49 protein-coding genes, 2 tRNA genes and 1 pseudogene (1 of these 52 running past the window's edge) are annotated in these 57,671 nt (G+C 68.5%); 18 read left to right on the forward strand and 34 right to left on the reverse strand.

Annotated elements, in window-relative coordinates:
• Nucleotides 1–387: 387 nt before the first annotated feature.
• The 6 genes from BMZ82_RS23540 to BMZ82_RS23565 are packed head-to-tail and all read right to left on the reverse strand — an operon-like array spanning nucleotide 388 to nucleotide 4,610.
• A complete protein-coding gene (locus BMZ82_RS23540; RefSeq protein WP_177244625.1) occupies nucleotides 388–1,143 on the reverse strand; it encodes a class E sortase in 756 nt (251 codons plus the stop codon).
• Nucleotides 1,144–1,200: 57 nt separating this feature from the next.
• A complete protein-coding gene (locus tag BMZ82_RS23545) occupies nucleotides 1,201–2,349 on the reverse strand; it encodes a class E sortase (RefSeq protein ID WP_093778967.1) in 1,149 nt (382 codons plus the stop codon).
• Nucleotides 2,346–2,984: an aminodeoxychorismate/anthranilate synthase component II gene (locus BMZ82_RS23550; protein ID WP_093778969.1), complete on the reverse strand. Its 639-nt coding sequence runs from the start codon at nucleotides 2,982–2,984 to the stop codon at nucleotides 2,346–2,348. Before BMZ82_RS23550 ends, BMZ82_RS23545 begins: the two co-directional genes overlap by 4 nt.
• Nucleotides 2,981–3,178: a hypothetical protein gene (locus BMZ82_RS23555; protein ID WP_177244624.1), complete on the reverse strand. Its 198-nt coding sequence runs from the start codon at nucleotides 3,176–3,178 to the stop codon at nucleotides 2,981–2,983. The genes BMZ82_RS23550 and BMZ82_RS23555 overlap by 4 nt, the downstream gene beginning before the upstream one ends.
• Before the next feature lie 16 nt (nucleotides 3,179–3,194).
• A complete protein-coding gene (locus BMZ82_RS23560; RefSeq protein ID WP_093779141.1) occupies nucleotides 3,195–3,887 on the reverse strand; it encodes a class E sortase in 693 nt (230 codons plus the stop codon).
• 24 nt (nucleotides 3,888–3,911) lie between these two features.
• Nucleotides 3,912–4,610 (reverse strand): DUF881 domain-containing protein, encoded by a 699-nt coding sequence (locus BMZ82_RS23565; RefSeq protein WP_256252067.1) that lies wholly within the window; start codon nucleotides 4,608–4,610, stop codon nucleotides 3,912–3,914.
• Nucleotides 4,611–4,911: 301 nt separating this feature from the next.
• Here BMZ82_RS23565 and crgA point away from each other — a divergent pair, with 301 nt between their 5' ends.
• Nucleotides 4,912–5,166 carry a cell division protein CrgA gene (crgA, locus tag BMZ82_RS23570; RefSeq protein WP_093778975.1) on the forward strand — a complete coding sequence of 85 codons (255 nt, stop codon included), beginning with the start codon at nucleotides 4,912–4,914 and terminating at the stop codon, nucleotides 5,164–5,166.
• 254 nt (nucleotides 5,167–5,420) lie between these two features.
• On the opposite strand, the gene BMZ82_RS23575 is transcribed toward crgA, so the two are convergent.
• Both BMZ82_RS23575 and BMZ82_RS23580 read right to left on the reverse strand, forming a co-directional pair.
• Nucleotides 5,421–6,329, reverse strand: a complete 909-nt coding sequence (locus BMZ82_RS23575) for a rhomboid family intramembrane serine protease (protein WP_093778977.1) — start codon at nucleotides 6,327–6,329, stop codon at nucleotides 5,421–5,423.
• A gap of 161 nt (nucleotides 6,330–6,490) precedes the next feature.
• Nucleotides 6,491–7,024, reverse strand: coding sequence for a peptidylprolyl isomerase (locus BMZ82_RS23580; RefSeq protein WP_093778979.1), 534 nt, complete (start codon nucleotides 7,022–7,024; stop codon nucleotides 6,491–6,493).
• Nucleotides 7,025–7,279: 255 nt separating this feature from the next.
• Between BMZ82_RS23580 and BMZ82_RS23585 the strand changes: the two genes are divergently transcribed.
• Nucleotides 7,280–7,993, forward strand: coding sequence for a DUF5324 family protein (locus tag BMZ82_RS23585; RefSeq protein WP_093778981.1), 714 nt, complete (start codon nucleotides 7,280–7,282; stop codon nucleotides 7,991–7,993).
• 317 nt (nucleotides 7,994–8,310) lie between these two features.
• Here BMZ82_RS23585 and BMZ82_RS42750 read toward each other — a convergent pair whose 3' ends face one another.
• A complete protein-coding gene (locus BMZ82_RS42750; RefSeq protein WP_143098899.1) occupies nucleotides 8,311–9,165 on the reverse strand; it encodes a tetratricopeptide repeat protein in 855 nt (284 codons plus the stop codon).
• Between the two features lie 7 nt (nucleotides 9,166–9,172).
• Between BMZ82_RS42750 and BMZ82_RS42755 the strand changes: the two genes are divergently transcribed.
• The 3 genes from BMZ82_RS42755 to BMZ82_RS40285 all read left to right on the forward strand — a co-directional run bounded on the left by BMZ82_RS42755 (nucleotide 9,173) and on the right by BMZ82_RS40285 (nucleotide 13,005).
• Nucleotides 9,173–9,856 carry a pentapeptide repeat-containing protein gene (locus tag BMZ82_RS42755; RefSeq protein ID WP_371271296.1) on the forward strand — a complete coding sequence of 228 codons (684 nt, stop codon included), beginning with the start codon at nucleotides 9,173–9,175 and terminating at the stop codon, nucleotides 9,854–9,856.
• 639 nt (nucleotides 9,857–10,495) lie between these two features.
• Nucleotides 10,496–11,842, forward strand: a complete 1,347-nt coding sequence (locus tag BMZ82_RS23595; protein ID WP_093778985.1) for a cytochrome P450 — start codon at nucleotides 10,496–10,498, stop codon at nucleotides 11,840–11,842.
• Between the two features lie 80 nt (nucleotides 11,843–11,922).
• Entirely contained in the window at nucleotides 11,923–13,005 is a 1,083-nt protein-coding gene (locus tag BMZ82_RS40285; RefSeq protein ID WP_143098900.1) for a terpene synthase family protein, read from the forward strand.
• Nucleotides 13,006–13,232: 227 nt separating this feature from the next.
• Here the strand turns inward: BMZ82_RS40285 and BMZ82_RS23600 are convergent, their stop codons facing one another.
• The 5 genes and pseudogenes from BMZ82_RS23600 to BMZ82_RS23620 all read right to left on the reverse strand — a co-directional run bounded on the left by BMZ82_RS23600 (nucleotide 13,233) and on the right by BMZ82_RS23620 (nucleotide 18,393).
• On the reverse strand, nucleotides 13,233–13,586 hold the full coding sequence (locus BMZ82_RS23600; protein WP_093778987.1) for a DNA-binding protein: 354 nt from the start codon (nucleotides 13,584–13,586) through the stop codon (nucleotides 13,233–13,235).
• Nucleotides 13,587–13,723: 137 nt separating this feature from the next.
• Nucleotides 13,724–14,809 carry a helix-turn-helix domain-containing protein gene (locus tag BMZ82_RS41975; protein WP_177244627.1) on the reverse strand — a complete coding sequence of 362 codons (1,086 nt, stop codon included), beginning with the start codon at nucleotides 14,807–14,809 and terminating at the stop codon, nucleotides 13,724–13,726.
• Between the two features lie 1,464 nt (nucleotides 14,810–16,273).
• Nucleotides 16,274–16,522: pseudogene (locus BMZ82_RS23610) on the reverse strand (transposase family protein); the annotation flags it as partial.
• A gap of 335 nt (nucleotides 16,523–16,857) precedes the next feature.
• On the reverse strand, nucleotides 16,858–18,216 hold the full coding sequence (locus BMZ82_RS23615) for a tyrosine-type recombinase/integrase (protein ID WP_093778991.1): 1,359 nt from the start codon (nucleotides 18,214–18,216) through the stop codon (nucleotides 16,858–16,860).
• Between the two features lie 104 nt (nucleotides 18,217–18,320).
• Nucleotides 18,321–18,393 (reverse strand) — tRNA-Ala (locus tag BMZ82_RS23620).
• 181 nt (nucleotides 18,394–18,574) lie between these two features.
• Here BMZ82_RS23620 and BMZ82_RS23625 point away from each other — a divergent pair.
• Together BMZ82_RS23625 and BMZ82_RS23630 are read left to right on the forward strand one after the other, a co-directional pair.
• The gene (locus tag BMZ82_RS23625) at nucleotides 18,575–19,123 is read left to right on the forward strand and encodes a helix-turn-helix domain-containing protein (RefSeq protein ID WP_093778993.1); all 549 of its coding nucleotides are present in this window, start codon (nucleotides 18,575–18,577) and stop codon (nucleotides 19,121–19,123) included.
• Between the two features lie 202 nt (nucleotides 19,124–19,325).
• A complete protein-coding gene (locus BMZ82_RS23630) occupies nucleotides 19,326–20,738 on the forward strand; it encodes a serine/threonine-protein kinase (RefSeq protein WP_093778995.1) in 1,413 nt (470 codons plus the stop codon).
• Here BMZ82_RS23630 and BMZ82_RS23635 read toward each other — a convergent pair.
• The gene (locus BMZ82_RS23635; RefSeq protein WP_256252068.1) at nucleotides 20,702–22,054 is read right to left on the reverse strand and encodes a hypothetical protein; all 1,353 of its coding nucleotides are present in this window, start codon (nucleotides 22,052–22,054) and stop codon (nucleotides 20,702–20,704) included. The two genes, BMZ82_RS23630 and BMZ82_RS23635, sit on opposite strands and share 37 nt — an antisense overlap.
• Before the next feature lie 230 nt (nucleotides 22,055–22,284).
• Complete coding sequence (locus BMZ82_RS41230) at nucleotides 22,285–22,413, reverse strand: DLW-39 family protein (RefSeq protein ID WP_003999697.1); 129 nt, start codon at nucleotides 22,411–22,413, stop codon at nucleotides 22,285–22,287.
• Nucleotides 22,414–22,761: 348 nt separating this feature from the next.
• Here BMZ82_RS41230 and BMZ82_RS23645 point away from each other — a divergent pair, with 348 nt between their 5' ends.
• The gene (locus BMZ82_RS23645; protein ID WP_093779001.1) at nucleotides 22,762–23,136 is read left to right on the forward strand and encodes a DUF6344 domain-containing protein; all 375 of its coding nucleotides are present in this window, start codon (nucleotides 22,762–22,764) and stop codon (nucleotides 23,134–23,136) included.
• A gap of 211 nt (nucleotides 23,137–23,347) precedes the next feature.
• Here the strand turns inward: BMZ82_RS23645 and BMZ82_RS23650 are convergent.
• The 9 genes from BMZ82_RS23650 to dnaA form a co-directional block, all read right to left on the reverse strand.
• Nucleotides 23,348–23,424: transfer RNA gene (locus BMZ82_RS23650), tRNA-Ile, on the reverse strand.
• Between the two features lie 125 nt (nucleotides 23,425–23,549).
• Complete coding sequence (locus BMZ82_RS23655; RefSeq protein WP_093779003.1) at nucleotides 23,550–24,389, reverse strand: DUF3566 domain-containing protein; 840 nt, start codon at nucleotides 24,387–24,389, stop codon at nucleotides 23,550–23,552.
• 18 nt (nucleotides 24,390–24,407) lie between these two features.
• A complete protein-coding gene (gene gyrA / locus BMZ82_RS23660; RefSeq protein ID WP_093779006.1) occupies nucleotides 24,408–27,002 on the reverse strand; it encodes a DNA gyrase subunit A in 2,595 nt (864 codons plus the stop codon).
• Between the two features lie 42 nt (nucleotides 27,003–27,044).
• Entirely contained in the window at nucleotides 27,045–29,129 is a 2,085-nt protein-coding gene (gene gyrB, locus BMZ82_RS23665) for a DNA topoisomerase (ATP-hydrolyzing) subunit B (RefSeq protein ID WP_093779008.1), read from the reverse strand.
• A gap of 375 nt (nucleotides 29,130–29,504) precedes the next feature.
• Nucleotides 29,505–30,077 (reverse strand): DciA family protein, encoded by a 573-nt coding sequence (locus BMZ82_RS23670; protein WP_177244628.1) that lies wholly within the window; start codon nucleotides 30,075–30,077, stop codon nucleotides 29,505–29,507.
• Entirely contained in the window at nucleotides 30,074–31,195 is a 1,122-nt protein-coding gene (gene recF, locus BMZ82_RS23675) for a DNA replication/repair protein RecF (RefSeq protein ID WP_093779010.1), read from the reverse strand. Before recF ends, BMZ82_RS23670 begins: the two co-directional genes overlap by 4 nt.
• Nucleotides 31,196–31,247: 52 nt before the next feature.
• The gene (gene gnd, locus BMZ82_RS23680; RefSeq protein WP_093779012.1) at nucleotides 31,248–32,123 is read right to left on the reverse strand and encodes a phosphogluconate dehydrogenase (NAD(+)-dependent, decarboxylating); all 876 of its coding nucleotides are present in this window, start codon (nucleotides 32,121–32,123) and stop codon (nucleotides 31,248–31,250) included.
• A gap of 290 nt (nucleotides 32,124–32,413) precedes the next feature.
• Complete coding sequence (gene dnaN, locus BMZ82_RS23685) at nucleotides 32,414–33,547, reverse strand: DNA polymerase III subunit beta (RefSeq protein WP_093779014.1); 1,134 nt, start codon at nucleotides 33,545–33,547, stop codon at nucleotides 32,414–32,416.
• A gap of 995 nt (nucleotides 33,548–34,542) precedes the next feature.
• Complete coding sequence (gene dnaA, locus BMZ82_RS23695) at nucleotides 34,543–36,519, reverse strand: chromosomal replication initiator protein DnaA (protein WP_093779018.1); 1,977 nt, start codon at nucleotides 36,517–36,519, stop codon at nucleotides 34,543–34,545.
• Between the two features lie 377 nt (nucleotides 36,520–36,896).
• Between dnaA and rpmH the strand changes: the two genes are divergently transcribed.
• The 9 genes from rpmH to BMZ82_RS23740 all read left to right on the forward strand — a co-directional run bounded on the left by rpmH (nucleotide 36,897) and on the right by BMZ82_RS23740 (nucleotide 44,659).
• On the forward strand, nucleotides 36,897–37,034 hold the full coding sequence (gene rpmH / locus BMZ82_RS23700) for a 50S ribosomal protein L34 (protein ID WP_006381191.1): 138 nt from the start codon (nucleotides 36,897–36,899) through the stop codon (nucleotides 37,032–37,034).
• Between the two features lie 21 nt (nucleotides 37,035–37,055).
• Nucleotides 37,056–37,427 carry a ribonuclease P protein component gene (rnpA, locus tag BMZ82_RS23705; RefSeq protein WP_093779020.1) on the forward strand — a complete coding sequence of 124 codons (372 nt, stop codon included), beginning with the start codon at nucleotides 37,056–37,058 and terminating at the stop codon, nucleotides 37,425–37,427.
• A complete protein-coding gene (gene yidD, locus BMZ82_RS23710) occupies nucleotides 37,424–37,777 on the forward strand; it encodes a membrane protein insertion efficiency factor YidD (RefSeq protein ID WP_093779022.1) in 354 nt (117 codons plus the stop codon). The genes rnpA and yidD overlap by 4 nt, the downstream gene beginning before the upstream one ends.
• A 3-nt stretch (nucleotides 37,778–37,780) precedes the next feature.
• Nucleotides 37,781–39,070, forward strand: coding sequence for a membrane protein insertase YidC (yidC, locus tag BMZ82_RS23715; protein ID WP_093779024.1), 1,290 nt, complete (start codon nucleotides 37,781–37,783; stop codon nucleotides 39,068–39,070).
• Between the two features lie 15 nt (nucleotides 39,071–39,085).
• Entirely contained in the window at nucleotides 39,086–39,598 is a 513-nt protein-coding gene (locus BMZ82_RS23720) for a Jag family protein (RefSeq protein ID WP_093779026.1), read from the forward strand.
• Nucleotides 39,599–39,716: 118 nt separating this feature from the next.
• On the forward strand, nucleotides 39,717–40,433 hold the full coding sequence (gene rsmG, locus BMZ82_RS23725; RefSeq protein ID WP_093779028.1) for a 16S rRNA (guanine(527)-N(7))-methyltransferase RsmG: 717 nt from the start codon (nucleotides 39,717–39,719) through the stop codon (nucleotides 40,431–40,433).
• A 1,108-nt stretch (nucleotides 40,434–41,541) separates the two neighbouring features.
• Nucleotides 41,542–42,615 (forward strand): AAA family ATPase, encoded by a 1,074-nt coding sequence (locus BMZ82_RS23730; protein WP_093779030.1) that lies wholly within the window; start codon nucleotides 41,542–41,544, stop codon nucleotides 42,613–42,615.
• Complete coding sequence (locus BMZ82_RS23735) at nucleotides 42,612–43,712, forward strand: ParB/RepB/Spo0J family partition protein (protein ID WP_093779032.1); 1,101 nt, start codon at nucleotides 42,612–42,614, stop codon at nucleotides 43,710–43,712. The genes BMZ82_RS23730 and BMZ82_RS23735 overlap by 4 nt, the downstream gene beginning before the upstream one ends.
• Nucleotides 43,713–44,041: 329 nt before the next feature.
• Nucleotides 44,042–44,659 (forward strand): GNAT family N-acetyltransferase, encoded by a 618-nt coding sequence (locus tag BMZ82_RS23740; RefSeq protein WP_093779034.1) that lies wholly within the window; start codon nucleotides 44,042–44,044, stop codon nucleotides 44,657–44,659.
• A 97-nt stretch (nucleotides 44,660–44,756) separates the two neighbouring features.
• Here BMZ82_RS23740 and trxA read toward each other — a convergent pair whose 3' ends face one another.
• The 7 genes from trxA to BMZ82_RS23775 all read right to left on the reverse strand — a co-directional run bounded on the left by trxA (nucleotide 44,757) and on the right by BMZ82_RS23775 (nucleotide 54,539).
• Nucleotides 44,757–45,089, reverse strand: coding sequence for a thioredoxin (gene trxA / locus BMZ82_RS23745; protein WP_093779036.1), 333 nt, complete (start codon nucleotides 45,087–45,089; stop codon nucleotides 44,757–44,759).
• Nucleotides 45,090–45,131: 42 nt separating this feature from the next.
• Nucleotides 45,132–46,100, reverse strand: coding sequence for a thioredoxin-disulfide reductase (trxB, locus tag BMZ82_RS23750; RefSeq protein WP_093779038.1), 969 nt, complete (start codon nucleotides 46,098–46,100; stop codon nucleotides 45,132–45,134).
• A gap of 204 nt (nucleotides 46,101–46,304) precedes the next feature.
• Nucleotides 46,305–47,234 carry an anti-sigma factor family protein gene (locus tag BMZ82_RS23755; RefSeq protein WP_093779040.1) on the reverse strand — a complete coding sequence of 310 codons (930 nt, stop codon included), beginning with the start codon at nucleotides 47,232–47,234 and terminating at the stop codon, nucleotides 46,305–46,307.
• On the reverse strand, nucleotides 47,231–47,956 hold the full coding sequence (sigM, locus tag BMZ82_RS23760; RefSeq protein WP_093779042.1) for an RNA polymerase sigma factor SigM: 726 nt from the start codon (nucleotides 47,954–47,956) through the stop codon (nucleotides 47,231–47,233). The genes BMZ82_RS23755 and sigM overlap by 4 nt, the downstream gene beginning before the upstream one ends.
• A gap of 27 nt (nucleotides 47,957–47,983) precedes the next feature.
• Nucleotides 47,984–49,702: a protein kinase family protein gene (locus tag BMZ82_RS23765; RefSeq protein ID WP_093779044.1), complete on the reverse strand. Its 1,719-nt coding sequence runs from the start codon at nucleotides 49,700–49,702 to the stop codon at nucleotides 47,984–47,986.
• A 137-nt stretch (nucleotides 49,703–49,839) separates the two neighbouring features.
• A complete protein-coding gene (gene murJ, locus BMZ82_RS23770; RefSeq protein ID WP_093779046.1) occupies nucleotides 49,840–52,140 on the reverse strand; it encodes a murein biosynthesis integral membrane protein MurJ in 2,301 nt (766 codons plus the stop codon).
• A gap of 44 nt (nucleotides 52,141–52,184) precedes the next feature.
• Complete coding sequence (locus BMZ82_RS23775; protein ID WP_093779048.1) at nucleotides 52,185–54,539, reverse strand: DUF6049 family protein; 2,355 nt, start codon at nucleotides 54,537–54,539, stop codon at nucleotides 52,185–52,187.
• A 259-nt stretch (nucleotides 54,540–54,798) separates the two neighbouring features.
• On the opposite strand from BMZ82_RS23775, the gene BMZ82_RS23780 reads away from it, so the two are divergent.
• A complete protein-coding gene (locus BMZ82_RS23780; RefSeq protein ID WP_093779050.1) occupies nucleotides 54,799–56,265 on the forward strand; it encodes a CCA tRNA nucleotidyltransferase in 1,467 nt (488 codons plus the stop codon).
• Between the two features lie 110 nt (nucleotides 56,266–56,375).
• On the opposite strand, the gene BMZ82_RS23785 is transcribed toward BMZ82_RS23780, so the two are convergent.
• Together BMZ82_RS23785 and BMZ82_RS23790 are read right to left on the reverse strand one after the other, a co-directional pair.
• Nucleotides 56,376–56,897, reverse strand: a complete 522-nt coding sequence (locus tag BMZ82_RS23785; protein ID WP_093779052.1) for an LppU/SCO3897 family protein — start codon at nucleotides 56,895–56,897, stop codon at nucleotides 56,376–56,378.
• Nucleotides 56,898–57,023: 126 nt separating this feature from the next.
• Nucleotides 57,024–57,671, reverse strand: the 3' portion of a protein-coding gene (locus BMZ82_RS23790; protein ID WP_093779054.1) for an MFS transporter. 615 nt of this gene lie beyond the right edge of the window; only the last 648 of its 1,263 coding nucleotides appear in the window; its start codon lies off the right edge, out of view; it ends in the stop codon at nucleotides 57,024–57,026.

Below are 57,671 nucleotides of genomic sequence, written 5' to 3' on the forward strand. Positions count from 1 at the left end.
CGGCTCTTCTTGACGCCCCAGTCCCAGTCCTTGGCCGTGCGCTCGTTCACGCCGACCTGCCTGGCCGCCACCCGGCGTGCGACACCGGCGGCCCGAAGCCGCTCGTACTCGTCGCGCCCGGGATGCCGCCGCGACACGCGCACCGAGCTCCGTCCGGCCTTCCGAGCCCAGCCGAAGGCAGTGTTCCGGTTCACCCCCAGCTCGCGCGCCACCACGGTCACGTTCCCCACAGCATCCAGCCGCGCAAGGAAACGCTCCCTCAACCCCGAAACATCATCGCGTCCAACGGCCACGGTCCTCGCAACTCCCACAGATCGCGGGTGTTGCGAGGACCGTCAGAACCCAAGATGCGTCCGGTGGGGCCCACTCGCTTGTCCCTCTGTCGTCTCAGCCCAGTTCCTTCGGCGGTGTGCGGTCCGCGTCGACCTTCTGCACCCGCTCCAGCTCGCCCCACACCACGTACCGGTAGCGGCTCGTGTACACCGGCGTGCAGGTCGTCAGGGTGATGTAGTGGCCGGCCTTCTTCTTGCCGGACTCCTTGGGGACCTGGCCGAGGACCTCGACGTTGTACTTCGAGGTCTCGGGAAGGACCGCGTACACCTTGTAGACGTACCAGTCGTCCTTCGTCTCGAAGACGATCGGGTCGCCCTTCGCCAGCTTGTCGATGTTGTGGAACTTCGCGCCGTGGCCGTCGCGGTGGGCGGCGAGCGTGAAGTTGCCCGCCTTGCCGCTGGTCGGGAGCGCGGCCTTCACGGGGTCGACGTAGTAGCCGGCGACGCCCTCGTTGAGGATCTTCGACGAGGTGCCCTTCTCGACCAGCACCTCGCCGTTCTTCATCGCCGGAACGTGCAGGAAGCCGATGCCGTCCTTGGTGTCGAGCGCCCCGGGACCGGTGTCCTGCTGGGCCCAGTTGTCGCGCACCTTGTCGCCCTGCCGGTTCGCGTGCCGGTCGGCGACGACGTTGGTCCACCACAGGGAGTAGACGACGAACAGGCCGAGGACCAGGCCGGCCGTGATGAGAAGCTCCCCGAAGACGCTGACGGCCAGCGCGATCCGCCCGCCCCCGCGCCGCCGGGGCGCGGGCTCGGGCGCGTCCACGCGCGCGTGCTCTTCGTGCTCGGTGTCGCCGGTGGTCGCTGCCACGTTCACTCTGCCCCTACTCGACTGCACGCCTACTCGACCGCCCGGCCAACCGCCCGGCTACTGGACGAGCGCGTCCGGCTTGCCCTTGCTGCGCGGCCGTTCCTCGACCATCTTGCCCCAGACGATCAGGCGGTACTTACTGGTGAATTCCGGGGTGCAGGTGGTGAGCGTGATGTACCGGCCCGGCCCGGTGAACCCGGAGTCCGGCGGCACCGGATCGAGGACGCTCGTGTTGCTCGGCGAGGTCACCGGCAGCGAGGACGTCATCTTGTAGACGAAGTACTCGCTCTGCGTCTCGACGACCATCTCGTCGCCCGGCTGGAGCCGGTTGATGTACCGGAACGGCTCGCCGTGCGTGTTGCGGTGGCCCGCGAGCCCGAAGTTGCCGGTCTTCGCGTCGGGCATCGCCGTCGTCAGCGGGGCCTCGCCGTAGTGCCCGACCATGCCCTTGTCGAGCACCTTCTTGTTGCTGACGCCCTCGGCGATCGGCACCACCACGTCCAGCTTGGGGATGTGGAGCATCGCGAAGCCCTGCCCGGGCGAGAAGGTCCCGGGGTTGCGCTTGCCGTTGGCCCAGTCGTCCTGGAGGGTGCTCGCCTCCTGGTCGGCCGCCGCGTGCGCCCGCACGTTCGTCCACCACAACTGGTAGGTGACGAACAGCAGCATCAGCACACCGGTGGTGATGAACACCTCGCCCACCGCCCGGCTCGCGACCACGGCCGCGCTCGGCTTACGGGCCCGCTCCCGGCGACGGGCCTCGACACGCGACAACGGCCGCTCGTCCTGCGCCGGAGCGTCGACCCCGTGGGACCCGCCGGCCCCGTTGTATCCGTCATACCCCTGATACCCGCCGTACCCGTTGTACGACTCCGACGACTCCGACGACTCCGCCGCCTCGTCCTGGCCGCCATGGCGCCCACGGCGGCCCTTGGCCGCCTTCCTGCGGGCCGCACGGCCACCGGCCGGGGATCCAGGGGCGGGAGAGGCCCCTAGGACGCCAGAGGCCGATATGGGGCCGCCGCCGAACGAGGACGACGCGGACGACGACACCGGTGGCGGCGGTATCCGCAGCGCCACCGTCTCCTCGTCGGCGGGCGGCCGGTACGACTCCCCCGCGTAGGGCCCCGCGCCGTACTGATCACCGCCGAACGACCCGTACGGCGCGGAGCCGTACGAGTCCTCACGCTCGGGGCGCAGCGCGGTCACGCCGTGGCCCTGCCCACCACCGGGGCGAGCCCCACCGACCTCGCCACCGCGCCCTGGTCGCCGCACTCCACCAGCCAGTTGGCCAGCATCCGGTGCCCGTGCTCGGTCAGCACCGACTCCGGGTGGAACTGCACGCCCTCGACGGGCAGTTCACGGTGGCGCAGACCCATGATGATCCCGTCGTGCGTACGGGCGGTGACCTCGAGTTCGGCCGGGACCGTCGCGGGCTCGGCGGCCAGCGAGTGGTAGCGGGTCGCGGTGAAGGGGGTCGGCAGGCCCGCGAAGACGCCCTTGCCCTCGTGGTCCACCAGCGAGGTCTTGCCGTGCAGCAGCTCGGGTGCCCGGTCCACCACACCGCCGTACGCCACCTGCATCGACTGCATGCCCAGGCAGACGCCGAAGACCGGTACGCCGGTGGCCGCGCAGTGCCGGACCATCTCGATGCAGACGCCGGCCTCCTCGGGCGTCCCGGGGCCGGGGGAGAGCAGGACGCCGTCGAAGCCGTCCTGGGCGTGGGCCGTGGAGACCTCGTCGTTGCGCAGGACCTCGCACTCGGCACCGAGCTGGTACAGGTACTGGACCAGGTTGAAGACGAAACTGTCGTAGTTGTCGACGACGAGAATGCGCGCGCTCACTGGTTGTCCACCGTCACATCGTTGAAGGGAAGCAGCGGTTCGGCCCATGGGAAGACGTACTGGAACAGCGCGTACACGACGGCGACGACCAGGACGAGCGAGATCAGCGCCCTCACCCACGCGTTTCCCGGCAGATGCCGCCAGATCCAGCCGTACATGCCGTCCCTTCCGTCGTACCACGGCACCTGACTCACGCCGTACGCCACCAGACTAACGGCGTAGGGCCTTCGGTTCGCCTGCCTCCACAGGCTGTGTGGAGTCCAGGTGCGCCCAGACGATCAGCCGGTGACTGTGCCCCCATTCCGGATCGCACGTGGTCAACGTCAGGTACCGGCCCGGACGCGTGTACCCCGACGTACGTGGCACAGCGTCGATCACCTCGACGTCCGAGGGCACTGTTTTGTAAGGCCCTTTGTCGATCCGATACGTGAACCACGTCGTCCCGTCCGTGAGCACCACCGCGTCCCCCCGCCTGAGCTCGGGAAAGTCCTTGAAAGGATCGCCGTACGTACGGCGGTGACCCGCGACGGAGAAGTTCCCGGTCTGCCCGAGCCGCGCCGTCCCGGCGTAGTGCCCGAGCCCCTTCTTCAGGGTGCCGGTCTCCGTGCCTTCGAGCACCGGCTTGTTCCACGTGAAACCAAGACGCGGGATGTACATCACCGCGAAGGGGCTGCCGTTCCGGTACGGCGACGGCTCGGCTGCGGTGTCGGTGGGGCGCGCGCTCGGGGCGAGGCCGGGTGACGCGGTCTGCCGCGCCCACTGGTCGTGCAGGTCGTCGATCTGGTCGCCCATGACGCGGTCGGCCTGGACGCCGGTCCAGAACAGCACGTAGCAGACGAAGAGGACGATGACGGCGCCGACGGTGATGCACAGCTCGCTGAACGTCCTGACGATCACCCGTATCGACACAGGCGCTCCCGCCGCTTGCTACTCCACAGGCTTCGCGTAGTGCAGATCCACTGTGCCCGAGTAACCCGGCAGAGTCACCGTCCCGTCCTCGGTGACTTTCCAGCCGAGGCCGTACACGTTCACGTACACCATGTAGTTCTGGATCGCCGGGGCCTCGGCGAGCGCCTGCTGCAGCTTCTCCGGGTCCCCGACCGCCTGGATCTTGTACGGCGGCGAGTAGACGCGGCCCTGGAGGATCAGGGTGTTGCCGACGCAGCGGACGGCGCTGGTGGAGATCAGCCGCTGGTCCATGACCTTGATGCCCTGGGCGCCGCCCTGCCAGAGCGCGTTCACCACCGCCTGGAGGTCCTGCTGGTGGATGACGAGGTAGTCGGGCTGCGGTTCCGGGTAGCCGGGGAGCTTGGCGGTGGCGTTGGGCGGGGCGTCGTTGAGCGTGACCGTGAGGGCCTCGCCCTTGAGTTTCTGGGTGCCCGCCTTCTTCTCCAGCCCCGCGAGCTTGTCGTCCTGGGCCTTCGTACTGCCGTCGTCGGCCTCGGCCAGCGACTCCACGTCCTCGCGCAGGGTCCCGTTCGCCTCGTCCAGCTCGCCGTTCTTCTGGCTGCGTTCCTCGATGAGGTCCGACAGCCTCAGCAGGGAGGCGTCCGTACGGATATTGGTGCCCTTGGCGGTGTTGAAACTGGTGACGAAGAGCAGCCCGGCGAGGGCGAAGACACCCACGGTGAGTACCCGAACGGGCCGGAACCGGCCCCGGCGCTCAGGGGTGGGAGAAGGGGAAGGCGAGGGGGCAGATGAGGGAGAAGAGGCGGAGGTGACGGAGTCGGAGGCGGAATCCGTTGAATCTGTCCCGGAGGAGTCGGCAGAATTGGTCAACGTACCCTTATCTCCTTCGGCGCCGTAGAAGCACTACGCTAACGGACGCCCGGGGAAGCCCCTCAGTCCCCCAGTACCCGAGTACACAGCCCCCGAGCCCGACCCAGCACCTGCGCGGCCACGCAGCGCATCGACAGGAGAGACCCTCGTGCCGAAGTCACGTATCCGCAAGAAGGCCGACTACACGCCGCCGCCGGCGAAGCAGGCGACCGCCATCAAGCTGACCAACCGTGCCTGGGTCGCCCCCGTGATGCTGGCCATGTTCCTCATCGGGCTCGCCTGGATCGTGGTGTTCTACGTCACCGACGGTTCGCTGCCGATCGACAAGCTCGACAACTGGAACATCGTCGTGGGCTTCGGGTTCATCGCTGCCGGGTTCGGCGTCTCCACGCAGTGGAAGTAGGGCACGGCCCGGCTCTGCCCAGGGCTATCCCCTGAGTTATCCACAGCAGTTTTCCACATGGGGAAAAGAAAGACGATCTGTGGATAACTCATCGGAGGTTGACGCCGGTGTGACGTAACTACCGGCTGCCACCTTCACTCGAAGAACTGTTCGCCCCCTGCCTGACCTGCGTAAACACGGGTCAGCGACAGGGGGCACAGTTGTTCCCGCACGTTGTGCACAAGAATCGACACAGACTGTGGAAAACAGCGCGCTCAGGTGAGCTGGGTGGTCCTCAGGAGCGTCACGACCACGACGGCGACCAGCATCAGCGCGCACGTCCCGTACTGCACGAGGGCACGGCGCTCGCGCGGGGTGCGCGGGGCGTAGACCATGGCCACGCCGATGACGACACCGGCGACCAGACCGCCGACGTGGGCCTGCCAGGCGATGCCGCTCCACCCGAACGTGATGACCAGGTTGATCACCAGCAGGGCGATGACCGGCCGCATGTCGTAGCGCTGCCGCCGCACCAGCACGGCGAGCGCGCCGAACAGCCCGAAGATGGCCCCGGACGCGCCGAGCGAGGGCTGATTGGGCTCGGCGAGCAGGTACGTCAGCGCGCTGCCGGCGAGACCGGAGACCAGGTACAGCGCGAGGAAGCGGGCCCGGCCGAGGGCCGCTTCGAGCGGGCCGCCGATCCACCACAGGCTGAGCATGTTGGACAGGATGTGGATGATGCTGCCGTGCAGGAACATCGAGGTCAGCAGCCGGTACCACTGCCCCTCGGCCACGCCCTGGAGCTCACCGAACCCGAGGGCCGGCACGATCGCGCGGCCGATCATGTCGAACCGGTCGGTGAAACTGTCGCCGACGGCCTGCTGCACCAGGAACATCGCCAGGTTGAGGCCGATGAGGATCTTGGTGAGCAGATGCGGATCGGCGGCGATCGCGCCCCCCGCGAGCGTGCGGGGCTGCGAGGCGCTGGGCGCGTGCCCGGTACCGGAACCCTCGCGGACGCAGGTGGGGCACTGGAAGCCGACGGAGGCGCTGACCATGCACTCGGGGCAGATCGGGCGCTCGCAGCGGGTGCAGCGAATGCCGGTCTCCCGCCCGGGGTGCCGATAGCAGACGGGCAGGCCGCTGTGCGCGTCGTCCTGCCGGCTGCCAGGCGCCTGGTCCATGGGCTCCCCTAAAGAGTCGTACCTGAGAGTCGTACGTGAAAGTCGAAGTCGTATCCGAAGAGGCGCGGTCGGGAAAGGAACCGCCCCGCTCATCCTTACGGACGAGCGGGGCGTTTTGTTCCCGGACCTGCTCAGGCCTGCTCGGGCCTGCCCAGGCCTGCTCAGGCCTGGCGGGTCTCGACGACGACCGACTCGATGACGACGTCCTTCACCGGACGGTCGGTGCGCGGGTTGGTCTGGGTGGTCGCGATGGCGTCCACGACCTTCTGGCTCGCCGCGTCGGTGACCTCGCCGAAGATGGTGTGCTTGCGGGTCAGCCAGGCCGTCGGGGAGACGGTGAGGAAGAACTGCGAGCCGTTGGTGCCCGGCCCCGCGTTGGCCATGGCCAACAGGTAGGGACGGTCGAACCGCAGGTCCGGGTGGAACTCGTCCTCGAACTTGTAGCCGGGACCGCCGGTGCCGTTGCCCAGCGGGTCGCCGCCCTGGATCATGAAACCGCTGATCACCCGGTGGAAGACCGTGCCGTCGTAGAGCTTGTCCTTGGACTTCGCGCCCGTCTCCGGGTTGACCCACTCCCGCTTGCCGGTGGCGAGCTCGACGAAGTTCTTGACCGTCTTCGGGGCGTGGTCCGGGAACAGCCGGATCTCGATGTCGCCCTGGTTGGTCTTGAGGGTGGCGTACAGGTGCTCGGCCACGATCTGCCTTCCGTTGTCTTCCTGTGACCCCACGATCCTCGCACGCCCCACGGGGTACGACGGCGGACGGCCCGCTGCGGAAATACGCCCGAGTCGCGCGCGACGGGGGCGGGCGGGGCCGATCCGTGGCATCGTCGGCTTTGTCGGCCTGTCGACCATATGCCCGTCCACACATGCCGTGACGGCCCTCGGCAGGCATGATCCGTAAAAGGGTGGAAAGTCGAAATACCGTACGCCACCGAGGAGGAGGATCCCGTGACCCGCATCGACAGCGTGCGCTCCGCGACCGGCTCGGCGAAGGGCAGCGTGCTGCACGCCGCGGAAGTGGTGGCGCCCTACGCCGACACGGCCAAGGAGCGGGCCGCGCTGTACGCGCATGAGGCCCGCGTACGGCTCGCGCCCAAGGTGTCGCAGGCCGCCGAACAGGCCCGCGTCCAGTACGACGCCCATGTCGTCCCCTATCTGGAACAGGCGAAGACGCACGTCCCGCCGAAGGTCGACCTGGCCGCGCAGGAAGCGGCAGCCCGTACCCGGCTGGCCGCGCGGCAGGCCGCCGAGTACTCCCGGCCGAGGATCGAACAGGCGGTGGCCGCGGCCGGCCCCGTGAAGGACGAGGCCGCCGCCCGGAGCGTCGCCGCGCTGGCCGCCCTGCGCGGTCAGGTGACGCCGAAGGAGATCCAGAAGCTGGCGCGCAAGCACCGGCGGCACGCCAAGGCGGGCAAGCTCGCCAAGGCGCTGGCCGTGCTCGGCGCCGTCGCCGGCGGTGCCTACGCGGCCTGGAAGTGGTGGGACAGGCAGGCCAACCCGGACTGGCTGGTCGAGCCGCCGGCCGCCACGGAGGTCCCCGCCGCGGGCCTGACCTCGGTGGACGGCAGCGCCGACCCGTCGGTCCTGGACCCCGAGGTCCAGGCCAAGGAAGCCGAGAAGGACGCCGAGAACGAGGCCGCGAACCGCGAGGACCGTAGCTGAGCGACGCCCGACGCCCGGAAAGACAGCAAGAGAGCAAGAGAGCAAGACAGCAAGCGAAAAGACCCCTCCCGTTCTGTGTCTCCGCAGGCGGGAGGGGTCTCGCCCGCCGCGGTAGGGCCGGTGGAGCGGTAGGGCCGGTGGAGTGGATTGATGGGGGACCCATGCGTCGGAGGGCGGCACACGCCTGCGGGCGCGCACAATGTCCGACCATGCAAGATCCCTTTGATTACTCTCTCGTCCACTCGCCTCCTGCCCGCCCTGGGGTGTGGGGCGGCACGCATGGGCTGAAAGGTGACCATCCGTCAGGCGGTGGCCGTTCACCACGGCGGACTGGTCCGCTCCGTGATGCGGTCGAGGAGATCGGCGACATCGGCACGTCGCTGGTACGGGCGCAGGTGCTGGACCGCCGCGGTCAGACGTTGGTCGGCGCGCACGGAGCGAAGGGTGGGGTAGGCGTCGAGGAGAGCCTGCCAGTGGGTGAGGGCGGGTTCGAGGTGACCGAGGCGTAGGTGGGTTTCGGCCAGGCGGGCCCGGGTGAGCGCGCTGGGCAGGCGTTCGGTCGGGGTGCGCAGGCGCAGGGAAGTGGTCAGAGCGGCGAGGGCGCCGGTGCGGTCCTTGAGGGTGGCGAGGGTCTGGGCGCGTTGGTAGTGCAGGGCCCCGGCCGGGTAGCTGCTGAAGGGTCCCGGCTCGTCATCGGCCTCGAGGTGGAGACGTTCCGCGCGCAGCAGAGCGGTCACGGCGGCGTGCCGGTCGTGGTGCGCGTTGAGCACGGCCAGGTGGACGTGGGTATAGGCGCGGACGGCGGGTGGGGCGTGCCGGGCGTACTGGTCGGCCCGTTCGGCGAGATTCAGGACGGCGGGGGTGTGCTGTCCGAGGTCGTGGGCGTGGGTGGCCATGGTGCGCAGCGCGATGGCGAGGGTGGCGTGGTCGTCGGCGTCGGCGGCGAGGCGGGCGGCGATCTGGTGGTAGTGCTGGGCCAGGGAGTGGTGGCCGCTGTCGGCGCATATGGAACCCAGCAGCAGGGCGAGCCGGGCGGTGGCGGCCAGGAGGCCGTGGTGCACCCGGGTGTGGGCCGGACGGTGCAGGAGGGGAGCGACCTCGTGGGCGAGGTAGGCGGCCAGGGCGGCGCGCACGTGCCGGCCGCCGTACTGGTCGGCCGAGGTGGCGAACACCGAGGCCATGGTCCGCAGTTGCTCCAGATCGCTCTCGGCGGCGCGGCCGGAGTGCGCCGGTCTGTCGGGTGCCCGTCTGTCGGGTGCCGGTCTGTCGGGTGCCCGTCTGTCGGGTGCCGGTCTGTCGGGTGCCGGTCTGTCGGGTGCCGCCGGGATCTCGCCCCGGGCGGGCAGGGCGAGTGCGGTGGCCGTGAGGACGCCGGCGCCGAGCAGGGCGCGACGGTGCGGGTCGAGTTCGGCGTGGGTGAGGTGGATGAGTTTGCGGACGGGGTCGGCCTCCCAGGCGGGATCCACGAGTTGGGCCGGGGCTCGGGTGAAGCCGGCCTCGTGGGCCGTGATGCGCCTGCCCAGGCGGCGGGAGAGGCATTCGAGTATCAGAGCGGGCAGCGGGGGCCGGGGCTGGGTGCCCTCCAGCCAGCGCCGCGCCGTGGTCAGATGGACGGTCAACGTCAGGCCCTGCTCGGCGGCGATGCCCCGGAGGGCGGCGGCGAACTGGGCAGGGCCCCAGCCGGCCGCCTCCAAAAGAAGCGTGAGCTGGGTGTTGGCGGTGCGTGGCACGGCTGCCTCCTGGGCGTACGAGCATGCGGCGCTCTTGCCGGTGTCTGAAGGAGGGGGTCCTGCAAGCCGCGCGCCATCGCAACGGTCGCCGGTGCGCTTTGCACATGTCCGGGGACAACCCGCGCACTGGTGATATGCCCCCAGGGCGCCTGGGGTGATCGCACTCGCGTAACGCGCATTCACCGAGTTCCCCTTCCGCTTGCCCGCTCCGTTCGCGGAGGCGTTCACGGTGACGTTCACGGAGGCGTTCACGGTGACGTTCACGGAGGCGTTCGCTGGGCGCGCTACGGCTGTGAAGCGAAGCGATCCGGGGGAAATAGGGGACGTGGGGGAAGTAAGCGGGTGCGACGGGCGTATGCGAACCGCCGGATTCCACTCCTGCGGGAGCGACACGGCATCCGGCCCGCCGACCGCGCCCTCGCGGGTGCGAGGTTCCGTATCCGCGTTTCACAAATTCACCAGGTTGCGAGTTGTACGACTCGTTCACGTCTTTCATGCCTGGCTCGGCCATACGGAGCGGTGCTGAACTGGCTTTCTGCTGCGATGTGTTGGCGTGAGTTCGACCCAACAGCGGCTTGTGTTTTCGCCGTACCCGTGGCGTGACACTCCCCGCTCCACCAGGCGGAAGGACCAGCCGAATGGCGGACTTGCCGCCCGCGCCCACAAGCACACCGTCCTGCCGGCACTGGCCGCCCGGCGGCGCCACCGGTAACCATTCACCAGCCCGCCAGGCACATCCGGATGGAAATCACTCAAAGAAGGTGAGCTGTTCATGGATCCCATCGCAACAGCTACAACTCCCCCGAGGGGACGGGGCGGGATACCGCTGCTCGGGCACACGGTGCCGCTGCTGCGGGGACGGATGCAGTTCTTCCAGGACCTGCGGCTTCAGGGTGATCTCGTACTCATCCACATCGGGACCCGCCCGGTCTACGTCCTGAATTCCCCGGATCTCATCCACCGTGTGCTGGTCACCGACGCACGTAACTTCGACAAAGGCAAAATGATGGACAAGGCCCGTCCATTCACGGGGAATGGCCTGGTAAACGCCTCCGCAGCCCATCACCGGCGGCAGCGCAGGATGATCCAGCCTTCCTTCCACCGGGACATGATCGCCCACTACGGAGAGGTCATGATCCGGAGCGTGGGAGAGCACACCGCCGAATGGCGGGATGGTCAACGCGTCCGCGTGGACGAGGAGATTCAGCGCCTCGTCATGAAAATCCTCACGGCGACCTTGTTCGCGTCGCCTGCCGCGCACCATGCCATCGCAGAGGTCCATCGCTCGCTGCCGGTATTCAATGACGGGATCACCCGCCGCACACTCCTGCCCGAATTGGCGAACAGGATTCCCACACCGGGCAATCGCCGCTTTGATCGCGCTGCCGCCGGGCTGAGGTCGGTCGTCCAGGATCTGATCAGCATTTACCGCAGGTCCGGGGAGGACCACGGCGACCTGCTCTCGATGCTGGTCTCGGCACAGGACGTCGAGACCGGTCAGACGATGACCGACAAGGAAGTCCAGGACGAGACCATCACCCTGCTCGTCGGCGCGCTGGAAACCGTCACCAGCCTCCTGGTCTGGCTCTTTCACGTCCTGGGCGAGAACCCGGAAATCGACCAGCGAGTCCACACCGAGGTGGCAGACACGATCGGCGACCGTCCGATCCAGATCGGCGACTACCCCAAGCTCGCCTATACCCGCAGCGTGGTCTGTGAGGCGCTGCGCCTCCACCACCCGCTCTGGATATTGATGCGGCGGGCGATCAACCCCATAAGGCTGGGACAGTTCACGGTCCCGGCAGGCGCGGAGCTGGTGTTCAGCCAGGCGACGCTGCACCGCGACCCTGTCCTCTACCCCGCGCCGATGACCTTCCGGCCCGAGCGATGGCTGGACTCCTCCACCGATGAGCGAAGCAATTCCTTCATCCCGTTCGGCGGCGGTAGCCGCCTGTGCATCGGCGACAGATTCGCCTGGATGGAAATGGTCCTCGTGCTCGCGGCCAGCGCCTCCCGCTGGCGACTCGTCCCCGTACCCGGCCACCGCATCCGCCCCAGCAGGTCCATCGTGATCCACCCCGGCCGGCTCCCCATGGAACTCGCCGAAAGGACCCATTGAGGGAGCCCACACACACGACCTGCCGGCCTGGCCGGCGGCATTCTCCGTAGAAAACTGTCTGCCTGGCCAGGGAGATCTTCGTGGAAAAATTGACTGAGCCCGTCAGCGGCTCGTTCTTCGAGATACCGCCGCTCTATTGTCCGCTGCCGTCAGCTATTAATCCCAACGTCCAGGACGTCGAGCGCCGAAACATCGAGTGGATGACAGGGCTGGGCCTCTGCGATGATCCTGAACAGCGAACCCGCCTTCTGGGATGCCACGCGGCAGACTGGTGCTGCAGGATTGCACCCGACGGCGCTCTTTCCGGCCTGCAGATATTTACGGACTGGACCAGTATGGGCCTGATATTCGATGATGCCCATCTGGACCGAGGCCCGACAAGCCGCCGACCCGAGGAGCTCATTCCCATCCTCATGCGGATGGCCCACGCCTTGGACCATCCAGAAGCCCAGGTAGGCGACGATCCTTTCACCGCGGGATACCGGAACCTCTCACAGTGCATAAGAGAAAAGCGCTCTGGGGAAAGTTCCAGCGAGTGGGCGGACGCGACTACGCAATGGTGGTTCGCTGCCGCAGGGCTGGTTTCCTACCGGGCAGCCAGTCGAACGCCGAGCCTCGCGGACTACATGGTCATCGGGCCACGCGACCGCGGCACCAGAGCCACCATCTCGTTCATCGAGCTGGCCGAGGAAACATCGCTGCCTCCAGCACTCAGGGAGGCACCACGCGTCCGCGCAGTCTCGCACGCGACCTGTCTGCTCATGACCATCGGAAATGATCTGTTCTCTTTCCACAGAGAGAACGCAGAAAACACACTCGAGTCGAATATCGTCGGGGTACTGGCGAGCGAAAACAGAACTTCGCTCCATACGGCTTTGGCATGCGCAGTAGCACTGCATGACTGCATCATGTGCCTTTTCCTCGACCTGACCAAGGCACTTGAACACAACGCCGGCGAGCCACTCAAACGGTACCTCGCCCAACTTGGCCACCTGGTGCGAGGAAACCTGGAATACAGCTTGATCGTGCCCCGGTACAACAGCGAGGTAACAGGCATTTCACCGGCCCTCCTCGACTCCATCGAATGGGCGGAAAAACCCTCGGCCCGTCGCCTCGACGCCCCTCAGATACCGGCCATCGCATGGCTTTGGGACCAGCTCTGACCCGACTCTGGACAGATAGAGCCGAAGTATCCAAAAGGAGAAATTGCAGCCGAAGGGGTGGAAAAACCGTCGGATCCACCACGCACTGGAAGGTCTTGCGGAAGCGACGGCGCACGTCGCCGCGATGGCCCCTCGCCATCCGCAGGCCGCGAAGTCACCGCTGGAACCTGCCAGTTGGCGCCTATAGAAGTCCTGAAGCTCCAGAGCGAAGGACGCACGAGGCCGCCTCACACAGCCACGAGCCGGACCCGGTCGCCGCAGAGCTTGGCCATGTCGGCTATGTCGTCGACGTCGTACGTCAGCATGACCACTGGACGCTGCTGGCGCAGGGCGGCCTCGGCCATGGCCGCGTCGATGGCGCACTTGTGACCGTGCAGCCCTGCCCCCGTCAACAGCGCCGAGGCCGCCTTCGCCTCCTCATCGCCCACCGGGATTACCCTCAGGCCGGACAGCAACGAGCCAAGCATGGCCCTGCTCGTACAGGCGTGGACGGCCTCGACGATGGTGAGCGCGCAGATCACCACCTCCAGAGGAGTTCGAACAGACGGGTCGCAGCGGGCCGCGTCCCAGCCGCAGCACACACCACTGTCGCCGAGCCACTCGAAGCCTGCCCCGCACTCTGAACCAATGCGCGCAGCGCGCCTGTGTCCCGGTGCCGCACACGAACCTCCTGGGCCACCGCACAGGCACCGGAATTCTCAGACGAGGCAGCGACTACCTACCCAACGGCCTCGCGGCCACCGACAATCTCCCGGGCGCGGTCACCGAGGCCCTGCTCAACATCGCCCTGGACAGGCGCTACCTCCACCCCGGCCTGCCGATCCTGTACGACTGAACGCACCACCTCACGTTCCACCGCGCCTTCGCTAAGGTCTGCGTGTATCCGGGCGTACTGGGAGGGCGTCTGGCCGTACCTCTTTTTGCAGGCGCGGACGAAGTGGCTGCTGTCCGCGAAGCCCCAGCGTGCAGCCGCCTGCCTGACGCTCAGCCGCGAACCTGGCGACGTGAGGTCCTGCAGGGCCCGCTCGATGCGCCGACGGCGTACATACGCCATCAGCGGCTCGCCCTGGTCGGCGAAGGCCCGGTGCAGCGTGCGCACGGAAACGTTCAGTTCCCGGGCCAGCAGCCGCGGGGAGAGCTCTGGCTCAGTGAGCAGGCCTTCCAGGATCCTCTGCGCGGCGCCTGCCAGCGCGGGGGCAAGCTGGGGCTCGTCACCATCGACCCCGCCGGTGAGCACGCCCTTGACCAGCTCGGTCATGGCGTTCCGGGCGGCCTGCACGGCAGCCGGGGACAGGTCGTCCAGCACGGACGTGACCGTCTCGACATGGGCCATCAGCACACGAAGAGGCGCACCATCGCACGGTCCTGCGAGATGCCGGTCGCCCATGAGCGGCCGCAGTTCACCGGCGGGCAGGATCAGCACTTGGGAGGCCGTCCGGGAACTGATCCCGAAGTCCCACGACGGGGCGTTGTACCGCGCGAGGAACTGGCCAGCCGATACCTCCACGGTGTCGCCAGCGCCGTCCGACCGGCCGAAGCGCCATCCTCCCCGGCGCACCACGTGCAGTACCACGCAGTCGTTGAGGTGGTTGAAGGTGCCCCCTGTGCCGCCGACGATGGAATCGCTGTACACATCATCCACGACCATGTCGGCCACCTTGGAGTGGTGAATGCGGACGCGATAGTCGTCGTCGGTGACGGGCCGGCAGGGCGGGATGGGTACCGCGTCGCCCACCTGCGCCTCCCAGTCGCGGCGCAGGAGGTCGGACGCGTCCGGGGCACCGCCAGGCACGGTGACGTCCACAAGGTGCGTCCTGGTCTCCCACACGAAATCCACCGCGGAGGCGGAGTCACCCCTGCGCGCCATGTCGTTAAGCCTCATGAGATGCCAACCCCATCACTTGCTGATCTTATCAATCATCTGGATTCTGGCGCTGGGGAAGATGCACGCGGTGGCGCTCGCGTTCCATAAAGAAGGCAGCCACGTTCACCCATCCAAAGATTTCGGGTGCTTAGCGTGCTGTCCACGCAGGGGACTACACGCCATGAGGGGCGACGACCCTGCCCCTCATTCAGTGATCATTTCTGCGGCAGGCGCATCCGCTTGGCTGCCGCGCCCAAGCAAAGACAATCACAACGCATCACTAAGCAAGGAGCATAATGAGTAAAAAAACTCAAGCAGGTTCGACGTTCCGCCTTCGCACTCTTTGCTGCGTTCGCAATGAGCCTGATCGGCGCCTCATCCACGTATGCAGCCGGAGGTCCGCCCGGTGAAGGCAGTTGGATGCGGCAGTTGATTGGTTTCGGTACGTCGAATGGTCCCTACTGGATCGAAACTCCGAATGCGGCAAGCGAAGCTTTCGCTAATCCTTTCGGCTCCCCTAGAACCAATGTCAGAGCGTAGCGCGGGATCGACAACCAAATCTGGGTTGCGATTAATGGCGGTCAGCCGTTCACGGTCTACGGGGCCCAGACCCACTACAGCCCCACCGTCATCCCGGTTGGCACAAATGGGGCCGCCATCTTCCACACGGGCACCGACAACCAAATTTATTACTCGTATACGTACGATGCCCCCACCGCCTCGAGCCAGACACACTGGAGGCCATGGCAAGCAATCTCTGGAGCGGCGACCAATCGTCCGCCTTCCGTCGCTGTCGTTGGAAATGCGCAGGGCCAGCAGACCAGTAGTGCGATTTTCGTAGCCTATCGTGGCGCAACCAACGAAAACATCTACACTACGTTTAATTCTGACATCGAGAATGCACGTGGTTGGCAGAACTCTATTCAGGTTCCAGGGGTTCGGAGTTCTTACGCACCCAGCGTTCTCTATCGTCATTCAAGCAATGGGTCGCCGGAGATTGGCATGGGTCACGTCGGGCTAGATGACCACCTCTACTACAGCTTCGCAACATATGGGACCAACACCTGGGGAGCGTGGCAGGAAATCGAGCGGTCGGGCAACATCAGTTCGGGACCTTCCTGCCTGAGTGACCTAGTGGATGAAATCCTTTGCGCAGTTGACTATTCAAGCGATGGATATATTGACTACGGCGAGTTTCTACGCTCGTCCAACGGGCGGAACTGGAGTGGGGCTGAAGCCAGTGGATCAGGTGGACGAACTAATGGATCGGCCCCCGCGATCGTCAATGATCCTGGGCCCATCCCATTCAGAGTCAATATTGCGGGAACTGATTTCCGTAGCTGGGAGGAAGTCGCCTACGATCCTCTTGCCAAATCCGAATGAGCCTTTTCAGGGCCGTCGCTCCAAGGTGCCGTCGACCGGGATGTAATGCGGGTCGGCTTCGTGTAGGGCCCTCAGCAGGCCGAGCGCGGTCGGCGAGCGAGCAGGCCGAACACCGCGGCCATGTCGGCGTGTGCGGTGCCGACGGAGATGCCGACTGGCCGCGAGCTGGGCGAGGTTGTCGTGCGGGTGTAGGTGCACCAGCACGACCAGGGCACGTTGGTGCGGCAGAAGCTTGCAGCGGCGGTCTCCCTCGCGGGTGACGATGAGCATGGTGACCCACTCGACCAAGGCATGCCAAAGGGTCGAGTGTGGCAGGTTGCCGCGGACGGGGCTGGCCCGCCGCAAAGACCCGGGAAGCCCTCTGGCAATTCACAGGGATCCGCCGGACGGTGCTCGTGCTGCGGGCATTGACCTCACTGTACGGGGCCTGCTCACCATCGACTCGTTGCGCCCGAAACCAACCTCACAGGGCAATACAACTAGAGCCCACGGATCCCGGATACGGGTTCTTCGAACAGACCTTGAGCGCCTCCATGCTGGCCTCCCTGAAGGCCCTGTTCACAGCGGCCTTGTTGATCCCGCGGGCATGAACCTCGGTGATGCCGTCAAACCGGTACTCGGTCCGGAACTCGGAGGCCCGCGTAGTGAACCTTCCAGGTCTCCTGAGCCAGGCCGGATCGCTGGCGGGGGACGTGAGGGAGGTCGCCTGTCGCGGAGGCGAGCCCAGAGCGCTCCAAGAAGCCGGGGAGCGGGGCGGTCGGGTCCATCGCCCATTCGACGGCGGCCATGACTTCGTCGTCCAGCGCGTCCAGGAGGTGGCCGTAGCGGTCCACGGTGGTGGTGATGGACTCGTGCCCCTGCCGCCTCTGGATGGCCGGCAGGGGCACCTTCGCCGCAATCAGCCACGACGCATGAGAGTGGCGGAGGTCATGGATGCGCGGTCGCTTGAGGAGGTCGTACTTTTCTGCGGCCAGCTCGATCGCGGGCACCCAGCGCAGACGGCGGAAGGTTCCGGGGTCCCACTTGCGCCCTTCGGGTCCTGTAAAGATCAGGGCATCGCGAGCCAGTCCCTTGGCCCGCCGCCGCAGCATCTGGTCCAGCTTGTGGGTGATGACGACGGTCCGGCGGGACTTCCGGGTCTTCGGGGGACCGAGTACGGACTTACCGTCCTCGTCCTTGTTCCAGGCTCTTTGGACGCGGATGGCGGGCCGGCCATTCCGACGCCGGAGATCCCGGGGCTGAAGCGCGGTCGCCTCACCCCACCGGAAGCCGATCTCCGCGAATGTCTCGGCAAGATCCTTGGCGTCATCGCGGAGGCATTCGTAGATCCAGGCCCACTCCTCCCGTTCGAGAAAAACCATCTCTTCCTCGTCCTCGGTTGAGTCGAGCCGGGGAAGGCGCGTCTTAGCGCATGGGTTGGTAGCTCGCAGTGACGTTTCTGCATCAACGGCGGACTGCATGATGGCGCTGAGCAGACCGTGCTTGTTATGCACAGTCTTCGGCGCGTACGCAGTCCGGGGCTTCCGGTCGCACGGGTCGAGCGGAGCGAGACGACCGGCTTCGAGGTCGTTGACCCAGTCCTGGACCATGCCCCGGACGATGCTGCCCTCGCCGTCCTCCACGGAATACGGACCGAACCAGGGAGCCATGTTCTCCCGTACATCCTTTTTGTACTTACTCCGGGTGTCGCCCTGTATGCCGGTGAGGTGGTCCACGTAGGCGAGGGCGAAGGGTTCGAACATCGTGTCCTTGCGACGACGGTCCTCAACGAATCCTTGCCCGCGCGTCCACCCTGGCGGCCACTGCTCACCTTGCGCCTTCACGAGATCGCGGAACCGCTCGGCGGACGGGAGGTCGTCGAACACCTCCGACTCCCGCTTTCCGTTCCGGACTCCGGCGGCGCACCAGCGGACGACGAACGTGGAGTTCCCGCCCCTTCGCTCCTTGGATTCGATGGAGGCCATGGAACGACGGTGATCGACGCGATGTGCCCACTCCGTGCCCACCAGCAGCAGCAGAAAAGCCCCCCTGACCCACGTTTCCGCAGGTCAGGAGGGCTTTCCCTGTGTGGAGCCTAGGGGAGTCGAACCCCTGACATCTGCCATGCAAAGACAGCGCTCTACCAACTGAGCTAAGGCCCCGCAAGAGACGTCCGGCCGGAGAAAGCTCGCACCGGCGGGCGCCGCAGACCAGAGTACCGGGTCACCCGGGGTATCTCGCAAAAAGATTGGGGGTCCCCGCGGATGACCACTCTCCGTAAGATGCTCGGACGTGGTTCGCTACCGCGAACCGCGGTTTCTGGGGAAGCGATGGGGAGACGCAATGGACGCCGCACAGCAGGAAGCGACCGCGAGAGCGCGGGAACTGCAGCGGAACTGGTACGGGGAGCCGCTGGGGGCGCTCTTCCGTAAGCTCATCGACGATCTTGGTCTCAACCAGGCTCGTCTCGCGGGGGTGTTGGGACTGTCGGCGCCGATGCTGTCGCAGTTGATGAGTGGTCAGCGGGCGAAGATCGGCAACCCGGCTGTGGTGCAGCGGGTGCAGTTGCTTCAGGAGTTGGCCGCGCAGGTCGCGGACGGCAGCGTCAGCGCCGCCGAGGCGACCGAGCGCATGGACGAGATCAAACAGTCTCAGGGGGGCTCGGTGCTCAGCAACACCACTCAGACCACGAGCAGTTCGGGGGCGCCCACGGTCAAGCGGGTCGTCCGCGAGATCCAGTCCCTGCTGCGTTCGGTGGCCGCCGCCGGCGACATCATCGACGCCGCGGAGACCCTCGCCCCGACCCACCCGGAACTGGCAGAGTTCCTCCGGGTGTACGGCGCCGGCCGTACCTCTGACGCGGTCACGCACTACCAGTCCCACCAGGGCTGAGCCGTCGGCCCGGTCGCCGAAGGGGGTTCGGCAACCGGGCAGTCGGCAGCATCAGGGGGGACCAGGGGGGCAGAGAGACCAGGGGGACCAGGATCAGGGGGCCCGGGGGGGGCTAAGGACCAGGGGGACCAGGATCAGGGGGCCCGGGGGGGGCTAAGGACCAGGGGGACCAGCGGGACAGGGGGAGGAGCGACGCACTGCCATGGGTGAGGTCTTCGCCGGACGGTACGAACTGGCCGACCCGATCGGCCGCGGAGGGGTCGGCGCGGTGTGGCGCGCCTGGGACCATCGCCGTCGCCGCTACGTGGCCGCCAAGGTGCTCCAGCAGAGCGACGCGCACGCGCTGCTGCGCTTCGTCCGCGAGCAGGCGCTGCGGATCGACCACCCGCATGTGCTCGCGCCCGCCAGTTGGGCCGCCGACGACGACAAGGTCCTGTTCACCATGGACCTGGTCGGCGGCGGTTCGCTGGTCCACCTCGTCGGCGACTACGGTCCGCTGCCCCCGGCGTTCGTCTGCACCCTGCTCGACCAGTTGCTCTCCGGGCTCACCGCGGTCCACGCGGAAGGCGTCGTGCACCGCGACATCAAACCCGCCAACATCCTGCTGGAGGCCACCGGAACGGCCCGGCCGCGCCTCCGGCTCTCCGACTTCGGCATCGCGATGCGGCTCGGCGAGCCCCGCCTGACCGAGACCAACCTCGTGGTGGGGACGCCCGGTTACCTCGCGCCCGAGCAGATGATGGGCGCCGACCCGGACTTCCCGGCCGACCTGTTCGCCGTCGGCCTGGTCGCGCTGTTCCTGCTGGAGGGCGCCAAGCCGGACGCCAAGGCGCTCGTCCAGTACTTCGCGGAACACGGGACTCCGGGCGCTCCGAAGAGCGTTCCGGATCCGCTCTGGCAGGTCGTCGCCACCTTGCTCCAGCCGGATCCACAGGCACGCTTCCGTACGGCCACAGGGGCGCGCAAGGCGCTCGCGGCAGCCGCCGAACTCCTGCCCGAGCCCGGCCCGGACAACGACGAGTCGATCGAGATCTTCGACCAACTCGGCCCACTGCCCAAGGGGTTCGGCCCCGACGGCCCACCCGCACCAAGCCGACGCACCGGCTCTCTGCCCGCCCGTCCGCAAACGCCCCCCGATCCGGCCCCTCCGGGCACCGGCGATCTGCCTTCCCGGGCAGAAGGATTTCCCACACCGCCCATCACCCCGCCCCACACCAACGCCAACTCGATCAACTCGATCAACTCGAAGTCTGGTTCCGGCTCCGGTTCGGGCCCGGTCTCGGTCTCCGACTCCTCCATGTCGGACACCGGAACCTTCCACCTGCAGCCTCCCCGACCGACGGCCACGCCCTTCTCCTCTCCCACACCCACACCCACCCCCACCCCCACGCCCACACAGCCCCCACAGCCCCCGTACGACCTCACCGCCTCGTACACCGCCCAGAACCCGCAGGCAGGTGCAGCACAGGCCGTCGCACAGCAGCAGGCCGGTCGGCGTGGGCATCGTGCCGCTCGCCGGGTGCGTCCCGGGCCGCCGGCGAAGGTCGCGGTGCCGCTGCTGTTCCTCGCGCTGGTCTGCTACGCCGTGGGGTTCTGGGCGTTGGCGCGTATCTGAACGGCGGCCCTGCGCCGGGCGGTCAGCGTCCACACGCCGAGCACCGTCAGCAGCGCACTCCCGGTGCCGATGCCGCCCACGGCGACCGCCGTCATCGCGGAGTCACCGCCCGCCGCGCCACCCCCCGACGCGTCGGCATCCTCCGAGAACCCCTGGTCCCGGGCGCCGACGTCGAAGAACCCGCGCGGCGCCGACTGCTCCGCGTACCCCGGCCCGGCCTGCGCGCTGCCGCCGAGCCGGACACGCAGGGTGAGCCCGTAGGGGCCCTCGCCGAAACGTTCGGCCACCTGCGCGGCGAGGTGCACGACGAGGTAGTACGAGCCGGCGAACCGCAGCGAGTTCATCGGATCGGTGGGCGCGTACCGATTGACGTACCGGACCGGCGGGACAGGTGGCAGCGAGGCCGACTTCTGGGTGCCGCCGTAACCGACACTCGCGTCCTTCACCTCGGCTCGCACGGGGTTGTAGAGCGCCAGGTCCAGGGCGTCGACCACATACTCGGAAGACCCGGAGACCCCGGAAGACCCAGGAGACCCGGAGTCCGTGTCCGCGCCGGCCAGATCGACGGCGGCGGACACCTGCCGCCCCCAGTCAACGGGCACCTTGTAGAAGAGGGTCTGCCCGGGAACGATCGCGTCGCTCCACACCCCCTCCTCCACACCGGTCGCCTTGGCGAAGCCGGCCCCGCCCCGCACCGCGACCGGCTCGGCGACCGGCGGCACGGGCGTCGCCGAGTCCCACGCCTCGGGCACACCCGTGGCGACCGCCTTCTTCAGCGGCGACTCGGAAACAGGCGCGAGCTCCAGCCCCCAGTCCTCCCCACTGGTACCGGTCCGCTCGACGACGACGTAATACGTACCGGCGTCCTGGCACAGCCCCTTGCCCGGCGCGAACTCACGCGCACCCCACGCCGTGATCGGCTGCGGGCTCGTGGACGCGCCCACGCCCGCCGAGTCATTGGAGCACCGGGCGCCGTCGGAGTCCTGCACGGAGACGCTGATCCCGTCGCCGACGGCGAGCGTGGCCCCCGCGCGCGGGACGGCCGTCACGGAGACGTACACGTTCGACACACCGTCGAGCTCGAGCCGAAAGTAGGCCTTCGCCCCCTGGAGGGCACTCCGGTAGGTCGCGCCGGGCTCCAGGCGTACGGCGTCGGAGGTGCCCGTCGCCGCCGGAGCGCTACGGACGTCGTCGGCGAAGGCGTACGACGGGACACCCGGCGCGGCGAGGGCGACCGTCCCGGGCAGCGCCACCGACGACGCACAGAGCACCGCCCCCACAGCCACGATCCGCACGACGGCCTGCCACACAGCCACCCCACGCCCCGTACACCCCGTACGCATCACCCGCCCCGCCCGCCGGGCCATCAACCCCGCCCCCTCGCCTTCGACCGAACGTGGGCCATCCTGCCCCGCACGCGCGCGTGTCACCCGCGCATCCGCCACGAGCGTCCGAAAAGGCCGCTTCTAGACGCAGTCCGGGGATCACGCAACACAAAACCCCGACCGCAAGCGGCGGCCGGGGTTTGCTCAGTCTTCGATACGGCTCAAGAACCCGTGGGCACGGAGTCGGTAGCCTCCGTCCACAGGTCCTGCTCGGCGCGATCCGCCTGGATCTGGCGGTACACGAGGAGCCCGCCGATGGCGGCCAGTGCGACCAGGAGAAGCTTCTTCACCGCGCGACCTCGTCTTTCCTTGACGTAGGGGACCTCTGGCGCCCGACTATACACACCGACCGATACCGATCGGTGACCTGCGTCCGCCCTCAACTCCCGCCCTCGGCAGCGCAGTAGAGGCAGCTCACACCACTCCGATCGGAGGGTGATCACACCTCGACGGAGGGTGAGGTTCGCCCGTACTCACCCCTTTTCCTCCATTTTCCTCCCCTCCAGAACCCTCCTGCACCCATACGAGTGGTGTTCATCAGAACAACGCCACGCCGCGAGCGTCGGTCCACCACTTCGCGACCTCCATACACATCATGAGGAAAGTACGCAAATCGCCCAACCTGAAAGTGAGGGGCCATGACCGACAACCGGATCATGAAGCTGTGGACCGCCATCGTCACCGCCTTCCTCGCGCTGTGCACGGCGCTCGGACTCATCACGACGACCGCCACGACGGCGGTGGCCCGCACCGAGCCGACGCGCAGCAGCGAGACCGGCGCCACCGCGCACACGACGGCATGGCCGCCGACCTCATCGGCCTGGCTCTGGGCCCAGGACCGCTCCCTGCCCCCCACCATGAAGCAACGCATCCACGCCGAGGCACACGGCAAGTCCCCCAGTTGCCGCCACCGCGGCCTCCCGGACACCGAATCGGCCGAGCACACCACGGCCACCTGCGACCCCGCGAACCCTGCCGAACAGGCCGAGCCGGCCGTCCCCCTCCAGCGCTGAGCGCTCCCCACCCCCGACGTGACGGCGAACTTGCGTACAGCCCGCACGAACCAGGCCCGGCAGCTCCCCAGGAGCCACCGGGCCTTCGCCGTGCCCCGCCCCTCATCAGGCGGGCACGGCCCGTTGATGCACCCGTAGATGTCACCCGTGGATGTCATGGATGCCGTAGACGCCAAAGACCCCCAACCAGATCGGTTGGGGGTCTCAGTGCTGGTGGGGCTAACAGGATTTGAACCTGTGGCCTCATCCTTATCAGGGATGCGCTCTAACCAACTGAGCTATAGCCCCGCCGCGCTTTACGGGAGTGTGTCCCGCGCGCTGACTCCTGAAGATTAGCGCACGACGTGGGCAGTCCCAAAATCGATAGGGGCGGGGCCCTCAGGGGAGGTTTGAAGCCGCTACGACGACAAAGGTCACTCGTCTTCGGCGAGCGTCAGCTCGACGCCGCCGACGAAGCCGGCGGAGAGGTTGTAGATGAACGCGCCGAGCGTCGCGAGGGCCGTCGCGAGGACGACGTCGATGACCGCGATGATCGACGTGAACATCAGGACGTGGGGGAGCGACAGGAAGGCCTGGAGGTCGAAGCCGTTCGACTCGTTCGAGCCGGTCGCCTCCGAGATCGTGCCGCCGACCGTCGAGAAGACGCCCATCGCGTCCATGACCATCCACAGCACGGCGGCCGCGACGATCGTGCAGATGCCCAGCGCGATGGAGAGCAGGAAGCTGACCTTCATCACCGACCACGGGTCGGCCTTCGCCACACGCAGGCGCGCCTTGCGCACGCGGGGCGTGGTGCGGGCACCGGTCCGCGGCCGCCGTACGGCAGCCGGGTCAGCGCCGGCACCGGCGCCGGCGGCGACACCGGCCGGTGCCTGCGTCGAGTAGGCCTGCGGCGGGTGGTAGGGGCCGGCGGGCTGCTGCGGCTGGCGTTCACCGGGCAGCGGCGAGCCTTCGGCAGGCTGCTGCTTGGCCTGCGCGCCCCGGGTGTCCGTCACGGTTCCCCCCTTGGATCCCTTCGACCCCTTCGGTCCTTGCGTCTCGGGCGAGGACGAAGGCGACGGCGAGGGCGGCTCCGCCACGGGCGCCTTGATGGCCTTCAACTGGGTCGTGTGGGTGTCCGCCGGACGCCCGTCACCGCCCCCGGCGTCGCGCGCGTCGGTCGTACGCGCATCCCCCGCCGGGGCGGCGGAGCCACGGCCTCCGCCGTTCTTGTCCGTACCGGCAGACGTACCGGCGCCCGTGGCTCCGCTCACGATGACTCTCTCCTCGTGCTACTCGGAGGAGGGCGACTCACCCTCGTCCGTGCCGGTGGTCGCGGCGCCCTCGGCGGTCTCGTCCACGGCATCCACGCCGTCGACCTCCTCCGCCTCGCGCCCCGCCTCGGCGTTACGTGCGATGCCGACGACGGCATCGCGCTTGCCCAGGTTGATCAGTTGGACGCCCATGGTGTCACGGCCCGTCTCCCTGACCTCGTTGACTCGCGTACGAATCACACCGCCGGACAGCGTGATGGCGAGGATCTCGTCGGTCTCCTCGACCACCAGCGCGCCGACGAGAGAACCGCGGTCCTCGACGATCTTGGCGGCCTTGATACCGAGGCCGCCGCGACCCTGGACGCGGTACTCGTCGACGGCGGTCCGCTTCGCGTACCCGCCGTCTGTGGCAGTGAACACGAACGTACCGGGTCGAACAACATTCATCGAGAGCAGTTGGTCTCCCTCACGGAAGCTCATGCCCTTGACACCCGACGTGGCACGGCCCATGGGCCGCAGCGTTTCGTCCGTGGCGGTGAACCTGATCGACTGTGCCTTCTTGCTGATCAGAAGCAGATCATCGTCCGCCGAGACGAGTTCGGCTCCGATCAGTTCGTCGTCGGAACCGTCCTCCGTCTCACGGAGGTTGATCGCGATCACACCGCCGGAACGCGGTGAATCGTAATCCTTCAGCGGCGTCTTCTTGACCAAGCCGCCCTTGGTGGCCAACACCAGGTACGGCGCCGCCTCGTAGTCGCGGATCGCGAGGATCTCGGCGATCGCCTCGTCCGGCTGGAAGGCCAGCAGGTTCGCGACGTGCTGTCCACGCGCGTCACGCCCGGCGTCGGGCAGCTCGTAGGCCTTCGCGCGGTAGACGCGGCCCTTGTTGGTGAAGAACAGCAGCCAGTGGTGCGTGGTGGAGACGAAGAAGTGGTCGACGATGTCGTCTTCCTTGAGCTTCGCGCCGCGCACGCCCTTGCCGCCCCGCTTCTGGGAGCGGTAGTCGTCCGTCTTCGTGCGCTTGACGTAGCCGCCGCGCGAGATGGTGACGACGATGTCCTCTTCGGCGATCAGGTCCTCGATGGACATGTCACCGTCGTAGGGCACCAGCATCGTCTTGCGGTCGTCGCCGTACTTCTCGACGATCGCGGCCAGTTCCTCGCTGACGATGCCGCGCTGGCGGACCGGGGACGCCAGGATCGCGTTGTACTCGGTGATCTTCGCCTGGAGTTCGTCGTGCTCCTGGATGATCTTCTGGCGCTCCAGGGCGGCGAGCCGGCGCAACTGCATCTCGAGGATGGCGTTGGCCTGGATCTCGTCGATCTCCAGGAGGCTCATCAGGCCCCCGCGCGCGATCTCGACGGTGTCGCTGCGCCGGATCAGCGCGATGACCTCGTCGATGGCGTCCAGGGCCTTCAGCAGGCCGCGCAGGATGTGCGCCCGCTCCTCGGCCTTGCGCAGCCGGAACTTCGTACGGCGGACGATGACCTCGATCTGGTGCGTCACCCAGTGCCGGATGAACGCGTCGAGCGAGAGCGTGCGCGGTACGCCGTCGACCAGGGCCAGCATGTTGGCGCCGAAGTTCGACTGCAGGTCCGTGTGCTTGTACAGGTTGTTCAGGACGACCTTGGCGACCGCGTCCCGCTTCAGGACGATCACCAGGCGCTGGCCGGTGCGCGACGACGTCTCGTCACGGACGTCCGCGATGCCGCCGACCTTGCCGTCCTTCACCAGGTCGGCGATCTTCTGCGCGAGGTTGTCGGGGTTGACCTGGTAGGGCAGCTCCGTGACCACCAGGCACTGGCGGTTCTGGATCTCCTCGACCGCGACGACCGCCCGCATGGTGATCGAGCCACGGCCCGTGCGGTACGCCTCCTCGATGCCCTTGCGGCCCACCACGAGCGCACCGGTCGGGAAGTCCGGGCCCTTGATGCGCTCGATGAGGGCGTCGAGCAGCTCCTCGTGCGAGGCCTCCGGGTTCTCCAGGTACCACTGGGCGCCGGACGCGACCTCGCGCAGGTTGTGCGAGGGGATGTTGGTCGCCATGCCGACCGCGATGCCGGCCGAGCCGTTGATCAGCAGGTTCGGGAAGCGGGCCGGCAGGACGGTCGGCTCCTGAGAGCGGCCGTCGTAGTTGTCCGTGAAGTCGACGGTCTCCTCGTCGATGTCGCGGACCATCTCCATCGACAGCGGCATCATCTTGCACTCGGTGTACCGCATGGCGGCCGCCGGGTCGTTGCCGGGAGAGCCGAAGTTGCCGTTGGAGTCCACCAGCGGCATCCGCATCGACCACGGCTGCGCGAGGCGCACCAGCGCGTCGTAGATCGAGGAGTCGCCGTGCGGGTGATAGTTGCCCATGACGTCGCCGACGACGCGGGCGCACTTGTAGAAGCCCTTCTCGGGCCGGTAGCCGCCGTCGTACATGGCGTACAGGACGCGGCGGTGGACGGGCTTGAGGCCGTCCCGCACGTCCGGCAGCGCGCGGGAGACGATGACGGACATCGCGTAGTCGAGATACGAGCGCTGCATCTCCGTCTCGAGCCCGACGGGCTCGATGCGCATCACGATGTCGCCGCCCTCTTCAGGGGTGACGGGAGTGTTCTCGTCGGTCATGGCTGGTGGGAATCCTTCCTGGTGCGGTCAGCTCAGACCGACTCAGATGTCGAGGAACCGGACGTCCTTGGCGTTGCGCTGGATGAAGGCGCGGCGCGCCTCGACGTCCTCGCCCATGAGGACCGAGAAAAGGTCGTCCGCCTGCGCGGCGTCGTCCAGCGTGACCTGGCCGAGGACGCGGTGCTCCTGGTCCATGGTCGTGATGCGCAGCTCCTCGGCGTTCATCTCGCCGAGGCCCTTGAAGCGCTGGATCGAGTCCTCGCGGATGCGCTTGCCGCGCTGGCGGCCCATCTCGATCAGGGCGTCGCGCTCACGGTCCGAGTACGCGTACTCGATGTCCTCGCGGCCCCACTTGATCTTGTAGAGCGGCGGGCGGGACAGGAACACGTGCCCGGCCTCGACCAGCGGCCGCATGAAGCGGAACAGGAAGGTCAGCAGCAGGGTGTTGATGTGCTGGCCGTCGACGTCGGCGTCCGCCATCAGGATGATCTTGTGATAGCGGAGCTTGGAGATGTCGAAGTCCTCGTGCACACCGGTGCCGAAGGCGGAGATCAGCGCCTGGATCTCCTGGTTCTGCAGGATCTTGTCGATCCGCGCCTTCTCGACGTTGAGGATCTTGCCCCGGATCGGAAGGATCGCCTGGTACTGCGGGTTGCGGCCGGACTTGGCCGAACCGCCGGCGGAGTCACCCTCGACGATGAAGATCTCGCACTTGATCGGGTCGTTCGACTGGCAGTCGGACAGCTTGCCCGGCAGGGACGCCGACTCCAGCAGACCCTTACGGCGCGTCAGGTCGCGGGCCTTGCGGGCCGCCACGCGCGCGGTGGCCGCCTGGATGCCCTTGCGGACGATGTCCGCCGCCTCGACCGGGTTGCGGTCCAGCCAGTCGTTCAAGTGCTCGTAGACGGCCTTCTGGACGAAGGTCTTCGCCTCCGTGTTGCCCAGCTTGGTCTTCGTCTGGCCCTCGAACTGCGGCTCGCTGAGCTTCACCGAGATGATCGCCGTCAGACCCTCGCGGATGTCGTCACCCGTGAGGTTGTCGTCCTTCTCGCGCAGGTGCTTCTTGTCGCGCGCGTACTTGTTGACCAGGTTCGTCAGCGCCGCGCGGAAGCCCTCTTCGTGCGTACCGCCCTCATGCGTGTGGATGATGTTGGCGAAGGAGTACACACCCTCGCTGTAACCGCTGTTCCACTGCATGGCGACCTCGAGGGACAGGCTCTTGTCCTTGTCCTCCGCCTCCAGGTCGATGATCGTGGGGTGCACCGCCTCCCCCTTGCGGGAGTTGAGGTACTTCACGAAGTCGACGATGCCGCCCTCGTAGTGGTACGTGACGGTCTTGACCTCGTCCTTCTCGTCCGCACCCGCCTCGTCCGCCCCGGCCGTGGCCTTCGCCGACTCGCGCTCGTCCGTGAGTTTGATCGTCAAACCCTTGTTGAGGAACGCCATCTCCTGGAAGCGCCGCGAGAGCGTCTCGAAGGAGTACTCCGTGGTCTCGAAGATGTCGGCGTCGGCCCAGAAGGTGACCGAGGTGCCCGTCTCGTCCGTCGCCTCGTGCTGGACCAGGGGGGCCGTGGGCACGCCCATCTTGTAGTCCTGCGTCCAGCGGTGGCCGTCCGTCTTCACCTCGACGGCGACCTTGCTCGACAGGGCGTTCACGACCGACACGCCGACGCCGTGCAGACCACCGGAGACCGCGTAGCCGCCGCCGCCGAACTTGCCGCCCGCGTGCAGGACGGTGAGCACGACCTCGAGGGCCGGCTTGCCCTCGGAGGCGACGATGCCGACCGGGATGCCGCGGCCGTTGTCGGTGACGCGCACCCCGCCGTCGGCCAGGATCGTCACGTCGATGGTGTCCGCGTGGCCGGCCAGCGCCTCGTCGACCGAGTTGTCGACGACCTCGTACACCAGGTGGTGCAGACCGCGCTCACCGGTCGAGCCGATGTACATACCGGGTCGCTTGCGGACCGCGTCCAGACCCTCGAGGACGGTGATGGCGCTGGCGTCGTACGAAGCGGTCACCTCGTGGCTCGAGGTGCTCGCCACGCTGTTCGCGCCGGCGTCGGTGGACGGGATGTTCTCGTTGGGGTTGCCGGAATCGGCCACGAAGCGCCCTTTCTGGCACAGCACTAGCCAGGCTCGTCGGCGGGTTGCCGGAGCGGCTGCGGCATGTTGCGTTGGTAAGCCTTGATCAGCGTTGCTCAGCTTTTCCCGGGCGGTCCCCACGTGCGGGGCGGGATTGGCTTCCAGTCTACCGGTAGCACTGACAGTGATGGGGGTTTGCCGGTACCTGAGTCCGCATGTGCCGCCCTCAACCGGTCTCTTCCGGGTCCCGATATGTGGAAGGGGGCTCCAAGAGGCTCACGGAGGCACTCAGCGCTTCCGGGTGTCAACCCTTGGCTACTTGGGAGTCACCACGCCATACGCCCCCGTACGCGGCCGGAACACGACGAAGGCCGGGCGATCCCCACAGGACCGTCCCGGCCTTCGCGCACGTGACACACGTCACCCGTAGGTGTCGCCGGGACCGGTGCTCCCGGGGGCCCTGAGGGGCCCGTAGCGGCGCACGGGACCACCGGGGCCGAGCACCTTGATCAGCCGCACCGTGCCGTGGCCCAGATCCTCGTTGAGGCGCGCGACGAGCGTCGGGGCGAGCAGCCGCAGGTTCGTCGCCCAGGCCGTGGAGTCGCAGCGCACGACGAGCACCCGCTCCTCCTCGTCGTACCGCTCCGGCACGCAGTGCTTGGCCACGTCCTCGCCGACCATCTGCGGCCACCGGCCCATCACACCGCCCACCGCGGCCGGCGCCTCCCAGCCGCGCTCGGTGAGCAGCCGGTTGATCGCAGCACCCAGCGCCATCGGGTCGCGGCCGTCCGCGCGCGCGCCGGAGCGCAGGCCGCCCCCGCGCCGCGCCTGCTTCTTCTGCTGCGCCGCGTCCCCACGCGCGCGTGCCTGCTCCCGCGCCGCCTTGAGCGCCACGCGCGCGAGGTCGACACCGGACGGCTCGGGCGCCTTCTTGGCAGCCCTCGGGGCGTCCGGGATCTGCGGGACCTTCGGTACGGACTCGTCGGCGGTCATACCCGCTCCACCGTCCCCTCGGCCACGGCGTACCGCGTCCCGGCGAGCACCTGCGGTACGTCGTCGTCGACGGCGGCCGTGACCAGCACCTGCTCGCCGGGCGCGACCAGCTCGGCCAGCCGCTCCCGTCGCCGCGCGTCCAGCTCGGCGAAGACGTCGTCCAGGACCAGCACCGGCTCGTTGCCCTCGGCGCGCAGCAGGTCGTAGGAGGCCAGCCGCAGGGCGAGCGCGTAGGACCAGGACTCGCCGTGGGAGGCGTACCCCTTGGCAGGCAACGAGCCGAGTTTGAAAATCACATCGTCCCGGTGGGGCCCTACGAGGGTGACGCCCCGCTCGATCTCCTGCTTGCGGACGTCCGCGAGCGCGGCCATGAGCTGCCCGTAGAGCTCCTCACGCGCGCGTGCCTCGCCGGGGGCGGACGGCTTGTACTCCAGGGCGACCGGACCGCCGCCCGGGGCCAGTTGCTCGTACGCCTTGTCTGCCAGCGGCTGGATCGCGGCCACCAGGTCGAGCCGCTGGGCGAGCAGTTCGGCGCCCACGCGCGCGAGGTGCTGGTCCCACACGTCGAGCGTCGAGAGGTCCATGGAGCGGCCGCCGTGCCGGCGCGCGAGCGCGGCCGTCTTCAGGAGCGTGTTGCGCTGCTTCAGCACCCGCTCGTAGTCGGAGCGCACGCCCGCCATGCGCGGGGAGCGCGCGGTGATCAGCTCGTCCAGGAAGCGCCGCCGCTCACCGGGGTCGCCCTTGATCAGCGCGAGATCCTCGGGCGCGAACAGCACAGTCCGTACGATGCCCAGCACGTCACGGGGTCTGACCTGCGAGGACCTGTTGATGCGGGCGCGGTTGGCGCGGCCGGGGTTCAGCTCCAGCTCGACCAGTTGCTGCCGCTCGCCCTGCCTGATCTGGGCCCGGATGATCGCGCGGTCGGCGCCCATGCGGACCAGGGGGGCGTCCGAGGAGACCCGGTGGCTGCCGAGGGTGGCGAGGTAGCCGACGGCCTCCACGAGGTTCGTCTTGCCTTGCCCGTTGGGGCCCACGAAGGCGGTGACGCCCGGGTCGAGCGGGACGTCGACCCGGGCGTACGAGCGGAAGTCGGCCAGCGACAGATGCGTCACGTGCATGGTCGTTCGCCGACCTCCCCCAGGGTTGTGGATCGCGGGGCGACCCGGTGGATCACTTCGTCTCGACCGCGTGGCCGCCGAACTGGTTGCGCAGCGCCGCGATCATCTTCATCTGCGGCGAGTCGTCCTGCCGGGAGGCGAACCGCGCGAACAGCGAGGCCGTGATCGCGGGCAGCGGCACGGCGTTGTCGATCGCCGCCTCCACGGTCCAGCGGCCCTCGCCGGAGTCCTGTGCGAAGCCGCGCAGCCGGTCGAGGTGCTCGTCCTCGTCCAGGGCGTTGACGGCCAGGTCGAGCAGCCAGGAACGGATGACCGTGCCCTCCTGCCAGGAGCGGAAGACCTCGCGCACGTCCGTGACGGAGTCGACCTTCTCCAGCAGCTCCCAGCCCTCGGCGTAAGCCTGCATCATGGCGTACTCGATGCCGTTGTGGACCATCTTCGAGAAGTGGCCCGCGCCGACCTTGCCGGCGTGGACGAAGCCGAAGTCGCCCTCGGGCTTGAGGGCGTCGAAGACGGGCTGGACCCTGGCTATGTTCTCGGCGTCGCCGCCGACCATCAGGGCGTAGCCGTTCTGCAGGCCCCAGACGCCGCCCGAGACGCCCGCGTCGACGAAGCCGATGCCCTTGGCGGCCAGTTCCTCGGCGTGCTTCTCGTCGTCCGTCCAGCGGGAGTTGCCGCCGTCCACGACGACGTCGCCCGGCTCCAGCAGTTCGGCGAGCTCGTCGACGGTCGACTGCGTGGCGGCGCCGGCCGGGACCATCACCCAGATCACGCGCGGGCCGGGGAGCTTGCCCACCAGCTCTTCGAGGCTGTGGACGTCGGCGAGGTCCGGGTTGCGGTCGTATCCGACGACGGTGTGGCCGGCGCGGCGGATCCGCTCGCGCATGTTGCCGCCCATCTTGCCGAGGCCGACGAGACCGAGCTCCATCAGTTGTTCCTTAGGTCGCTGTGTGGCGTGTGGGGCACCTTCGTACCCCTGTCCGAGCCTAGCCCCGGACCGTCACGCACACCTGTGGGCCCACGCGCTCAAACGTACGGCCCATCCGCGCGTCCACCTGCGGCTTCGTCCACAGAGTCCACAGGCCGGGCGGACTTTCTCCACGGCCTGTGGACGACGTTGGACGACCCGTCAAGCAGTGCCTCCGGCAGCCGGTCAGCCGCTCAGGCGCACCGGCATACTGCGATCTTGTGGGGGACGACCCCCACACCCCCAGCCGGTCAGCCGCTGAGGCGCACCGGCATGATCAGGTACTTGTAGGCCTCGTCCGCCTCCGCGTCCAGCGCCGGCTTGCCGCTGAGCAGCGCGGGCTTCGTGGACGTCGTGAAGGACAACTGGGCGACCGGGGAGTCGATGGCGCTCAGGCCGTCCAGCAGGAAGGTCGGGTTGAAGGCGATCGAGATGTCGTCGCCGTCGAGCTGGGCGTCGACGCGCTCCACAGCCTGTGCGTCGTCGCTGGAGCCAGCCTCCAGGATGAGCACGCCCTGCTCGAAGCTGAGCCGCACCGGGGTGTTGCGCTCGGCGACCAGGGCGACGCGCTTGACGGCCTCCACGAAGGGGGCGGTCTCGATCACGGCGACGGAGTTGAACTCGGTCGGGAACAGCGTGCGGTACTTCGGGAGGTCGCCCTCCAGGAGACGCGTGGTCGTACGCCGGCCCGCGCCCTCGAAGCCGATCAGGCCCTCTCCGGAGCCCGAGCCGCCGGACAGCGCCAGGATGACGCTGTCGCCGCTCGTGAGGGCCTTGGCGGTGTCCAGGAGCGTCTTGGCGGGCACCAGGGCGACCGCGGAGGCCTCCGGGTTCTCCGGCTTCCACAGGAACTCGCGGACCGCGAAGCGGTAGCGGTCGGTGGAGGCCAGCGTGACCGTGTCGCCCTCGATCTCGATGCGCACACCGGTGAGGACGGGCAGCGTGTCGTCGCGCCCGGCGGCGATGGCGACCTGGGCGGCGGCGGAGGCGAAGACCTCGCCGGGGACGGTGCCCGTCGCGTTCGGCATCTGCGGCAGCGACGGGTACTCCTCCACCGGCAGGGTGTGGAGGGTGAAGCGGGAGGAGCCGCAGACCACGGTGGCCCGGACGCCGTCCGTGGAGATCTCCACCGGGCGGTTGGGCAGGGCGCGGCAGATGTCGGCGAGCAGGCGGCCGGAGACGAGGACCGTGCCCTCCTCGTCGATCTCGGCCTCCACGGAGACCCGCGCGGAGACCTCGTAGTCGAAGCTGGACAGGCTCAGTTGGCCGTCCTCGGCCTTCAGCAGCAGGCCGGCGAGGACCGGCGCCGGCGGACGGGCCGGGAGGCTGCGTGCCGCCCAGGCCACGGCTTCCGCGAGTACGTCGCGTTCCACCCGGATCTTCACTCTTGCCGCCTCCTGCTGTTGCCGGCGCTTCTCGCCCTGCCTGGCCTTCGTCGTCTGTCTCGGTGTGATCGGTTCCGCTGAGGGGAAGGACCGACCAACGGGGACCAGTCTGACGCACCGCACTGACAGTCGGTGCCCCTCGGGGTCAAGTCGTGACGAGGGGCAGCCGGGCACCGAGGAGCGAGTTGTGCACAGGACCCACTTCGAAACGGATTCTCAGCTCTCTCTAGTTGTTAGTAGTAGTAGGGCCTGTGGATACCGTGGATAACCCCGTTTTCGCAGCTCAGGGCCGATATTTTATCCACCGACCCTGTGGGTGGAGGCGGTGGATAACCGGGGCCTTCTGTGGAGAACAGAAAGTTCTGCACACTCCATGCACAGGGAGGGCCGACTTGTCCCCAGAGTCGTCCCCAGCTTTACCCGTCTTTCCCACAGGCCAACCCGGCAACTTCGTGTGACGCCTTTCACTCGACCCGGTGAGGAGGCGCGTCGGGTTGCCGAACAGTGGACAGACATGTGGAGAAGCCCGGGATCGCTGGGGACAACCGGCCTCAACCTGTGGGTTGCCGGTGGACAACTCCGTGCACAGGGTGTGGATCAATTCTTTGTCCACAGGTTGTGGATAACGTTTGTCCACTAATCCACAGCCTGTTGACCTGGTCTGATGGTCTCTCCCCAAGGCTGCCTGTGGACACAGTCTGGACAACTTCCCAGTCCCCAGGGTGTGGACGGGAAAAAGTCACCGAATCTGTGGAGAGTGGCCGTAACCCGGCCGGTAATCGAACACCGGGTGAGCGGCGGACGACCGTCGCAGGCCGCCGCCGACGCCGGCCGACGCCCGCGGACCCCCTCCGAGGCCGCCGTCGCGGCCGCCATCGACCCCCGTGCCGGGCCCCGGAACGACGAAAAGGCGCCCCCGGATGTCCTCCAGGGGCGCCCTCAGCGACGTACGCGACGCGCTCGTGTGACGCGTTCCGACGCGTACCGGGGTGCCGTCAGCCGTTCTTGATGCGGTTGGTCAGCTCGGTCACCTGGTTGTAGATGGAGCGCCGCTCGGCCATCAGATTGCGGATCTTGCGGTCCGCGTGCATGACCGTCGTGTGGTCGCGGCCGCCGAACAGCGCGCCGATCTTCGGCAGCGACAGGTCCGTCAGCTCGCGGCACAGGTACATGGCGATCTGCCGCGCCGTGACGAGCTGGCGGCCGCGCGAGCTGCCGCACAGGTCCTCGATCGTGAGGCCGAAGTAGTCGGCGGTCGCGCTCATGATGGCCGTCGAGGTGATCTCCGGCGTGGAGTCGTCGCCGCCGGGGATCAGGTCCTTCAGGACGATCTCCGTCAGCCCCAGGTCCACCGGCTGCCGGTTGAGCGACGCGAACGCCGTCACCCGGATCAGCGCGCCCTCCAGCTCACGGATGTTGCGCGAGATCCGCGAGGCGATGAACTCCAGCACCTCCGGCGGGGCGTTGAGCTGCTCCTGCACCGCCTTCTTGCGCAGGATCGCGATCCGCGTCTCCAGCTCGGGCGGCTGGACGTCGGTGATCAGACCCCACTCGAAACGGTTCCGCAGCCGGTCCTCCAGCGTGACCAACTGCTTCGGCGGCCGGTCGCTGGACAGCACGATCTGCTTGTTGGCGTTGTGCAGCGTGTTGAAGGTGTGGAAGAACTCCTCCTGCGTCGACTCCTTGTCCGCGAGGAACTGGATGTCGTCGACGAGCAGGATGTCCATCTCGCGATACCGCTTGCGGAAGCTGTCGCCCTTGCCGTCGCGGATCGAGTTGATGAACTCGTTGGTGAACTCCTCGGAGCTCACGTACCGCACGCGCGTGCCGGGGTAGAGGCTGCGCGCGTAGTGCCCGATGGCGTGCAGCAGGTGCGTCTTGCCGAGGCCCGACTCCCCGTAGATGAACAGCGGGTTGTAGGCCTTCGCGGGCGCCTCGGCGACGGCGACGGCGGCCGCGTGCGCGAACCGGTTGGAGGCGCCGATGACGAAGGTGTCGAAGAGGTACTTCGGGTTCAGCCGCGCGGTCGGCTCACCGGGGCCGGGCTTCGCCGAGGACTGCCCGCCCGCCGACCCGGGACCGCCCGGGCCGCCGCGGTGCGGATGCCCGGGACCGGCCGACGGATCCGACAGGTCACGCCGGCCCCCGTCGCGCTGGTCGTAGTCGGAGCGCGACGCCTCGTACTCCGCGCGCTTCTGCTCGTACGGCGACGGGTCGTAGGGCGGCCGCTCCATCGACTGCGGGCGGTAGTCCTGCGACGGAGGACCGTAGGAGTCCTGCGACGAGGTGCCGTACGGGCCCTGGGAGTTGGGCCCGTAGGAGTCCTGCGACGAAGGCGACGCGTACGGGTCGCGCTCCGGGAAACCGAGCCGCTGCTGCTGCCAGCCGTACTCGTCCTGCTGGGGCCGCGGCCAGCCGCCGGGCTCGGGACGCTGGTACTCCGACGGATACGCCGGCCGCGCGGTGGGCAGCGGGTCCGGGCGCGAGCCGGGGAGCTGGTCGCCGGGCGTCGGGGGCAACTGGTCGGCGCGATGCCGGCCGTACCCCTCGTACTGGCTTTCATACGGCTTGTCGTACTTAGTGTCGTACCGGCCGTCCTGCTGCCCTTCGTACGGGCCGGACGGGCCCGACGGGAGCTCGGGCTCCTCGTAGCGCGACTGCTGTGCGGGGGGCGCCGACGGGGGCGGGGGCTCGCCGACGGAGTCGTCGACGGTGATCGCGATACGGATCGGGCGCCCGCACTCGCGGCTCAGCGTCTCGCTGACGATCGGCGCGAGGCGCCCTTCGAGGACGCCCTTGGCGAATTCGTTCGGTACGGCGAGCAGGGCGGTGTCGGCGACCAGCGCGAGCGGCTGGCAGCGCCGGATCCAGCGCTCGTCCTTCACCTCGACGCCCTGGCCCCGGCCCTCACCGAGGAGCTGTTCCAGTACTCGTGGCCACACTGCGGCAAGATCGGCAGGCACGTCAGCCACAGGGCACGCTCTCTCGTGGGTCCCACGAACGTGTGGTTGTGGGACGGTCGGGATTCATATCGGGTGGGGGCAGGGACAAAGGAACGAATCGGAGTTCAGCCAAGGTAGTCAGGGCGGCCGCTACGGTTCAAGTTGTTGTCCCCAGCCTGTGGACAGTGTCTCCCCGTGACCGCCGGTTTGACCGGATGGCGTAGCCGCGCGTACCGTAACCAGGTCGAGTTGTCGATGGCTGCTGCCGCCTGCCTCCGATGGGCACAGATCGCGTCAGGTGATCGGGAAGCGGTGCACTCGGGCGTTGACCGCGAGCTACCTCGTGGGCGCACGGTGACAGCCAGGACGGCACCCCGCCACCACCGATTGATTTCTGGAGCCCCCGAGTGAGCAAGCGCACCTTCCAGCCGAACAACCGTCGTCGCGCCAAGACCCACGGCTTCCGCCTGCGGATGCGTACCCGTGCCGGTCGCGCGATTCTCGCGAACCGCCGTGGCAAGGGTCGCGCGAGCCTGTCCGCCTGATCCTGATCAGGTCATGACGTCGTGCTGCCTACCGAGCATCGGCTGAGGCGGCGCGAGGACTTCGCGACCGCAGTACGACGGGGCCGTCGGGCCGGACGCCCGACCCTCGTCGTCCATTTTCGAAGCGGTGCCACGGACCCGCACGCGCCTGGGGAGAGCGCTCCCCCGACGCGTGCGGGTTTCGTCGTGAGCAAGGCCGTGGGAGGCGCGGTCGTACGCAACAAGGTGAAGCGCAGACTGCGTCACCTCATGCGCGACCGAGTCACCCTCTTCCCCCCCGGTAGCCTGGTAGTCGTACGGGCGCTGCCCGGGGCGGGCGACGCCGACCACGCACTGCTGGCCCAAGACCTGGATGCCGCCCTACAACGGCTACTGGGAGGGGGCGCGCGATGAAGTACCCGCTGCTGGCTCTGATCAAGCTCTACCAGTGGACGATCAGTCCACTGCTCGGGCCGGTGTGCAAGTACTACCCGTCGTGCTCCCACTACGGCTACACGGCCATCGACCGGCACGGTGCCATCAAGGGAACGGCACTCACTGCCTGGCGCATCCTGCGGTGCAATCCGTGGTCGCCGGGTGGAGTGGATCATGTCCCGCCGCGCAAGCGCCCGCGGTGGCACGAAATGTTGCGTGACGCCTGGCGTGCACGCAGGGGCGGGACCTCCGCCGCCGAAACGGCCACCGGAGCGAATACTCCTTCGAGCCCGGCCGCAGAGACACCGTCCCATGCCCAAGGAGCATGATTAGTGGACACGATTGCCAGCCTCTTCAGCTTCATCACGACACCTGTCTCCTGGGTCATCGTCCAGTTCCACTCGGTGTACGGGGCCATCTTCGGCCCGGACACCGGCTGGGCCTGGGGCCTGTCGATCGTGTCCCTGGTGATCCTGATCCGTATCTGCCTGATCCCGCTCTTCGTGAAGCAGATCAAGTCGACCCGGGCCATGCAGACGCTGCAGCCCGAGATGAAGAAGATCCAGGAGCGCTACAAGAACGACAAGGCGCGCCAGTCCGAAGAGATGATGAAGCTCTACAAGGAGACGGGCACCAACCCGCTCTCCTCGTGCCTTCCCATCCTGGCGCAGTCCCCGTTCTTCTTCGCCCTGTACCACGTGCTCAACGGCATCGCCACGGGCGACAAGATCGGCGTCATCAACGAGCAGTTGCTCGAGAGCGCGCGCAAGGCGCACATCTTCGGCGCTCCGCTGGCCGCGAAGTTCACCGACGGCTCGGCGAAGGTGGAGGCCCTCGGCGCCTCGCTGCTGGACGTCCGGGTGGTCACCGCGATCATGATCGTCCTGATGTCGGCCTCGCAGTTCTTCACGCAGCGCCAACTGATGACGAAGAACGTCGACACCTCGGTGAAGACGCCGTTCATGCAGCAGCAGAAGATGCTGATGTACGTCTTCCCGGTCATGTTCGCCGTCTTCGGCATCAACTTCCCGGTCGGTGTCCTCGTCTACTGGCTCACCACCAACCTGTGGACCATGGGCCAGCAGATGTACGTCATCCGCAACAACCCGACGCCGGGTTCCAAGGCCCAGGCCGCCTACCTGGAGCGCCTGTACAAGCACGTCACGCACAACGGCAAGACGCGTCGGCGCAGCGAGCGGGCCATCATCAAGGCCATCGTCGCCAAGGGCCGTGACCGCAACGACGCCGAGCGCAAGTTCATCACCGGTCTGACCAAGGTGGGCTTCGCCGCCCAGACCGACGGCACCGTGATCAAGAGCGAGGCGCAGGCCGCCGCCCAGGCCGAGGACGGCACGCCGACGAGCACGGCCGCCGCCAAGCGGCAGCAGCCCAAGCGGCAGTCGAAGTCCCAGCGCCATTCCACGGCCCCCAAGGCGGCCGGCGAGCCCACCTCGCTGACCAAGTCCGACGAGCCGGAGGACGCCAAGCCCTCCGGTGCCACGGGTGCCACCGGCGCCGCCCAGCAGGCGTCCGCCAAGCCCGGTGCCGCAGGCCGCAGCAAGGCCCAGTCCGGGCAGCGCAAGGGCGGCCCGCAGCGCCCCAAGTCCCCGTCCAAGAAGTAAGAAGGAGCCCATCCCGTGACGGAAGGCACCACCTCCGCTGCCGACGAGGGTGCAGACACCCTGACCCGCCTGGAGCAGGAGGGCGAGATCGCGGCGGACTACCTCGAGGGTCTGCTGGACATCGCCGACCTCGACGGCGACATCGACATGGACGTCGAGGCCGACCGCGCCGCCGTGTCGATCATCAGCGACGCGGGCACCCGTGACCTGCAGAAGCTGGTCGGCCGGGACGGCGAGGTGCTGGAGGCGCTGCAGGAACTCACGCGCCTGGCCGTGCACCGGGAGACCGGCGACCGCAGCCGCCTGATGCTGGACGTCGACGGCTACCGCGCCAAGAAGCGCGCCGAGCTCTCCGAGCTGGGCGCCAAGGCCGCCACCGACGCGAAGAACAGCGGTGAGCCGGTGAAGCTGCAGCCGATGACGCCCTTCGAGCGCAAGGTCGTCCACGACGCGGTCAAGGCCGCGGGCCTGCGCAGCGAGTCCGAGGGCGAGGAGCCGCAGCGCTTCGTCGTCGTGCTGCCCAACTGATTCGGTACGTACGTATCCCCGGCCCCGTCTGTTGCGCAGACGGGGCCGGTCTTTGTCAGCCTGGTAGTTCTGGTGGTCGGCGCGTCGAGCGCTGATGCGGTACGGAAGGACGGTCCCCGTGACGGAGGCAGCGGAGCTCCCCCCCGCGCCCGAAGTGGCACGTGAGGTATTCGGCGATCGCTTCGGCGATGCGGTCCGTTACGCCGAGCTGCTGGCCGAGGCAGGAGTACAGCGCGGGCTCATCGGCCCACGCGAGGTGCCCCGCCTGTGGGAGAGGCACATCCTGAACTGCGCGGTGCTCTCCGAGGTCGTGCCCGAGGGCGTGACCGTGTGCGACGTCGGCTCGGGCGCCGGTCTGCCCGGCATTCCCCTGGCGCTCGTACGCGAAGACCTCAAGATCACCCTGCTGGAGCCGCTGCTGCGACGCACCAACTTCCTCACCGAGGTCGTCGAGCTCCTCGGTCTGGACCATGTGACGGTCGTGCGGGGTCGTGCCGAGGAGGTCATGGGCACGGTCCAGCCGGTCCATGTGGTGACCGCCCGTGCCGTCGCCCCGCTGGACCGCCTGGCCGCCTGGGGCATCCCGCTGCTGCGCCCCTACGGCGAGATGCTCGCCCTCAAGGGCGACGCCGCCGAGGAGGAGCTGAAGAGCGCCGCCACGGCACTGAGCAAGCTCGGCGCCGTGAGCACGTCGATCCTGCATGTCGGCGAGGGCGTCGTCGACCCGCTGTCCACGGTGGTACGGGTCGAGGTCGGCGAGAGCCCAGGCGGCGTACGCTTCGCCGCCAAGCGAGCCAAGGCCGCCCGGACCGGCCGGGTCCGGCGCCGCCGCTGACCTGCCAGCTCGGCCCGCCGGGCCCGTGCTGAAGGAGGGGCCGAGCAGGGGGAGGAGGAGCCGGGGAGCCGTCCGCGTCACTCCGCGCCGGCGCGGCCCTCCGCCACCAGCACGGGTGCGGGGGCGTGCGACGCGTGGCGACCAGCACGGAGTACAGCCGCCATGCGAGCAGAGCCACGACCACGACGACAGCACCGCAGGTGATCAGCAGTCCGACGGTCCTCCGTTGCTGACGGGCGCGGAGAACCAGGCGGCCATGAGGGGGCCGACCAGTCCGGCGCAGGCCAGGGGCACCAGGACGGACCACAGCGCCGTGCTCCGTTCGCCCGGCCGGGCTCGGCCGTCGTCGACCGCGCGGCGAGCGCCCGGTCCCGGCGCAGGAACGTGGCCGCGGCGGCACACCCTGCGGCCACGGACACCATGCCGATCCCCGCGACTCCGAGAAGCACGATCCAGCGGCCCTGGTCGCGGTTGGGGATGCCAGCAGCAGAGCTGCGGTGACGGGCAGGGCGGCGACGAAGGCGCCAGAAGGGCGGGCCGCCAGGCTTCGGTGCCGTCCTGTCCCGCGGACGCCCCCCCGACGCACCGCCACGATCAGCAGCGCGAAACCGGGCAGAAGCAGCAGGCCTGTCACGGCGGCCAGGAACACCCACTCCGGCTTGTCGTCGGCCCGCCCTGATCCGGGCTCAAGACCCTTGGGGATCCGGCCTGCTGACGGACCGAAACCGGTGACGATCTCGGTCGGCTGCCACGCGCTCAGCTCGGCAGCGGGACGCATATAGGCGAGTGGAGCTCTTCATTCGGCCGTTTTCATTGTGACGTAAGGCACTCGATCGCCCTCGGGCTTGGCTCGGTAGTCGCCTCACTCCACACAAGAAGCCAAACGTACGTATACCGGGGTGTCGCGCAGACGCCGCCCTGACCGCCGGGCATCGTGTTTCACGTGAAACGTCGCTCTCTGCTCCACGGCATCATCAGCCGCGGCCGCGCCGCGGCCGAACCCCGCGACCGCAAGCCCCTCGGTTCACTCGATGAGGGGTCGAAGTTGTCCACAGAGGTGGATTTCTCCACAGAACAACAGGCCTCACTGGTTCACCACCCCGAAGACATGGGAGGCTCTGCTCACTGCGAGCCTGAAGTCGAGGAGAGTGAATCCGTGCGGTCCGACGCCAACATCGCGGGACCGATGACCGATCCGGTCCCCGGTCCCCGTACCGAGTCGTTCGGGGAGGATGTTTCACGTGAAACACCGCCCCCCATGGACGACACTCCGATCGGTCGTGCTGCCCAACTTGCGGTGGAGGCTCTGGGCCGCGCCGGCGAGGGTCTGCCACGCCCTGAGCAGACCCGTGTGATCGTGGTCGCCAACCAGAAGGGCGGGGTGGGCAAGACGACGACGACCGTCAACCTTGCCGCATCCCTGGCCCTGCACGGCAGCCGGGTCCTGGTGGTCGACCTCGACCCGCAGGGCAACGCGTCCACCGCCCTGGGGATCGACCACCACGCCGAGGTTCCGTCCATCTACGACGTGCTGGTCGAAAGCCGGCCCCTCGCTGAAGTCGTTCAGCCGGTCCCCGATGTAGAGGGACTCTTCTGCGCTCCCGCCACGATCGACCTCGCCGGTGCGGAGATCGAGTTGGTGTCCCTGGTGGCACGGGAGAGCCGCCTACAGCGAGCGATCAAGGCCTACGAACAGCCGCTGGACTACATCCTCATCGACTGCCCGCCCTCGCTCGGCCTGCTGACGGTCAACGCGATGGTGGCCGGCGCCGAGGTCCTCATCCCGATCCAGTGCGAGTACTACGCGCTGGAAGGACTGGGGCAGTTGCTGCGCAACGTCGACCTGGTGCGAGGGCACCTCAACCCCGCCCTGCACGTGTCGACCATCCTGCTCACCATGTACGACGGCCGGACGCGCCTCGCGTCACAGGTCGCCGACGAGGTGCGCACCCACTTCGGCGACGAGGTGCTGCGGACGAGCATTCCCCGCTCGGTCCGTATCTCCGAAGCGCCGAGCTACGGGCAGACGGTGCTGACCTACGATCCCGGATCGAGCGGCGCCCTCTCCTACCTTGAGGCAGCACGCGAACTCGCGCTGAAGGGCGTCGACGTCAGCTATGACGCGACGCACGCCCACATCGGCGCCCAGAACAACCGGAACATGGTGGAGGGGATCCAGTGAGTGAGCGACGGAGGGGACTAGGCCGAGGTCTTGGCGCACTGATCCCCGCTGCCCCGACGGAGAAGATGCCGGCGCAGGCCGCGGTGGGCGGCGGGGGATCCACGTCTCCCGCAGCCGTGCCGGTCCTGACGACGGACCGCGGGGTGGCCGCAGCGAAGGTGGCCATGCTGCCGCCTGTTTCACGTGAAACAGAGGAGCCGTCGGCGAACGGCGGCCTGGAGATGCCCGCGTCTCCCATCGGGGCGTTCTTTGCCGAGATCCCCCTGGACCAGATCACGCCGAACCCACGCCAGCCGCGTGATGTCTTCGACGAGGACGCGCTGCACGAGCTGATCACCTCCATCAAGGAGGTCGGCCTTCTCCAGCCGGTCGTCGTGCGCCAGGCTGGCCCCTCGCGCTACGAACTCATCATGGGCGAGCGGCGTTGGCGGGCCTGCCGTGAGGCCGGCCTGGAGGCGATCCCGGCGATCGTGCGGGCCACGGACGACGAGAAGCTGCTTCTGGACGCCCTCCTGGAGAACCTCCACCGGGCCCAGTTGAACCCGCTGGAAGAGGCCGCCGCCTACGACCAGTTGCTGAGGGACTTCAACTGCACGCACGACCAGTTGGCGGACCGCATCGGTCGATCCCGCCCGCAGGTCTCCAACACGCTGCGGTTGCTCAAGCTCTCGCCGGCGGTCCAGCGCCGGGTCGCGGCGGGAGTGCTCTCCGCCGGTCACGCCCGGGCGCTCCTCTCCGTCGACGACTCGGAGGAGCAGGACCGACTGGCTCACCGCATCGTCGCCGAGGGACTCTCGGTGCGGGCCGTCGAGGAGATCGTGACCCTCATGGGCTCGCGTCCGCAGACGGCTCAGCGTGCCAAGGGGCCGCGTGCCGGCGGGCGAGTCTCCCCGGCGCTGACCGACCTCGCGACCCGGCTCTCGGACCGCTTCGAGACGCGGGTGAAGGTCGACCTGGGGCAGAAGAAGGGCAAGATCACCGTCGAGTTCGCGTCCATGGAGGACCTCGAGCGCATCCTCGGCTCGCTCGCTCCCGGTGAGGGCCCGGTCCTGCAGAAGGGCCTCGTCGAGGGCGACACCGAGGAAGCGGACGACTGATCCGCGGGCCCCGGCGGGCCGCCCTGGCCGTGGGAACCCTGTGAGCGAGCCGTGTCCGGTGTGTACCGGAACACGGCTCGCTCTTTGCTTTCAGGCGGTATCGATGGAATCGCATCGTGGATACGATGCGATGAGGCTTTGGCGCATCCACCTGGCAGTACCTCGGAGCGGGAGGCGGGGGCCATGCGAACGATGAGCCGGACCGGACTGGTGAGCGCCGGACTGGGGCTGGGCGCGGTCGGCGGCTTCGTCGGCAGTCTGCTCAGGGAACGGAGCGCTCTGACAGCCGCCCGCGACGCTGTGGGCGAAGGAAGCGAGGAACAGCCTTCATGGGGCGCCGGCTCGTACCGCTCACGCTGGACAACCTTCAGGACCTTCCCAAGCGCTGTAGCTCGTGTGTCTTCTGGGAGCTGGACCCCGTCAGCGGTGCGGCCGCGGTAAAAGCGGGCACGTCCGCCCTGGAGAAGGAGTCCTGGATCTCGGCCGTCCTGCTCGACTGGGGATCATGCGGCCGGGTCGTCTACGTGGACGACGCCCCCGTGGGTTTCGTCCTCTACGCGCCTCCCGCCTACGTCCCCCGCTCGGCGGCGTTTCCCACGAGCCCTGTGTCGCCGGACGGGGTGCAGTTGATGACCGCGTTCATCATGCCGGGCTACCAGGGGCAGGGACTTGGCCGTGTGATGGTCCAGACGGTCGCCAAGGATCTGCTGCGGCGGGGCTTCAGGGCGATCGAGGCGTTCGGCGATGCCCGTTGGAAGGAACCGGCCTGCGTGCTCCCGGCCGATCACTTGCTGGCGGTGGGCTTCAAGACGGTGCGTCCCCATCCCGTCCATCCACGGCTGAGGCTGGAGCTGCGGACCACGCTCTCCTGGAAGGAAGACGTGGAGTTGGCGCTCGACCGGTTGCTGGGCGCGGTCCAGAAGGAGCCCGCGCTGCGGCCGCTGTAACGGGTTCGGGAACATGAAGGGGGCCGACCCGTGCGGGCCGGCCCCCTTCATGTTTCACGTGAAACATCGTCAGCCGTCGGCGGGACGGCTCAGCGCGTCACTCGGAGATGAAGGTCTCCAGGTCGCGGACGAGCGCGGCCTTCGGCTTGGCACCGACGATGGTCTTCGCGACCTCGCCGCCCTGGTACACGTTCAGGGTCGGGATCGACATGACGCCGTACCTGGCGGCCGTGCCCGGGTTCTCGTCGATGTTGAGCTTGACGATCTCGATCTTGTCGCCGTGCTCGGCAGCGATGGCCTCGAGCGAGGGGGCGATCTGGCGGCAAGGGCCGCACCACTCGGCCCAGAAGTCCACCAGGACGGGCTTGTCGCTCTTGAGGACGACCTCGTCGAAGTCGTCGTCGGTCACATTTTTCAGGGTGCCGGCCACAGGGGCTCCTTAATTCAGTTCCTTGTGCGGGGCGGGAGAGGGTCAGACGGAGGTCTTCTCGGGCTCGGCCTGCTCCTCGTCCGCCAGAGCGGCGAGGTAGCGCTCGGCGTCGAGAGCGGAGGAGCAGCCGGTACCGGCGGCGGTGATCGCCTGGCGGTAGGTGTGGTCGACCACGTCACCGGCGGCGAAGACACCGGTCACGTTCGTCCGGGTGGAGGGGGCGGCGACCTTGAGGTAGCCCTCCTCGTCGAGGTCGAGCTGGCCCTTGAAGAGCTCGGTGCGCGGGTCGTGGCCGATGGCGATGAACAGGCCGGTCACCGGCAGGTCGGAGAGCTCGCTGGTCTTGAGGTTGCGCAGCTTCAGCCCGGCCAGCTTCTGGTCGCCCTGGACCTCGGCGATTTCGCTGTCCCAGACGAACTTGATCTTCGGGTCGGCGAAGGCACGCTCCTGCATCGCCTTGGAGGCGCGCAGGGTGTCCCGGCGGTGGACGATCGTCACGGACTTGGCGAACCGCGAGAGGAAGGTGGCCTCCTCCATCGCGGTGTCGCCGCCGCCGATCACGGCGATGTCCTGGTCCTTGAAGAAGAAGCCGTCACAGGTGGCGCACCAGGAGACGCCGCGGCCGGAGAGGGCGTCCTCGTTCGGCAGACCCAGCTTGCGGTGCTGGGAGCCGGTCGTCACGATGACGGCCTTCGCGCGGTGGACCGTACCGGCGGTGTCCGTGACGGTCTTGATCTCACCGGTGAGGTCGACGGAGACGATGTCGTCCGGGATGAGCTCGGCACCGAAGCGCTCGGCCTGGGCACGCATGTTGTCCATGAGCTCGGGGCCCATGATGCCGTCCTGGAAGCCGGGGAAGTTCTCCACCTCGGTGGTGTTCATCAGTGCACCGCCCGCGGTGACGGCCCCTTCGAACACGAGCGGCTTCAGCGACGCGCGCGCGGTGTACAGCGCCGCGGTGTAGCCGGCGGGCCCGGAGCCGATGATGATCACGTTACGGACGTCGCTCACGGCTTTGTTCCTCGTCTCTGGACTGCATCGGTCGACCGGGGTGGGAGCTGCTTGGACTCTCACCCCACCCAACGGATCCTAAGGGGCGTGCATTCCCGCTGTGTCCGGGCACACGAAGGGACGACATCGAGGGGGTTGCGCGGGGGTACGGACGCAGGAACGAGGCGAGGCGTCGGCTGTCAGCGATCGTGTCAGCGACGTGTGTCAGCGACGTGTGTAGGAGCGCGTCAGCAGAACCTTGGCGGGGGCCGACGACGGGTGATCCACACAGGCCTTGTCCATGATGTAGACGTCGACCTGGGTGCTGTCGGAGGCATCGGGCAGCACGACCAGCAGGGCGCCTGTCCCCTTGTACCTGCCCTCCTCGGTGGCGAGAGCCGTGTCGCTGCGACCGATGCCCTGCTGTACACAGGGGGGCACCACGGGCTGCCGGAGGATCTGGGGAGACTTGCTGCCCGGCTCTTCCTGAATGCCCATGCTCTCCGCGGAACGGGAGCCGCTGGACTTGGCCAGGAGATCGGTGACCTGTGCCTCCAGCTTGCTCGCGGAGAAGGTGTCCGGCCCGGTGGACTGATGCGTCGCAGTGGTCGGTCCCCCGCTGCCGCCCGTGAGCGACGACACGAGGACGGAACCGAGCCCCAGCGCAGCGGCTGTGAAGACCGCACCGAGGACGGCGACCCTACGGCGTCCCATGCGCTTGCGGTCCTTGCGATCCCTGCCGTCCTTGCGGCCCGGACCGGTGGACGCGGCGCGGGCGCGCCCTGCGGGTCGGTCCGTCGCCGTCGTTGTTTCACGTGAAACATGGAGCGTGTCGGCGTCGGAGTCGGCCGCGACGGCGTTGGTGTCGGTCTCCGGAGCGCTCTCGCTCTCCGGGGGCGTGGCGTTCAGCAGGGCCTCGGCGGCGAGTGCGGCATCGATGCGGTGGGCGACGTCGTCCGGCATGCGGGGCGGTCCGGGGAGAGCGCCCAGAAGGCCGCGGATCTCCTCCAGGGAGGCATGGACGTCCGCGCAGAGTTCGCAGGTGTCCAGGTGCCGGCATACATCGGCGCTCCGTGAGGGAGTGAGCAGGCCCTCGGTGAGGTCGGAGATCTCCGCGACGTCCGGGTGCCCGGTCGTGTCCGTCGTCGATGTCACGCTCGCCCACCTCCGCCCTTCACAGAAGCTGAATCGCCTGTCCCGGCGTTGTCCGGCCCCTCGCCACGAGGGTCCGCTGCCGGTGGGACGGATGTCCCCTGCGCCCGGTTCCGTCCTGCGCCGCTTTCTCTCGTGCCGGTGGTGCCGTCCGGCCGGAGATGGGTGAGCAGCGGCAGGAGTCTGGCTCTGCCCCGGGCACAGCGGCTCTTCACCGTCCCGGTCGGTACGTCGAGCACACGGGCGGCCTCGGCGACCGGGTAGCCCTGCATGTCCACGAGGACCAGGGCGGCCCGCTGGTCGGGCGGGAGGGTACCGAGCGCTTCGATGAGCTGGCGGTGCAGGTCGTTGCGCTCCGCGGGAGCCGCCGCCGACTCGTGCGGCTCGAGCAACTGCTCCAGCCGCTCGGTGTCGTCGACCGGGGACGTCTTGCGGGAAGCCGCCTTACGGGCGCGGTCCAGACAGGCGTTCACCGTGATGCGGTGCAGCCAGGTCGTGACGGCGGACTGGCCGCGGAAGGTGTGGGCGGCCCGGTAGGCGGACACCAGGGCGTCCTGGACGGCGTCAGCGGCCTCCTCGCGGTCTCCCAGCGTGCGCAGCGCCACCGCCCAGAGCCGGTCACGGTGCCGCCGCACGACCTCGCTGAAGGCCTCGGGGTCGCCCTCGACATGGCGAGTGAGGAGGTCCTGGTCGCTCACTCCGTCATATCCGGCGCCTTCCGCCATCGGACCCCCTCCCCCTCCGGTGAGACGTCAGCCCGTGAACTTCACGTCGGTGATGGCCTGCTTGTAGCCGGCGCCGCTGTACGCGTCCTGCCCTGAGCGCGGCGCTGCGGTGATCCATACGAGAACGTACCGCGTCTTCACCGGAGCCTTGGCGGAGATCTTCAGCTCCACCCCTGACGTCCGGGCGTCGGCGATCTTCGTCATGGAGCTGAGGGAAGCCGACGACGAGAGCGAATCGGCCGCGTACAGGGTCGCCGCCGTGTAGCTGCCGCCGTAGTGAAGCCCTATCGAGGCGGCCGAAACGCTCTGCTCGGAGCCCAGGTCGTAGACGATGCCCACGCCCTTCTTGAAAGGCGCGAGCACGGGCCCGTCGTCGAAGGAGCGCGTCCGCCAGTACGTGGAGCTGTCACCGTCGTAGGTGAGCTTCGCGTCGTCGGCGTGCTGGGGGGTGCCGTCCGGGTAGTACTCGGCGGCGTCCTGGACCTTGAGCGTCTTGACCGGCTTCGGTGTGGCGCTGTTCTTGTCGCCGTCGTCCGTCGTCTGGGTCTGGTTGGAGTCGTTGGACCCGCTCTGGTCCATCAGGGCGTCCGCGAGCTGCCAGCTCCCCAGACCGAGGGCGGCGATGAGGAGGGCGGAGACCGCCCACTTCAGGGCCTTGCCGGTGCGGCTCTGCAACGGGGGTGGCGGGGCCGGGACGGGCTGGGTGGCGCCCGGGTGCGGTGACGGGCGGCCGTAGGTGCCCTGTTGGTACGTCGTGCGCTGGTACTCCGGCGGCGCGGTGAACGCGGGCTCCGGCGGGCGGATGCGGGGCATCTCGCCGATCGCCTTCACCAGCTCCTCCGGAGTGGTGCAGGCGGCCTCGTGCCGGGAGGCGGTCGCGCCGTCGTTGGCGAGAGCGCGCATGGCCAGCTCGGACAGGCCCCGGTGGATGCCGGCGCGCACCTGGTCGGGGGCGATCAGCCCGATGTCCTTGGGCAGCCCGGACAGGCCGTGCGCGTCGTTCTCGTACGGCCAGCGCTGGGTGAGCGCCGCGTACAGCAGGGCGCCGATCGCCTCGGTGTCGGTGCGCTGCGGGGTGTCGGTGACGATGCCGCGCAGCGCGGCGTTCACGGCGAGGCCGCGGATGCGCCACTGGCCCGAGGAAGTACGCAGTACGGCATTGGGGTTCAGGCGCAGATGCGACAGGCCTTCGCGATGCGCGGCGGCCATGGCGGACGCGATCTGACTGACCATCTGGTAGGCGTCGTGCGGCTCCATCGGACCGGCCGCGAGCAACGCGGTCAGCTCGGTGGCGTCGGGCAGCCACTCGTGGACGACGTAGACGAGGTCGTTCTCCTCGACGGCGTCCAGCACTTGGACGAAGCGGGGATCGCCGAGCAGGGCGGAGGAACGGGCCGCGGCCAGCACCGAACGGGCCCGTGTGTGGTCCGCGGGCAGGATGTGGACGCCCACGGCACGACGGAGTTTCTCGTCGACCGCACGCCAACTGCTGAAGCCGTCCAGACGGGTGACGCACTCTTCGAGGCGATAGCGTCTGGCGAGCTTGTGACCGCTGTGCAGTTCCGGCGGTGAGGCCTTCTTCCCGGGACGCTCCGCCGCGCCGCTCCCCTGTGCCTCGTCGCTGTCCGTGTCCTGCTCCCGGTTCGTGACCACCCCGTCGGCCGTGGACTGGTCCGCTTGTGCGGTCAGCGGTTCGTCACCGCTGTTGTCTGCCACGTCGACGGCCGCCGTGCTCCGTTCCGCCACCGTCGTCCTGCCTCCCCATCCAGTGCGCGCCGTTCGACCTCGTGCGCGCCGTCCGACGCCGAACCCAATTGTGCCCACAGTCCGCCGCTATGCACGACACGCGGCAGCAGACGATGGTTGTGCGCTCGCCCCCCGAATCAGCGACCCAGGCGTCCGCGGACCATGCCGACGAGCGAGTTGAGCTCCTCGATGCGCATGCGGCGGGCGGCGACGAAGAAGATACCGAGAAGAAGGGCCCCGCCGGCCAGCAGGGCGGCGGAAGAACCGAGGACACCCTGGCCCAGGCTGTGGCCGATGCCGTAACAGGCGGCCCCACTGACCAACGCGGCCGGTACGGAGGCGATGCACAGCCGCGCGTACGTCCGCAGGACGTGGGAGCCGTCCAGATCGCCGCCGAGCCGCTTGCGCAGCCGGTTCCAGGCGACGCCGACGCCGATCGCGTACGCCAGCCCATAGGCGGCCGCCATGCCCACCACGGCCCAGCGGGCGGGCAGGACGAAGTAGCAGACCGCCGAGGCGCTCGCGTTGACCGCGGCCACGATGACCGTGTTGTAGAACGGCGTCCGGGTGTCCTCGTAGGCGTAGAAGGCGCGCAGGACGACGTACTGCACGGAGTAGGGGATCAGGCCGAGGCCGAAGGCCATCAGCATGAAGCCCATGTTCGTGGCCTCGCTGGTGCCGGAGGAGCCGAAGATCAGCGTGCACATCGGGATGCCCAGCGCGAGGAGGCCGAAGGCGATCGGCACGATCGCGACGGCCGTGGTGCGCAGGCCCTGCGAGATGTCGTCGCGGACCGCACCGGCGTCGCCCTCGGCCGCCGAGCGGGAGATACGGGGCAGCAGCGCGGCCATCAGCGAGACGGTGATGATGGCCTGCGGCAGGCCCCAGATGAGCTGGGCGTTGGCGTAGGCGGAGAAGCCGGTGCCGTCGACCGGCGATGCCTTGCCGGCCGACGTGGAGAGCTGGGTGACGACGAGCGCGCCGGCCTGGTTGGCCAGCACGAACAGGACGGTCCACTTGGCGAGCGTCGCCGCCTTGCCGAGGCCGTGGCCCTTCCAGTCGAAGCGCAGCCGCAGCCGGAACCCGGTCTCGCGCAGGTAAGGGATCATCGCGAGGGCCTGCACGACCAGGCCGAGCAGGACTCCGATGCCGAGGAGCCGCTCGCCCTCCGGCGGGATGGTCGTGACCTTCATGCCGGAGTCGGCGGCGGTGCCGTAGACCCAGATGAACATGCCCAGCGTCACGATGATGACGATGTTGTTGAGGACCGGCGTCCACATCATCGCGCCGAACTTCCCGCGCGCGTTGAGGATCTGGCCCATCACCACGTGGACGCCCATGAAGAAGATCGAGGGCAGGAAGTAGCGGACGAAGGTGATGCCGACCTCGTTGGCCGCCGGGTCGCTGGCGACCGAGTCGGACAGCGCCCGGATCAGCAGCGGGGCCGCGGCGATCGCGGCGACCGTGAGCAGGCCCAGCGCCACCATGACCAGCGTCAGCAGCCGGTTGGCGTACGCCTCGCCGCCGTCCTCGTCCTCTTTCATGGCCCGCACGAGCTGCGGCACGAAGACGGAGTTGAGGCCGCCGCCGACGGTCAGGATGTAGATCATCGTCGGCAGTTGGTAGGCGACCTGGAAGGTGTCGCCGAGCAGGCCGACGCCCAGCGCCGAGACGATCAGCGCGGAGCGGACGAAGCCGGTGAGGCGGGAGACCATCGTGCCCGCCGCCATGACGGCGCTCGACTTCAGCAGGCCCCCGGCGCGTCCGCCCTTTTTCGGGGCGGCCGTGGGGGCGGCGGCCGGGGCGGGAGCCGCGGCCGGCGTGGCGGTGAGGTTCATGGTCTGGTCCGCCGCGGGCGACGGGGCCTTCGGACCCTGGAGCTGCGCCGCCTGGAACTGCGACGCCGCTCCCGGACCGCCCGGCTCCTGCGCCGGTCCCGGCACCGCCGGGGGCTCCGCAGGGCCGCGGGCGCCGCTCTGCTGCTGGTCGCGGAAGAGATGGGCGAAGGCGTCGGGCTGGTGCTGCTCCTCACCGGAGTGCGTCACCAGGTCGTCCACGCCCACGAACTGGGTCGTGCGCGGGTCGTCGCCGTACGGCAGGTACTGGGTGGGGCCCTCCGGCTCGGGCGCCGGAGTCTGCGCCCACACATGCGGGTCGGGGGCGTACGGGGACTGCGGGGGCCGGCCGTACAGCGGCTGCTGCGGCTCGTACGTGCCAGGGGGCGGCGGGGGGTGCGCGGCGCGGTCGTAGAGCGCCTCGGCGACCGGGTCCTGCGCCGTGAGGTCCTGGGCCCGGTAGGGGTCCTGGTCGTAGGCGTCCTGGAGGTACATGTCCGCGGGGTGCTGCGGCGGCACCTGGCCGGGCTCGGGCGGCGGGCCCTCGGGGTGGCCCGAGCCGCCCGCGGCCTGGCCGCGGTCACCGTCGTACGGCGCGTTCATGGTTACCCCACCTCATCGTCCCGGGCCCACCGGCCACGACATCCTCAACGGTCCACTCTCTCACCCGTGGCGGACGGGTCGGCGCTTTCCTTTGCGGTGTCCGGTGTCTCGTCACTCGGCTGCTCCGGGTCGTCTGCCCCGGCTCGGGCGTCGGATTCTTCCTCGTCATGGTCCTCGGCGGACTCACCGTCCGCCCCGGACTCCTCGGCCTGGCGGGCCGCGGCACGCTTGCGCTGGGTGTACATACGGAAGCCTGCCAGCACGAGCAGCAGAACACCGCCGCCGATGACCAGCATCACGGTGGCCGTGATCTCGGTGACCCGCACATCGAACCTGACCGGCGCGCCGTACTTCTGGCCGTCCTCGGTGAACAACTGGGCGACCACCGTCGTCTGACCGTTCACGTTGGCGGAGGTGGTGAACTTCACCGTCGTGGTGTGCCCGCCGGAGACCGTGATCCGCTGCTCCGCGTAGTCCTCGCCGGAGATCTCCAGACGGGTCGGGTTCGTCGAGGTGAGCCGCAGCACCAGGTGGTCGACGCCCTGCACCAGGTTGTTCTGCACGGTCACCGGGATCGTGGCGCTGCGCCCGGAGAGCTTGGTCTCCGACTTGTCGATCAGCTTGACCTGGCCGGTCAGGCTGTCGAGGTAGGCCTGCACGCCCTGGCGGAAGGTGCTCGCGGCGGTGCTGCGGCCCCGCCACGACGTGGACATCTCACGGTTTATGGCCCGGCCGAAGGGGGTCACCACCCGGGCCTCGTTGGTGAGGATCACCTTGAAGTTGTCGAGGTTGTCCTGCGTGTCCGCGATCTGCTCGAAGGCCGACCGGGACAGCTCCTGCTTGCGCAGCGAGGACGGGTACGCCGCCTTCGACGACACGTTCGTGTCGGCACGCGGATCGGGCTTGGCCTTGGCGGTCGCCGCGAGCTGTTGGGACTGCGACCAGGTGCCGCCCTGGAGCGTCGTGACGGCCTCCGCGAGCGACCGCGCCTGGCTCGCCGTCGGCATCCGCTGCGGGGCGACGACGATGCTGCGCTGCTTGTCCGTCTGCAGGTTCAGCGCCAGGCTCTGCGCGAGGAACTCCTGCACGGCGAGCGTAGACGCGGACGCCTTCGTCAGATCGCCCTGGAACGTCGTCGACAGCCGCGCGTCCGCGACGACCGCGGTGGTGCCGCCGCCGATGGGCCGGGCCGCCGACGGGGAGTAGGTGAGATCGCCGCTCTCGGTCAGGCTGTCGCTGCGCGCGATCACCTTGTCGGCGCCGGCGGAGGTGGCGACCTTGACGATCGACGGGTCGACGGCGCCGTCCACCGGCCACGCGAAGTCGGTGCTCGGCGTCACATGGAGCACCGTCTCCACCGTGGTGGCGGCGACGTCGGTGGCCGCCTTGAGCTGGCTCAGCGAGCCGGCGACGCCGGTGCCGTTGTGGGCGAGGGCGGCCAGGTCGGGATCGGCGAAGGGCAGCGCGACGACCTCCTTGCCGATCACCGCGTCCTGCAGATCGTCGAGCCACTGCTTGGCGATCGCCTGGTGGGTGCCGGCGGTGGTGGTGTCGCCGTCGCCGCGGACCCGGTAGCTGCCGGTCATGGCGTCCACCGAGGCCAGCAGGTCCGGGTCGATCACCCAGGTGACGTCGAGTTCCTTGCCCAGGGTCAGGAGCTGGTCGAGGCGGCCGCCGGGAGCGATCTCCGAGGCCAGGTCGTCGTTGAGGAAGACCGGAGTCTGCTGCGCGTTCGAACCCGTCTCCGCCGTCATGTGCACGGTGGACACCAGCGGCCACAGCACGGTCGTCCGGGTCCGGGCGTCCGCCTCGTCGGGCTGCCATGGCAGGAAGGTCCGCTGGATGCCCAGTACCCGCTCCCACGGCTGTGCGGACGTCTCGCCCGAGAGGGCGACACCGACCGGGTAGACCCCGCCGCCGCCGAGGTCGAGCTTGTCGACCGGTACGGAGATGCTGAAGTGCTCGGCCACACCCGGCGTGAGCTTGGCGAACTTGGCGACGTACGGGCCGCCCACCTCGGAGCCGTCGCTGCCCGCGAGGGCGTCCGGCTGCTTGGCGGCCCGGTCGATCGCCGAGCGGGTGGCGAGCGCGGCGCCCACCTGCAGGCCCACGTGGGCGCCGGTGACCGCCCGCTTGCCGTTGTTGGTGACCGTGCCGGAGACGGTCAGGGTGTCCCCGTCGGTGGGGGCGGCGGGGGTCAGCGAGTCGACGGCGACGGCGACCGTGCCCGTGTCGGACGCCGCCTTCGCGGAGGTCTGGCCGACGGCCTGCGCGGAGGTGCCGGGCAACTGGAGGAGACCGGCCAGCAGAGGCGCCCCGGCGAGCAGTGCGCCGGTACGCCGCAGCCACCGGCGGGCAGGTGAGGGACTCATCCCCGGAAAGTCTGCCGCCTCGGCCACGCGTTCGCCCGTCCCTCGTCGTCGTCAGTGGTCGTCGGAATGTGCGTCCACGCATGGTAACGATGCGCGCCGAGGGGAAGTGCCGCGGTCTGCTCCACAAGATCGTGAGAGACGGCCGGGACGCCCGCTATGTGCGCGTATAGAAAGGAGTACCTGTGTAGGCAGGTAAGCAGCGGGCTTGCCTGCCTATCAGGGGAGATGTCCTTCCGCCCGGAATCGGGGCGACCCCGGTCGGCCGGGCCACGTACCCTCTTCTGTTGTGCCGAACGCCAACAAAGACAATCTCAATGTCCTGAGCCAGGTGCAGCACCGTGCGGTGAGTGAACTGCTACGGGTCGCCCCTGTCGCCGACGACCTCGCCCGCCGTTTCCAGGAGGCCGGGTTCTCTCTCGCCCTGGTCGGCGGCTCGGTCCGGGACGCGCTGCTCGGCCGGCTCGGCAACGACCTGGACTTCACCACGGACGCCCGGCCCGAGGACGTCCTGAAGATCGTGCGGCCATGGGCGGACGCCGTCTGGGAGGTCGGGATCGCCTTCGGCACCGTCGGAGCCCAGAAGGACGCCCGCGTCGGAGACGTGGACCGAAGCTTTCAGATCGAGGTGACGACGTACCGTTCCGAGGCGTACGACCGCACCTCGCGCAAGCCTGAGGTGTCCTACGGCGACTCCATCGAGCAGGACCTCGTCCGGCGTGACTTCACCGTGAACGCTATGGCCGTGGCGCTTCCCGAGAAGGAGTTCATCGACCCGCACGGCGGCCTCGAAGACCTCACGGCACGGGTGCTGCGCACCCCGGGTACGCCCGAGGAGTCCTTCTCGGACGACCCGCTGCGCATGATGCGCGCCGCCCGCTTCGCCGCCCAGCTCGACTTCGAGGTTGCCCCCGAGGTCGTCTCGGCGATGGACGACATGGCCGGCCGCATCGAGATCGTCTCGGCCGAGCGGGTCAGGGACGAGCTGAACAAGCTGATCCTGTCCGCGTACCCGCGCAAGGGGCTGTCGCTGCTGGTCGACACCGGCATCGCCGACCATGTGCTGCCCGAGCTGCCCGCCCTGCGGCTGGAGAGCGACGAGCACCACCGGCACAAGGACGTCTACGAGCACACGCTGATCGTCCTGGAGCAGGCGATGGCGCTGGAGGAGAACGGTCCCGACCTCGTCCTGCGGCTCGCCGCGCTGCTGCACGACATCGGCAAGCCGCGGACCCGCCGCTTCGAGAACGACGGCCGCGTCTCGTTCCACCACCACGAGGTGGTCGGAGCGAAGATGACGAAGAAGCGGATGACGGCTCTGAAGTACTCCAACGAGCTGGTGAAGGACGTCTCCCGTCTGGTCGAACTCCACCTGCGCTTCCACGGCTACGGCATGGGCGAGTGGACGGACTCCGCCGTGCGCCGCTATGTGCGTGACGCGGGACCGCTCCTCGAACGCCTCCACAAGCTGACCCGCTCGGACTGCACGACGCGGAACAAGCGCAAGGCGGTCGCGCTCTCGCGGGCGTACGACGGGCTGGAGGAGCGCATCACCCAGCTCAAGAAGCAGGAGACGCTGGACGCGATCCGTCCCGACCTCGACGGCAACCAGATCATGGAGATCCTGGGCGTCGGCCCCGGACCCGCCATCGGCAAGGCGTACAAGCACCTGCTGGAACTGCGCCTGGAGAACGGCCCGATGGAGTACGACGCGGCGGTGGACGCACTCAAGGAGTGGTGGACCCAGCAGGACTGAGGCGGTGGAACGGGTCATGTTTCACGTGAAACATGACCTCGGCGGCACGGCATGCGGACATGCGAAGGGGCGGTGTTTCACGTGAAACACCGCCCCTGTCCTCGACTGCCTTACTTCTTCGTGTAGTCCTTCAGGCAGAGCAGGAAGTTATCGCCGTCACCGCTCTGGGTGTACGAGTACTGGAAGTCCTTGGCCTTCTCGTCGCACTTGCTGTCGGCCGTGAGCTGCGTGTACGTGCCCTCGATCTTCGCCAGCACGATGAACTGCGCCTGCGAGGAGTCGCACTTGACGACCTCGAGGTCGGGGTTGTCGTCGCTGCTGCTGCCCCGGTGCATGCAATTGCCGACCGCCGCAGTGTTGGCGTCGTCCTGGCTGGATATGAAGGCGGCGATGCCTCCACCGATCACAGCGATGACGACGACGATGTTCTTGATCAGCTTGAAGCTGACCTTGCGGCGGGGCTGCTCCGGCGGAACCGCACCGTAGGGGGCGGCCGGGTATCCGGGCTGGCCGGGCTGGGGGTAGCCGCCCTGCGGCGGGTACGGGGCCTGGCCCTGGGGCTGGCCGTAGGGCTGCTGGCCCTGCTGCGCGAACGGGTTCTGGCCCTGGCCCTGGGGCGGCGGAGTCGACACTTGGGATCCCCCTAGAAAACTTAGACGTGTGGCGCGAAATCACTCGCGAGGTAAGACGCACGTAAGTTACCGGGAGCCACTGACAACCCTGAAGTCGAGGGGGAGTCTGTGTCATTGATGTGACACTTACTGGCGCTCAAAGCGGGCCATAGCGCCAGCAATTGTTCCGTAGACAACAGCGACCGTGACCACCAACGGCGCTGAGCGACCGTCAGGCGGCAGCATCAGGGCGGCAACTGCGGCGGCGCCGACGAAAGCGACGTTGAACAGGACGTCGTACAGCGAGAAGATCCGGCCGCGGAAGCCGTCGTCCACGGAGGACTGGACGATGGTGTCGGTGGCGATCTTCGCCCCCTGGGTGACCAGCCCCAGCACGAACGCCGCGATGAACGTGGTGACTTGAGTGAACGGGAGCATCAGGGCGAGCTCCAGGAGCGCGGCGGCCGCGGAGCAGACAACTATCCAGCGGACCGGGCCCAGTCGTCCCGCAGCCGACGGGGTCACCACCGCGGCGACGAAGAAACCGACGCCGGAGACGCCCACCGCCAGCCCCAGCAGGGCCAGTCCCCGGTCCGGGTCGGACGACCAGGCGTACCGACACAGCATCAGCACCATGACGGTCAGGGCGCCGTAGCAGAACCGCATCAGCGAGATCGCCCCGAGCGCCCAGGCGGCCTCCCTGCGCCTCGGCTCGGCCAGGTGGCGTACGCCGGCCGAAAGGCCGCGGGCGGTGCCCCGGAGCGCGGTCGCCAGCCGGGGCTGGACCTGGTCACG

It is taken from the genome of Streptomyces sp. yr375, from assembly GCF_900110755.1.
Classification (GTDB): Bacteria; Actinomycetota; Actinomycetes; order Streptomycetales; family Streptomycetaceae; genus Streptomyces.

What these genes read in the sequence shown, in the direction of transcription:
- BMZ82_RS23595 (WP_093778985.1), top strand. Translation starts at nt 10,496, where the DNA reads ATGGATCCCATCGCAACAGCTACAACTCCCCCGAGGGGACGGGGCGGG.
- BMZ82_RS23670 (WP_177244628.1), bottom strand. Translation starts at nt 30,077, where the DNA reads ATGACCGCCGACGAGTCCGTACCGAAGGTCCCGCAGATCCCGGACGCC.
- BMZ82_RS42755 (WP_371271296.1), top strand. Translation starts at nt 9,173, where the DNA reads ATGGTCCGCAGTTGCTCCAGATCGCTCTCGGCGGCGCGGCCGGAGTGC.
- BMZ82_RS23575 (WP_093778977.1), bottom strand. Translation starts at nt 6,329, where the DNA reads ATGGACCAGGCGCCTGGCAGCCGGCAGGACGACGCGCACAGCGGCCTG.
- murJ (WP_093779046.1), bottom strand. Translation starts at nt 52,140, where the DNA reads ATGAACGCGCCGTACGACGGTGACCGCGGCCAGGCCGCGGGCGGCTCG.
- BMZ82_RS23615 (WP_093778991.1), bottom strand. Translation starts at nt 18,216, where the DNA reads ATGGCCTCCATCGAATCCAAGGAGCGAAGGGGCGGGAACTCCACGTTC.
- BMZ82_RS23730 (WP_093779030.1), top strand. Translation starts at nt 41,542, where the DNA reads ATGGGAGGCTCTGCTCACTGCGAGCCTGAAGTCGAGGAGAGTGAATCC.
- BMZ82_RS23740 (WP_093779034.1), top strand. Translation starts at nt 44,042, where the DNA reads ATGGGGCGCCGGCTCGTACCGCTCACGCTGGACAACCTTCAGGACCTT.
- sigM (WP_093779042.1), bottom strand. Translation starts at nt 47,956, where the DNA reads ATGGCGGAAGGCGCCGGATATGACGGAGTGAGCGACCAGGACCTCCTC.
- BMZ82_RS23630 (WP_093778995.1), top strand. Translation starts at nt 19,326, where the DNA reads ATGGGTGAGGTCTTCGCCGGACGGTACGAACTGGCCGACCCGATCGGC.
- recF (WP_093779010.1), bottom strand. Translation starts at nt 31,195, where the DNA reads ATGCACGTGACGCATCTGTCGCTGGCCGACTTCCGCTCGTACGCCCGG.
- gyrA (WP_093779006.1), bottom strand. Translation starts at nt 27,002, where the DNA reads ATGACCGACGAGAACACTCCCGTCACCCCTGAAGAGGGCGGCGACATC.
- BMZ82_RS23645 (WP_093779001.1), top strand. Translation starts at nt 22,762, where the DNA reads ATGACCGACAACCGGATCATGAAGCTGTGGACCGCCATCGTCACCGCC.
- gnd (WP_093779012.1), bottom strand. Translation starts at nt 32,123, where the DNA reads ATGGAGCTCGGTCTCGTCGGCCTCGGCAAGATGGGCGGCAACATGCGC.
- BMZ82_RS23625 (WP_093778993.1), top strand. Translation starts at nt 18,575, where the DNA reads ATGGACGCCGCACAGCAGGAAGCGACCGCGAGAGCGCGGGAACTGCAG.
- yidD (WP_093779022.1), top strand. Translation starts at nt 37,424, where the DNA reads ATGAAGTACCCGCTGCTGGCTCTGATCAAGCTCTACCAGTGGACGATC.